Here is a 57671-nt window from a genome sequence, read left to right as displayed (position 1 = left end):
GGACATGGCCCTGGACTGCGAGCCCGGCTCGCTGCCCGACGAGGTCGTGAAGCACCGGGTACGGCGGGGCAGCGGGCGGATCGACATCGAGGACGCGCTGACTCTGGAGGAGGCGGAGGCCGCGTTCAACGCCGGCGTCGCCGTCGCCGACGAGGAGGCCGACTCCGGTACGGATCTGGTGGTCCTCGGCGATGTGAGCGTGGGCGGTACGACACCGGCCTCCGTGCTGATCGCCGCGCTGTGCGGCACCGACGCGTCCGTGGTCACCGGTCGGGGCGGGCTGGCGATCGATGACCTGGCCTGGATGCGCAAGTGCGCGGCGATCCGGGACGCGCTGCGGCGGGCCCGGCCCGTGCTCGGGGACCAGTTGCAGTTGCTCGCGACGGTCGGCGGGGCGGACCTCGCCGCGATGACCGGGTTCCTGCTGCAGAGTGCCGTACGGAAGTTGCCGGTGATCCTGGACGGGGTCGTGGCGGCCGCCTGCGCGCTGGTCGGTCAGCGGGTCGCGTTCCGGGCCCCGGACTGGTGGCTGGCCGGCCAGAGCAGCGGCGAGCCGGGCCAGGCGAAGGCCCTGGACCGGATGGCTCTGGAGCCCCTCCTCGACCACGGCGTGACCGTCGGAGAGGGCGCGGGCGCGCTGCTCGCGCTCCCCCTGGTGCAGGCCGCGGCGGCACTGGCGGCCGAACTGCCGCTGAAGCCGGAGGAGTCGGAGGAGCCGGCGGCGGGGCCGGAGAAGTCGGCGGAGCCGGAAGTGGCGAAGGGGTCCGTGCAGCCGGAGACCGCGGAGAGGTCCGCGACACCGGATGCGCCGTCCGCCACCGTGGAGCCCGAAGCGGCCGCAGGACCGGGAGAGGCCGCGGCGGCCCTCACCGCCGAACCGCCGCTCAGGCCGGAGGAGTTGCCGGCGGCCGGCGACCCCGCCGAGAACGAGAAGCCCGAAGAGTGACCTGGGTGTGATCGTTGCGGCGACGGAAAAGAACTGTTCGCCGCAACAACGCCCATATGATCCTCCTTCATGGGAGATGTCCGGGTCGGGCCCGTTCAAGAACGTCATAGCTCAGGCGGTGCCTCGCGGCGGGCCGCGGCCTTCGCCGTCTGGTATCTGCGGGCGGTCGCGTTCATCAACTTCCTCAGCGCGGCGTGGGTTTCGCTGGGGCAGGACGTGCGACGGCACAACCAGGAGAACTTCTTCACCCCGTACCTGCTGACGGCGGGATTCGCGTCCGGGGTCTTCACGGCGTTCCTCGCGATCACCATGCGCCGCCGCAAACGGGCCGCGTGGATCCTGAACCTGGTGGTCAGCGGGTTGTTCCTGGCGTTGTTCGGGTTCGCGATGTCGTTCCCGGAGATCCGGCGCTACGCGCAGAACTGGATCTCCCTGGGGCTGACCGCCGCGTTCGTCGCCGCGCTGCTGGTGGGGCGGCGGGAGTTCTACGCGAAGGGCGACCGGTCCAACCCCCGGCTGGCCGCCGTCGTCGCGGTCGGCGGCACCGTGGCCGCCTCGCTGCTGGCCGGACTGCTGGTGACCATCACCAACCAGGCGCACGACGCGTCCCGTTCGACCTTCGTGGAGCGCTGGCGCTACGGCGCGTTCCGGCTGGTGTCCATCGCCGCCCCGGAGAACCGCTTCCCCGGCATCTGGACCCCGAACTGGGCCAACGTGACCATCAACGTGCTCAGCACCGTCCTGGTCCTCGCCGTGTTCTACGCCGCGTTCCGCTCCCGGCGTGCCGTCGACCCGCTCACCGAGGACGACGAGAAGAAGCTGCGGGCACTGCTGGAGCGGCAGGGCGAGCGGGACTCGCTCGGGTACTTCGCGCTGCGCCGGGAGAAGAGCGTGGTGTGGTCGCCGACCGGCAAGGCGGCCGTCGCCTACCGGGTCGTCGGCGGGGTGTCGCTGGCCTCCGGCGACCCGATCGGCGACCCGGAGGCGTGGCCCGGCGCGATCGAGCCGTGGCTGGCGGAGGCGCGGGTTCACGGGTGGATTCCGGCCGTGATGGGGGCGAGCGAGGAGGCCGGCACCGTCTACGCGCGGCACGGGCTCGACGCCCTCGAACTCGGGGACGAAGCCCTCGTGGAGGTCGCCGAGTTCACGCTGGAGGGGCGCGCCATGCGGACCGTGCGGCAGGCCTACAACCGGGTGAAGCGGGCCGGGTACACCGTGCGGATCCGGCGGCACGAGGACATCCCGGCCGATGAGATGGCGTATCTGCTGAAGCGGGCCGACGACTGGCGGGACGGGGCCACCGAGCGCGGGTTCAGCATGGCGCTGGGACGGCTCGGGGATCCGGACGACGGGCAGTGCGTGATGCTCGAATGCACGGACGGGAACGGTGAGTTGAAGGCGGTGCTGTCCTTCGTGCCGTGGGGGCCGCACGGGCTGTCCCTGGACCTGATGCGGCGGGACCGGGACTCCGACAACGGGCTGATGGAGTTCATGGTGATCGAACTGCTCCGCCGCGCCCAGGAAATCGGAATCACCCAGGTTTCGCTCAACTTCGCCATGTTCCGCTCGGTCTTTGAACGGGGGGCGCGGATCGGCGCCGGGCCGGTGCTGCGGCTGTGGAGGTCACTCCTCAGCTTCTTCTCGCGCTGGTGGCAGATCGAGTCGCTGTACCGCGCCAACGCCAAGTACCGGCCCATCTGGGAACCCCGGTTCCTGCTCTTCGAGAAGAGCGCGGACCTGCTGCGCATCGGCCTCGCGTCGGCGCGGGCGGAAGGGTTCCTGGAGGCGCCGGGACTGCCGAAGTGGCTGCACCGCAAGCACCTGGAGACCCACAGATGAGGACCTTCGGATGACCAGGCTCGCCCGCTGGGCCCGCGCCGAATGGGGACTGCTCTACGTCACCGTGCGCGAGCCGCTGTTGAAGCGGCACCTGCGGGTGATTCCGATGACCATCGGGGCGGTGCTGCTGACCGCGTCGCTCCAGTTCGTACAGAACCAGTCGTGGGGCTATCGGTTCGTGCAGAACGTGGGGGGCGTGCGGGCCGTCGACCCGCTCTGGCTGTCCCTCCTGCGCACCCCCCTCTCCCTGTTCGTCCCGGCACTGGATCTGCCCGTGTGGGGTGCGCTGGCGCAGATCCTGTTCGTGTTCGGCATCGCGGAGATCTGCCTGGGCCGGTGGCGCACGCTGGTCATCGCCTACGCCGCGACCCTCGCCGGCACGCTCTACGCCCGCCTCGGCATCTGGCTCGGCTTCGACAACCCGTTCGGGCTGCCGAGTTCGGACCGGCTGGTCGTGGACACCGGCCCCTCGGCCGCGGTGGTCGGCCTCGCCGTGTTCGTCGCCTGGCGCTACGGCGCGTACGCCACGGCGCTCGCGGTGACGGGGGCGATGGCCGTCGAGGTCATGCTGAAGGGCAACCTCGCGGGCAAGGAACATCTGGCGGCGATCATCGCCGTGGGGTTGCTGTGCCTGGCTTCGGCGCTACGGCATCGCCGGCTGCGGGTGCGGTAGGCGCGGCCCGGGACGCGCTCACCGTCTGCCGGGGATCCGCACCGGCTCCGGGTCCGGCTTTCCGCCGATCCAGTCCTGGACGGCCCGGCGCGGGCCCGCCCAGCGGCGGTCGTGGTGGTAGGCGCGGAGCGTGGAGCGGGCTCGGGCCCGGTGGCGGCGGGTGCGGTAGAAGCGCTTGGCCCAGGGAGAACCGGGGCGGGCGAGGCGGATCGCGCCGACGAGGGCGACCAGCGGGACCAGGATGCCGAAGACCGCCGTGCGGGCCTTGCCCTTGCTGAGGGCGATCAGGGAGAAGAGGAAGTTCACCGCGACGCTGACGATCACGTTCGCGCGGTCGTGGAGTTCGGCGTCACTGAGGTCGTTGACCCCGAAGGGCGAGAAGCCGGCGAGGACGAAGCCGACCAGTGCCGCCGTGAGCACCACCGCCTCGACGCTCTTGCGGCCTGCCTCGGTCCAGTACACGTCGTCGAGGTAGAGGATCAGCGCGAACTCGTCCAGCACCAGGCCCGCGCCGATGCCGAAGACGATCGCGAACAGGGCCGATCCGACGCCGTAGCGGCTGCTGGCCACCGCGCCGAAGCCGCCGAGGATGCTGAGGACCACGCCGGGGACCACGTGGTGGATGTGGACGTCACCGGCCTTGACGTTGCCGAAGGGGCCCTTGCCCGCGCGGATCAGGCGGGTGATGACACGGGTGATGAGAAACGTCAGGACGAAGGCGGTGAGCGCGAGGAGCAGCGGCAGTTTGCCCGGTTCGACGATGTTGCGATGCAGCCAATGTCCCATATGCGCACTTTAGCGATGGCCGCCGGGAGTGCCCTCCGGACCGCCGGGTAACCTGCGCCGGTGTCCAAGACCCCGCCCCGTGACGGCCTCCGCTTCGCCTTCGGCACCCTGACCGTCCTCCCGGTCACGGTGACCCGCTGGGACCGGGAGGCCGCGCGCGCCGGAATGCTGGCGGCCCCGGTCGTGGGCGTGGTCGTCGGCGGCTGCGCGGCGGGGCTGGGGCTGCTGCTCCTGTTCCTGGGCGCGGGTCCGCTGCTCGCCGCCGTCGCCACCGTCGCCGTCCCCGCCGTCCTCACCCGCGGCCTGCACCTGGACGGGCTCGCCGACACCGCCGACGGACTCGGCAGCGGCAAGCCCGCACAGGACGCGCTGCGCATCATGAAGCAGTCGGACATCGGCCCGTTCGGTGTCCTCACCCTGGTCCTCGTCCTCCTCGCCCAGGTGGCGGTCCTCGCCCAGCTCTACGGCGACTCGTGGGGCCGGGGTGCCGCCGCCGCGATCGTCTCGGCGGTCGCGGCGCGGCTCGCACTGACCTGGGCCGCCCGCACCGGGGTGCCGGCGGCCCGGCCGGAGGGGCTGGGGGCCGCGGTCGCGGGGGTGGTGCCGGCGGGAGGGGCGGTTGCCATGACCCTGTCCTACCTGGTGGTGTCGGCCGCGCTCGGCCCGTTCTTCGGGGTGCGCGGCAGGGTCCACGCGGTCGTCGCCGTCGTCGTGGCGCTGGTCGTCGCCGAGATTCTTCTGCGGCACTGCAGGCGTCGGTTCGGCGGGGTCACCGGGGACGTGTTCGGGGGGCTCGCGGAGACGGCGGCGACCACGGCCCTCGTCGTCCTGTCGCTGAACTGATCCGCTCAACAGGCCTTGCGCCACGCCCCCAGCTCGTACTTCTTCTGCAGCGAACTCAGCTTCAGGCGGCGGGAGTCGGCGCAGAAGCGGCTCGTCGGGAGTTCGTACTCGACGTGGAAGACCGCCTTGTCCGCCGTGATGAAGGGCTTCAGGGCGTCGCATTCGCCGTACTGGGCGCACTGTTCGTTGACCGCGAAGTCGAAGTCGCCGACCAGGGCGGGGATCTGGTCGAGGTCGTTCTTCAGGCCGACCGCCATGCCCCGGGCGTGGGCCAGCCTGGCGATGAGGCGGTTGTAGCGGAGTTGGTCGGCGGCCTTGAGGGGGAAGCCGGTGGTGTTGCGGTAGCCGTCCATGTTGTCGGGCTCGACCGCGTCGAAGCCCTTGTCGCGGCACATGTCGAGGCGGGCCGCCATCAGGGGTTCGAGGACGTCGGTGCGCCGGATGTCGAGCCAGCGTTCGCCCTTCCAGCCGTTGCCCTTGCCCAGCACCGACTTGGGGAACTTCTTCGCGTCCGGGCGGAAGTCCTCCCAGGCGCCGGTGGAGAGGTAGCAGATGACCTTGCGGCCCTTGTCGTGCAGCGCGGTCACGGTCGCCTTGGACTGGTCGAAGCCGTCGATGTCGTAGACCGGCACGTCGACGGAGGTGTCCAGCCGCCCGCTGAGCTGCCACTGCCAGGCCACGCCCGGACGCGGCTGCCACCGTTTCCCGGTGTCCGGCTCGTCGCCGTGGGGGGAGGTGCAGCCCGCGAGCAGCAGGAGGAGCAGGGCGACGAGAGGGGCGGGGCGTCTCACGGAACGGGCTCCAGGGTGTGGGGCAAGGTACCCCAGGGATGATCTCCCACGCCCGGTACCGCGCAGTGCACCGAGGCCCCTCGCGACCGGGCCACAGCCTCGACGTCGACGCCGGGCGGGACGCCATGGACGAGGTGGCCGAGGCGGGCTCCGGGGGCGCCGTGCCAGGGTCGCGGGGGCAGCTCGCGGTATGTCGTCCAGGGGCCCTCGAAGGTGATCAGGACGTCGGCGATGCGGGCGTACGACGGGTGCGGTGTGGTGCCGTGGTTGAGGACGAGCGTGCCGCAGCCGAGGCCCCAGGCTGCCTTGGCGAGGCGCTGGTAGTGCCTGAACCGGTCGTGTCCTGCGGCGACTTGGTCGAGGAAGACGCCGTCGGTGCCGTACCAGTCGCGGTGGTGGGTGAGGTCCTGGACGACATCGGCGTACGGACGGCGGCCGTAGTCGGTGTCCGTGTAGCCGAGCAGTCGCACGCCCGCGTCGCGCAGTTGAGCCGCCGTATTGGCGAAGGCGGGGTCCGGGGTTTCGCCGGGGCCGCTGGCCGGGTTGAGGATCACGCCGTAGAGGCGGGGGGCCGCCGCCACGATCGCGGCCCATTCGGCGGGGCGGTGGGTCGGGTGCTCGTAGTACGGGACCAGCAGTTGGCTCATCGGTGCGCCGTTACCCTGCCCAACAGGCCGCAGACCAGGACCGCTTGGACCACTGCGGCGGTGCCGTTGACGAACAGGGCGATCCAGTGCGGGCCGCCGGTCGCGTGGGTCAGCAGGGCCAGGGTCTGGGCCGTGGCGGCGGCGCAGCAGATCGCCGCCGCGCCGAGGACCGCGCCGAAGGACTGCAGGAGCAGGCCCGTCCACAGGACCATGCCGAGCAGGAGCAGACCGGCGAGGCCGACTCCGCCGATGGCGGGGGTGTGGGGCCAGAGGGTGGTGGCGAGGCAGGTGAGGGCGAAGAGGGCGGCCAGATAGCCGGTCAGGCAGGTGAGGAGGGTGAGCCCTGTCGTGCGCCAGAAGGCCTTCGGGGTGCTGCTGGAGCGCAGGCCCGCCAGGCTGCCGCTGCGGAAGCGGTAGAGCAGCCATTCCGCGGGGCCCATGCTGAGGGTGAGGGCCACGGCGGCGGGTGCGGCCACCGCGCTGTGGGTCCGCCCGGCCAGGATGTCGCCGAGCGCCGCGTACAGGACGAGAGCGCCGCTGCTCAGGCCGAACAGGGCGTAGGGGAGGCTGGCGGCGAGTCGGGGTGCGACGGTGGACGGCCGGTTCGGGGCGGCGCCGAAGCGCAGCAGCGCCCGGAGCCCGGCGGTCCAGCTTCCGTCCCCCAAGTCCCTTACAGGCGGGGAGACTTCGACCAGGGCGAGGACGAGCACCGCGGTCAGGGAGCCCAGCAGCAGGACCAGTCTCGCGGGGTCCGGCACCGGTTGGACCATGGCGAGGACCGCGCCTGCCGTCATCGGCAACAGGCCGGCCAGCAGGGCCCGTTCGCGGCCCATGACCAGCAGGACGGTGGCCGCGCCGAGGTAGACGGACTGGCCGGCGGCGAAGGCCACCCCGATCGGGTGCGCGGTGCCCTCGGCGGCGAGCGCGACCAGAGCACCGGCCAGCATGCCGAGCGGCGCCCCGGTCAGGAGGCTGCGGCGGGCGGCGCTCCGGTCGCCCAATCCGAGCCAGGAGTACGCCCGGTGGGCGAGCCCCTGGTTCCAGGTCCAGCCCACCAGGGCGCCGGCCAGCAGCGGGATGGTGCCGGCCGGGAGGCCCAGGTCCTCGGGGCGGCCGGCGAGGAGCGGTGACCCGAGGACGTAGCCGAAGCCGGGCAGGGCGAAGACCACGCCCCGCAACAGGCAGCCGAGCAGACCGACCTGCCACGGGTCGTGGACGGGTCCGTCCGGTTCGGGGAAGCGGCGGCCGACGCGTTCGTACAGCTCCTCGGCGAGGGCGAAAGAGTTCTTGACGCCGTACCGCTCGCGTATCTGGTCGTCCGACATGCCGTCGGATTCGAGGAGCGCGGCGATCTCGTCGGGGTGTACGGCCGCGGCGACGAACTCGTCGAGGCGCTCGGCGAGTTCGTCGATCGGGTCGGGCTCCGCCCAGCTCGGCGAGGGCCGTTGCTTGGGGACGCCGGGCAGGGTGTCGGGGCTCGCGCCGGGTGGCAGCCAGATGGAACCGGTCACCAGTCGGTTCCGTCCGTCGCGACTGCCTTGTACCACGGATCGCGCAGTTCGGCGGTCCAGTCGGAGACGGTCTCGATCGTGGGCTCGTACACCTCGGGCCGGCCCGCCAGCTCCTGGTAAATAGTCCGGAAATTGTCCACCGAGCGACGCAACGTGAACCGCTCGATCACCCTCTGCCGGGACAACTCACCTAATTTCAGGCGGCGTTCGTCGTCCCGGAGCAGAGTGAGAGCGGCGGCGGCCATCTTCTCCGGCTCGCGCGGCGGCACCACGAGTCCGGTGTCGCCGACGGCCTCGCTCACTCCCCCGACGTCGGTCGAGACGGTCGTACGGCCGCAGGACATGGCCTCGATGATGGAGAACGGGAAGCCCTCGGAGATCGACGACAGCATGACGACATGACCGGCCGCGTAGGCCCGCCACACCTCGCTGATGCGGCCCTCGAAGGTCACCCCGTCGGTGACGCCGAGTTCGGCGGCGAGCTTCTCCAGCCTGGTGCGGTAGGCCTCACCGCCGGGCGGCACCGGGCCGAACAGGCGCAGCCGGGTCTCGGGTATCTCGGCCCGGACGGCCGCATACGCGCGTAGAAGTGTTTCAAGATCCTTGATGGGGTCGACGCGGCCGCACCACGAGAGCGTGGGGATCTCCGGCTCGGGGCCCGCGTGCGGGAAGGCGGCCGGGTCGACGCCGTTGTAGACGGTGCGGATCCTGTCGCCGTCGGCGCCGCCGCGTTCCTCCCAGCGGCGGTTGTACTGGTTGCACGGGGTGATCAGGTCGGCGGCCTTGTAGCCGTGCGAATTGAGTTCGCGGTAGAAGCCGAGCATGAACGCCTTCACGGGCCAGCGTTGGCCGTCGCGCCGATAGCCGAGGTAGCGCTCGCGCAGGTAGATGCCGTGCTCGGTGAGGAGGAAGGGCACGCCGTCGAGATGGTGGGCGGCGAGCGCGGGCAGGGTCGCGAGGCCGCTGCTGACGGCGTGCGCGACACAGTCCTCGGGGATGCGGACGCCCAGCGGGCGAAGTGCGTGCTCCAGCAGGTCCGTTGCCGTCAGCGCGTCGTGAACCGTGGGGCGGGCGGCGGCCGTTGCCAGATGCGGCATGGTCCAGATCCACATCAGCGAGCGCAGCGCGGTCTCGGTGCGCAGGGCCGCCGACAGGCGTCCGTCGCGGGCGAGTTCGGCCAGCTCGTACAGGCTCTCGCCGAAGTCGTAGGGCGCCTCGGGGTCGAGGAAGGAGAGCAGGAACCGTTCGTAGGCGTCGACGAAGCGGCGGCGGGCGGCGCCGTAGGGGCCGCGTTTGCGGCCGGGCCGCGGGCCCCAGGTCGGCACCGAGGTGTGCCGGTAGACATTGGGCGGCAGCTCCCAGGTCACGGGTTCGCGACCGCTGCCGGTGAGCGACAGGACGTGGAAGTCCACCTCGGGCATGCCCTTGACGAGCTGGTCGCACCAGGTGCTGACCCCGCCGTGGACGTGCGGATAGGTGCCTTCGGTGAGCATGGTGACATGACGGCCGGTACGCATCATGCGAGTTCCCCCCTGCGGAACTTAGGGACGGCTCTGGCGCACCCCGGCCGGTCGGTGGCGGCCGGGGTGCGCGAGATGGCTGGCTGCGCTGCGCTGTCGTGGGGTCAGGCGGGCAGGTTCAGCGTGAGAGCGGTCTGCGTAAGCTCCGGCGTGGTCCAGGCCGAGCGCTCTCCCGCGTACGGCGTCCCGAACGCGGTGGTGCCGAGCGGTAGTTGCCGGGTGGTCCCTTCGGGTGCGGTCAACGGGATCTGGATCCCTGTGGGGGCGTTGACGGTGACGGTGGTGCCGACGCGATACGCCTCGACGGAACCGTCCGCGAGGGCGCTCTGCCAGGCGGAGCGGTTCTGCAGTTCGGTGCCGATCGCGCTCTCCCGCAGGTTCTCCAGCGGGGTGTTGTCGGCGAACAGGGCCTGGTAGTCGGCGAGTACCCCGTCCAGGACCGGGTAGAGCACGCGATCCTCGGCCAGGTTGGACTGGTGCGCGTAGTGCGGGAGCGGGTCGTTGGAGATGGCGTGGCCGAGGTCGGTGGCCACCTCCTGCGGGACGATGTAGTCGTCGTAGCCGGTGGCGGTGTCCAGGGGCGCGGACAGGCAGGTGGAGTCCGGGTTGTTCTCGCAGACACCGCTGCCACCGTCGGCCTTGGAGGTGTAGATCCAGTTGTACTCGTCGGCCATCTCGGCCTTGGTGCCCGTGTTGTAGTACACGTTCATCGGGTAGCGGGGCACGGTGAGGGCGTCGCCCACGGCCCGCTGGTCGGCCTCGCGGGAGTGGTCGGAGCCGGTCCACTTGATGCCGTTGTCGGCGAGGGCGCCGGCCAGGTTCGGGTTGTCGTCGGGCTGTTGGGGCAGCGTCTTGAGACCCGAGTGCTCACCGGTGACCAGCTCGTCCCGCTCGACCGGAAGTCCGTTGGCGAGCGCCCAGTCGTAGTTGTTCCCGATCTCCGCGGAGATCTCCGCCTGGCTCATGTACTGGGTCGTGCCGTCCGCGTTCTTCGCGCAGCTCCAGGGCACCGTCGTCAGGTCCTGGACGCAGCCGAGGAACTCGTGTGTGTACGTGTGGTTGATCCAGCGGAAGTCGGCCTTGTCCGCGAGGAGTTGGTCGGTGAGGGCGTCGGTGCCGCCGTTCTCGCTCTTCCAGTCCTCGCCCAGGCCCGCGTTGAAGGCCAGATCGAAGGTGAAGCCGTGGTCCTGCTCCCACTGGGCCGCGTACTGCGCGTCGGCCGCGGTCATCCGGATCGGTGTGCTCGCGGTGCCGCCACCCGTGCAGTCGTAGTCGCCGGGCGTGCAGTTGAGTGTGGTGTCCCAGCGGTCGTCGGGCGCGAAGACGTCGTCGACATGCACAGAGAAATAGTTGCGCGCCTGGCCCAGGTGCACGCCCTGTGTCAGCCATTCGACGATGCCGCGCGCCAACACCCGGAACTGCTCCTGGTATTGGTTGTACGCGAAGGTCAGCACCAGTTCGCGGCGCCCGTCGTGCGCGTACTCGCCGACCAGGCTGCCGCGCCCGGTGCCGCCCGGTACGGCGGTGTCGACGTAGCTGGTGAAACCGGTCCTCGGCGTGGCCACGAAGCCGTAACTCTCCTGCACGGAGGCGGAGTTGTCCTCGAATGTGAGCGGCCCGTCAAGATAGCCGAAATAGCCCGCCTTGCCGTCGGCGGTGACATCTGCCTCGCGCCCGTCGAGGGTCCCGGTGTAGGCCGCGTAGTCGAGACCGACCTCCGGGTGCGCCCAGGTGTAGGCGTCGACCTGCGGGATGCCGTACGTCGTCTCGTAGGCGTCCAGCGCGGTCGCTTCCGCCGAACCCGCCCCGAACGGCGCCTCGTTGGGCAGGACCACGCCCTGGTACTTGGCGCGGGGCGTGCCGTCGACCGTGTCGCTCAGGAAGGCCGCGTCGATCGTGGGGCGGCCCGAGTCGTTCAGGTTCACAGTCGTGTACGGAATGCCCTCGCTCTTCAACTGGGCGGCGACGGCCTCGACGGGACTGTCGCCGTTGTCCACGACCAGTACCCTGAGATCGATGCGGGGCTCGCCCGCGGCCGATGCGCCGGGCGCCTGCAGACCCAGCACCAGCAGTCCGGCGGCCGCGAGAACAGCGGCCGCCGTTCTTAATCCGTGCGCTCTCTGTGCCATGTCGTCCCTCCCCCCCAAGCCGTCCTCCCGGTGGTCGGTTCGGGGAGGATTCGTGGAAGTCATGCAAACGGATGAGCGTGTCACCCACATGAACCTCACGAGTGTGACGCAGGACATCCAGGGTGAGGATCGAGAAGTGGCCATTCCGCTTCCGGCGGGTGGCCCCCCGCGCGAACGCCCTGGCGCGCACACGCGCGTAGGCTCCGTCCAGGGCCTTCACCCGCCCCCCTGTGTCCACCGCCGCCGCAGGTCGGAAATAGGGTCGGCTGTCGGGCCCGGTCGACCCACCCCGATCGACCACAGCAACTTCACATCGGAAGCGAGAATTCACCACTGTGACTGCTCTCACTCTCAGCACCGCCGCGGCGCCCGGCCTGCGGGCCGACGCGATCGTGATCGGTGTCGGCAAGGGCGGCAAGGGCCCGGTGCTCGCACCGGGCGCCGACGCCGTGGACAAGGCGTACGACGGCAGGCTCGCCGGCATCCTGGAGACCCTGGGCGCCTCCGGTGCCGAGGGCGAGATCACGAAGCTGCCCGCACCGGCCGGCTTCAAGACACCGCTCGTGCTCGCGGTGGGGCTCGGCACCGAGCCCGAGGACGACCAGGCGTACGGTGCCGAGGCGCTGCGCCGGGCCGCCGGTGTCGCCGCCCGCGCTCTCACCGGCAGCAAGAAGGCCGCCTTCGCCCTCCCCGTCGCGGACGCCGCCGACCTCGGCGCGATCGCCGAGGGCGCGCTGCTCGGCGCGTACTCCTTCGACGCGTACAAGGGCATCGCGCCCGCGGCCAAGAAGGACGCGAAGGGCAACGGCAAGGGCCCGCTCGGCGAGGTCGCCCTGCTCGGCGGCAAGCCGCGCGACAAGGACCACAAGGCGGCCGTGGAGCGCGCCCTCGCGGTCACCGAGGAGCTGAACCGCGCCCGCGACCTCGTCAACACCCCGCCGAACGACCTCGACCCGGAGGCCTTCGCCGCCGTCGCGCAGACCGCGGCCAAGGAGCACGGCATCAAGGTGGAGGTGCTCGACGAGAAGGCCCTGGAGAAGGGCGGCTACGGCGGCATCCTCGGTGTCGGCGCCGGTTCCGCGGCCGGCCCGCGCCTGGTGAAGCTGTCGTACACGCACGCCAAGGCGGCCAAGCACCTCGCGTTCGTCGGCAAGGGCATCACCTACGACTCGGGCGGCATCTCGCTCAAGCCGGCCGGGCACAACGAGACGATGAAGTGCGACATGAGCGGCGCCGCCGCCGTGTTCGCCGCCGTCGTCGCCGCCGCCCGCCTGGGCCTCGAGGTCAACGTGACCGGCTGGCTGGCGCTCGCCGAGAACATGCCGTCCGGCTCCGCGACCCGTCCCGGTGACGTGCTGCGCATGTACAGCGGCAAGACCGTCGAGGTCCTCAACACGGACGCCGAGGGCCGGCTGGTCCTCGCGGACGCGCTGTGGGCGGCCTCCGCGGAGAAGCCCGACGCGATCGTGGACGTGGCGACGCTGACCGGCGCGATGGTGCTGGCGCTCGGCTCCCGCACCTTCGGTGTGATGGCCAACGACGACGCGTTCCGCGCGGCGATCGTCGACGCCGCCGAGGAGGTCGGCGAGCCGTCCTGGCCGATGCCGCTCCCGGAGCACCTGCGCAAGGGCATGGACTCCCCCACCGCGGACCTCGCCAACATGGGCGAGCGGATGGGCGGCGGCCTGGTCGCCGGTCTGTTCCTGCGCGAGTTCGTCGGCGAGGGCATCACCTGGGCCCACCTCGACATCGCCGGACCGGCCTTCAACGAGTCCGGGCCGTTCGGCTACACCCCCAAGGGCGGTACGGGTTCCGCGGTGCGGACGCTGGTGCGTCTCGCCGAGCTGACGGCGGCCGGCGACCTCGGCTAGCTCTCACTCCTTCCGCATGACGGCCCCGGGCGGACGACGCCCGGGGCCGTTTTGTCCTCCCTTGACCGGGGAGTGGGACGTCTCACACACAGGCCCGGCGTCTCGTACGCCTCCGACAAGTGCGAAGATGGGTTCTCGGCAGGACAGGGCCCCCACCACAGGGCCGAAGAAAGAGCGGCCGGACACCAGCCGCCGACCGGTCACCGCTGACCGGCGTGGCGCACATGCATGGAGGACGTGACGTGGCGAACGACGCCAGCACCGTTTTCGACCTAGTGATCCTCGGCGGTGGTAGTGGCGGTTACGCCGCGGCCCTGCGCGGGGCCCAGCTGGGTCTGGACGTCGCCCTGATCGAGAAGGACAAGGTCGGCGGCACCTGCCTGCACCGAGGTTGCATTCCCACCAAGGCCCTGCTCCACGCGGGCGAGATCGCCGACCAGGCCCGCGAGAGCGAGCAGTTCGGTGTCAAGGCCACCTTCGAGGGCATCGACGTACCGGCCGTCCACAAGTACAAGGACGGCGTCATCTCGGGCCTGTACAAGGGTCTGCAGGGTCTGATCGCATCCCGCAAGGTGCACTACATCGAGGGTGAGGGCAGGCTCTCCTCCCCCACCTCCGTCGACGTCAACGGCCAGCGCATCCAGGGCCGCCACGTCCTGCTGGCGACCGGCTCCGTGCCGAAGTCGCTGCCGGGCCTGGAGATCGACGGCAACCGGATCATCTCCTCGGACCACGCCCTCGTCCTGGACCGCGTACCGCAGTCCGCGATCATCCTGGGCGGCGGTGTCATCGGCGTGGAGTTCGCCTCCGCGTGGAAGTCCTTCGGCGCCGACGTGACGATCATCGAGGGCCTCAAGCACCTCGCCCCCCTTGAGGACGAGAACTCCTCCAAGCTTCTTGAGCGCGCCTTCCGCAAGCGCGGCATCAAGTTCAACCTGGGCACCTTCTTCTCGAAGGCCGAGTACACCCAGAACGGTGTGAAGGTCACCCTCGCCGACGGCAAGGAGTTCGAGGCCGAGGTACTGCTCGTCGCCGTCGGCCGCGGGCCCGTCTCCGCCGGTCTCGGCTACGAGGAGCAGGGCGTCGCCATGGACCGCGGCTATGTCCTGGTCGACGAGTACATGCGGACGAACGTGCCGACCGTCTCCGCCGTCGGTGACCTGGTCCCGACGCTCCAGCTCGCGCACGTCGGCTTCGCCGAGGGCATCCTGGTGGCGGAGCGTCTGGCCGGCCTGAAGGCCGTTCCGATCGACTACGACGGTGTCCCCCGGGTGACGTACTGCCACCCCGAGGTCGCCTCCGTGGGTATCACCGAGGCCAAGGCCAAGGAGATCTACGGCGCGGACAAGGTCGTCGCTCTGAAGTACAACCTCGCGGGCAACGGCAAGAGCAAGATCCTGAACACCTCGGGCGAGATCAAGCTCGTCCAGGTGAAGGACGGTGCCGTGGTCGGCGTCCACATGGTCGGCGACCGTATGGGCGAGCAGGTCGGCGAAGCCCAGTTGATCTACAACTGGGAAGCGCTGCCCGCCGAGGTCGCCCAGCTCATCCACGCCCACCCGACGCAGAGCGAAGCGCTCGGCGAGGCCCACCTGGCGCTGGCCGGCAAGCCTCTCCACTCCCACGACTGACCCCTCGGTCGGACGACGACACAGACTTCCGCAATTCGTAAGGAGCAACCGAAACCATGGCGGTTTCCGTAACCCTTCCGGCGCTCGGTGAAAGCGTCACCGAGGGCACTGTCACCCGCTGGCTGAAGGCCGAGGGCGAGCGCGTCGAGGCCGACGAGCCGCTGCTGGAGGTGTCGACCGACAAGGTCGACACCGAGATCCCCTCGCCCGTCGCCGGTGTGCTGGCCTCCATCAAGGTGGCCGAGGACGAGACCGTCGAGGTCGGCGCCGAGCTGGCCGTGATCGACGACGGCTCCGGCGCCCCCGCAGCCGCCCCGGCCCCGGCCGAGGAGCCCGCTCCGGCGGCCGCTCCGGAGCCTGCCCCGCAGGCCGCCGCCCCCTCCACCGAGCAGGCCGCCCCGGCCCCGGCGCCCACCGCCGAGGCCACCGCGGGCGCCGGCTCCGCCGAGGGCACGGACGTGGTCCTGCCCGCGCTCGGCGAGTCCGTCACCGAGGGCACCGTCACCCGCTGGCTGAAGCAGGTCGGCGAGGAGGTCTCCGAGGACGAGCCTCTCCTGGAGGTCTCCACCGACAAGGTCGACACCGAGATCCCCTCGCCCGTCGCGGGTGTGCTGCTGGAGATCCTGGTCGGCGAGGACGAGACCGCCGAGGTCGGCGCCAAGCTCGCCGTCGTCGGCGCCCCGGGTGCCGCTCCGGCGGCTGCCCCGGCCCCCGCCGCTCCGGCCCCGGCGCCCGCCGCCGCTGCCCCTGCGGCTCCTCCGGCTCCGGCTCCGGCCGCTCCGGCTCCCACCCCGGCTCCGGCGCCGGCCCCGGTCGCCGCGGCTCCGGTCGCCCCCGCCGCCCCGGCCCCCGCGCCGGTGGCCGCTCCGGCTCCGGTCGCCCCGGCGGCTCCGGCGCCCGCCACCGCGCAGGCCACGGACGAGGGCGCCTATGTGACCCCGCTGGTGCGCAAGCTCGCCGCCGAGAACGGCGTCGACCTGGGCACCGTCAAGGGCACCGGCGTCGGTGGCCGTATCCGCAAGCAGGACGTCCTCGCCGCCGCCGAGGCCGCGAAGGCCGCCGCCGAGGCCGCGAAGGCCGCCGCCGCTGCTCCGGCTCCGGCCGCTGCCGCCGCTCCCGCGGCCGCCAAGAAGGCGCCGACCCTGGAGGCCTCTCCCCTCCGCGGCCAGACCGTGAAGATGCCCCGCATCCGCAAGGTCATCGGCGACAACATGGTCAAGGCGCTGCACGAGCAGGCGCAGCTCTCCTCGGTCGTCGAGGTCGACGTCACGCGGCTGATGCGGCTGCGCAACCAGGCCAAGGACTCCTTCGCCGCGCGCGAGGGCGTCAAGCTCTCCCCGATGCCGTTCTTCGTGAAGGCGGCGGCCCAGGCGCTGAAGGCCCACCCGGCCATCAACGCCCGGATCAACGTCGAAGAGGGCACGATCACCTACTTCGACACCGAGAGCGTCGGTATCGCGGTGGACTCCGAGAAGGGCCTGATGACCCCGGTCATCAAGCACGCGGGCGACCTGAACATCGCCGGTATCGCCAAGGCCACCGCCGAGCTCGCGGGCAAGGTCCGGGCGAACAAGATCACCCCGGACGAGCTGTCCGGCGCGACCTTCACCATCTCCAACACCGGTTCGCGCGGCGCGCTCTTCGACACGATCATCGTGCCGCCGAACCAGGTCGCGATCCTCGGCATCGGCGCCACGGTCAAGCGCCCGGCCGTCATCGAGACGGAGGAGGGCACGGTCATCGGCGTCCGCGACATGACGTACCTGACCCTCTCCTACGACCACCGCCTGGTGGACGGCGCCGACGCGGCCCGCTACCTGACGGCCGTCAAGGCGATCCTGGAGGCCGGCGAGTTCGAGGTCGAACTCGGCCTGTAACCAGCCACCTCGGTGCCCCCGTCCGGAACCTTCGGACGGGGGCACCGTCCGTTTCCGTCCGGGCGTACGATCCCGTCGTGTGCCGGGCTCCGATGCCGTGTTCGTGCCGGTGACACGGATGCGCCGGCCGACCCGGCCCGGCTTCCGGGCACCGTCCGCTTCGCGAGGACGGGGACGGCGCCGGAGCCGGCGGTCGCTCGATGGCGTCCCGCCGGGTGGCGCAGCCGATCACGGTCCGTCGCCTCCGCTTCGGAGCCGTCCGCTACGTGCCGCCGCCGGCCGTCGTGCGATCACCACTGGTCCCGGCCCGGAGAGTCCCAACAGGGCCTCCACGAGGGCGGTTCGGGCCGCGACCTGGGGATTCCGTGCTTGGTCGGCCGCACCGCCCGGCGGGACGCCGGCCGACACCAGGCAACCCTCGGGTCCGGCGCCGCCACGGCCACCGGCCCGAGCCTCCCGCCCACCGCCACACCGCGCGGAGCGCACCGCCCCGGCAGCGTGTAAGTCTCGTCTCACCTGCATGAAAGCGCCCCCGTGCGCCCCTCCCGAGCGGGCGTGCGGCCTTATTGTCTAAACGTCAAACGCCTTAAGGAGCTCTCATGACCGCGCCCGTCGTCCACTCGCTGCGCGAACAGATCCGCGAGCACATCGTGGAGGGGATCGTCAGCGGGCGCTGGAAGCCGGGCGAGCGGATCGTGGAGCGGCGGATCGCGACCGAGCTGGAGGTCTCCCAGACGCCGGTGCGGGAGGCGCTGCGCGAGCTGGAGTCGCTGCGGCTGATCGAGTCGGCGCCGAACAAGGGCGTACGCGTCCGGAATCTGACCGCCGCCGACCTGGAGGAGAGCTACCCGGTGCGGGCCGGTCTCGAGGCCATCGCGGCGGAGCTTGCGGCGGAGAAGCTGGCCGAGGACTGCTCGGCGCTCGAACCGCATGTCGCCGCCCTGTACGAGGCGGACCGCGCGGCGGACGGGACGGGCCAGGTCCGCCACACGGTGGGTTTCCACCGGGAGCTGGTCCGTGCGGCCGGCAACTCGGTGCTGCTGCACACCTGGGAGGGCCTCGGCATCGAGGTGTTCACGGCGCTGTCGATCCGCTGGCTGGGCACGGTGCAGCAGTCGTACGCGGAGGAGCACGAGGAGTTGGTGGCCGCGTTCCGGCGCCGGGACCCGCGGATCGCGGAGCTGGTGAAGGCGCACGTTCTCGGGTGCGCGCCGCGAGCCTGAGGGCCTGTCTCCGCCGAGCACAGGAGCGCTTCCCCGCTCAAAAGCCCCCTCCGACCTGCGAAAACCCCGGTCGATCACGACACCCGGTGCCGCCGCCGGAGGCACCCCGTGCCGACTTTCTCGTAATCAAGATATTTTGCCCGGGAACCTTTGATCGATCATCGATCAGGGAGTTACAGTCACCGACGGGCTCCCACCACAGAGCCCGCCGCCCTGTCCTGCCAAAGACCAAGGGCACCCCCGAAAACCCCTTGCCGACGAGGGAACCCCCCTTCGACTGAGGAAGGCGGCGACATGACCGACCCCTACGCCATCCAGCCGAGCGAGCTCGACCAGCTCCCGGACCGCGACCCCGAGGAGACCGCCGAATGGCAGGCCTCCCTGGACGCCGTCACGAAGGCTGCCGGCCCGCACCGTGCCGCGTACCTGATGCGCCGCACACTGGAGCGCGCGGAGGGCAACGGCATCGCGCTGCCCAAGCTGCTGGAGACGGACTACGTCAACACCATCCCGACCGCCGCCGAGCCGTCCGCGCCCGGTGACGAGGAGATGGAGCGCCGGATCACCGCGTGGAACCGCTGGAACGCGGCGGCGATGGTGACCCGGGGCGCGAAACACGGCGTCGGCGGCCACATCGCCACCTTCGCCTCGGCGGCCTGGCTGTACGAGACCGGCTTCAACCACTTCTTCCGGGGCAAGGAGGCGGACGGCTCCGGCGACCAGCTCTACATCCAGGGCCACGCCTCCCCCGGCATCTACGCCCGCGCCTTCCTCGACGGCCGCCTCACCGAGGCGCACCTCGACAACTTCCGCCAGGAGGCGGGCGGCAACGGCCTCCCGTCGTACCCGCACCCGCGCCGGCTGCCCTGGCTCTGGGAGTTCCCGACCGTCTCCATGGGCCTCGGCCCGCTGTCGGCGATCTACCAGGCCCGCTTCAACCGCTACCTCACCGCGCGCGGCATCAAGGACGTCTCCCAGTCGCACGTCTGGGCGTTCCTCGGCGACGGCGAGATGGACGAGCCCGAGTCGACGGCGGCCCTCGCCCTGGCGAGCCGCGAGGGTCTGGACAACCTGACCTTCGTCATCAACTGCAACCTCCAGCGCCTCGACGGCCCGGTCCGCGCGAACTTCAAGATCGTGCAGGAGCTGGAGGCCCAGTTCCGCGGCGCCGGCTGGAACGTCGTCAAGTCGCTGTGGGGCAACGCCTGGGACGAGCTGTTCCAGCTCGACACCACGGGCGCGCTGGTACGACGGCTGCGCGAGGTACCGGACGCCCAGGTGCAGACGTACCAGACGCGCGGCGCCGCCTACATCCGCGAGGACTTCTTCGGCCAGGACCCGGCTCTCGTCGAGCTGGCGAAGCTGCTGAGCGACGACAAGATCCTTGAGTGCTTCCACCTCTCGCGCGGCGGCCACGAGGCCCGCAAGGTGTACGCGGCCTACAAGGCGGCCCTGGACCACAAGGGCGGCCCCACGGTCATCCTGGCGCAGACGGTCAAGGGCCACACGCTCGGCGAGGGCTTCGCCTCGAAGAACGCCAACCACCAGATGAAGAAGCTGTCGACGGACGAGTTCAAGCAGATGCGTGATCTGCTCGAACTCCCCATCAAGGACAGCGACTTCGTCGACGGGGCGGTGCCCTACGGCCACCCGGGCGCCGACTCCCCCGAGGTCCGCTACCTCCAGGAGCGCCGCGCGGCCCTCGGCGGTCCGGCCCCGGCCCGCCGTACGCATACGCTGCCCGCGCTGCCCGCCCCCGCCGACAAGACCTTCGCGTCCTTCGACAAGGGCTCCGGCTCGCAGAACGTGGCCACCACCATGGCCTTCGTCCGCCTGGTCAAGGACCTGGTCCGCGACAAGGAGACCGGCAGGCGCTGGGTGCCGATCGTCCCCGACGAGGCGCGCACCTTCGGCATGGAGAGCCTGTTCCCGTCGCTGGGGATCTACTCCCCCAAGGGGCAGACGTACGAGCCCGTCGACCGCGACCAGCTCATGTACTACAAGGAGGCCAAGAACGGCCAGATCCTCAACGAGGGGATCACCGAGGCCGGTTCGATGGCCGACTTCATCGCCGCTTCCACGTCGTACGCGACGCACGGCGAGGCGATGATCCCGTTCTACATCTTCTACTCGATGTTCGGCTGGCAGCGCACGGCCGACCAGATGTGGCAGCTCGGCGACCAGCTGGGCCGCGGCTTCCTGGTCGGCGCCACGGCCGGCCGTACGACGCTGACCGGCGAGGGCCTCCAGCACGCGGACGGCCACTCGCCGGTGATCGCGGCGACGAACCCGGCGGCCCTGTCGTACGACCCGGCCTTCGCCTACGAGGTCGCGACGATCGTCAAGGACGGCATCCGCCGGATGTACGGCGAGGGGGCCCAGGGCGAGGACCCGAACGTCTTCTACTACCTGACCGTCTACAACGAGCCGATCCCGCAGCCCGCCAAGCCGGCCGGTCTCGGTGTCGACGAGGGCATCGTCAAGGGCCTGTACCGCTTCAACACGGCGGAATCGGCGGGACTTTCGCCCGACGCCAACGCGGCACGCATCCAGCTCCTCGGTTCCGGTACGGCGATCCACTGGGCGCTGAAGGCGCAGCGGCTGCTCGCCGAGGAGTGGGGTGTGGCGGCGGACGTGTGGTCGGCCACCTCGTGGACGGAGCTGCGGCGGGACGCGCTGGACGCGGACGCGGCGCTGCTGCGCGGCGAGGAGCGGGTGCCGTACGTCCGGCAGGCGCTGCACGGCGCGGAGGGGCCGGTGCTCGCGGTCTCCGACTACATGCGCCAGGTTCCCGACCAGATCGCGCAGTGGGTCGAGCAGGACTATTCGTCCCTGGGCGCGGACGGCTTCGGTCTGTCGGACACGCGTGACGCGGCCCGTCGTTACTTCGGCGTCGACGCGGAGTCGATCGTCGTGGCGGCGCTGGCCCAGTTGGCTCGGCGCGGTGAGGTCAAGGCGACCGCGGTGAAGGAAGCGCGGGAGCGGTACGGGTTGTAAGGGTTGCAGGTAGAGCGCGGGCGTGTGGGAGCCGGTCGGCCGGTCCCCGCACGCCCGCGGCCGTTCGTGCGCCCATCATGGGTCCCATGCGCGCAGCCCGCCTCATCAAGATGGTGCTCCTCCTCCAGTCCCGGCCCGCCATGACCGCCGCCGAGCTCGCGCGGGAGCTGGAGGTGTCGGAGCGGACGGTGACACGGGACGCGCAGGCGCTGTCCGAGGCGGGCCTGCCGGTGTACGCGGAGCGGGGGCGGGCCGGCGGGTACCGGCTGGTCGGCGGGTACCGGACGCGGCTGACCGGGCTGGCGCGCAGCGAGGCCGAGGCACTGTTCCTGTCAGGCCTGCCGGGGGCCCTGCGGGACATGGGGCTGGAGGACGCCGCCTCCGCGGCCCGGCTCAAGGTGTCCGCCGCGCTGCTCCCCTCGCTCCAGGACTCCTCGCGGGCGGCGGCCCAGCGCTTCCATCTCGACGCCCCGAACTGGTTCACCGAACCCGGGACGCCCCCGCTGCTGCCCGCCGTGGCGGACGCGGTGTGGGACGACCGCAGGGTCCTCGCGCGCTACCGGCGCGGGGACGCCGATGTCGAGCGGGAGCTGGAGCCGTACGGGCTCGTGCTCAAGGCGGGCGTCTGGTACCTGTGCGCACGGGTGGCCGAGGGCGATTCCTTCCGGGTGTACCGGATCGACCGCTTCACGGCGGTGGATTCCCCGGACGACGAACGCTTCGTACGGGACGAGGACTTCGATCTTCCGGCGTTCTGGGAGGAACGGGCGGAGCAGTTCGCGCGGTCGATCCTGCGGGCCGAGGTGGTGGTGCGGGTGTCCCCCGACGGCGCGCGAAGACTGCCGTACGCCGTCGATCCGGTCGCGGCGCGTGAGGCGCTGGAGGTCGCGGGGGCGCCGGAGGACGGGGACGGGTGGGTGACGGTGACCCTGCCGGTGGAGTCCGAGAAGGTGGCCCACGCACAGCTCGCGGGGCTGGGGCCGGAGGTGGAGGTGCTGGCTCCGGAGAGTCTGCGGGCGCGGTTCGTGAGCGACGCGCGGCGGCTGGCCGCGCTGTACCGCCCATAACGATCTGCCCCGAGCCAGGTGACAATCCGCTGCACTCCACGTGCGCACCACCCCTCCAGGACCGATGCTTGACCCGTGATGGACGAGACGGAGTTCTGGGAGCTGGTGGACGCCACCCGCGAGGCCGCCGAGGGCGACCCCGAGGAGCAGGCCGACCTGCTCGTGGACCGGCTTCTCCTGCTGGATCCGGAGCTGGTGCTGGACTTCGCCCGCCATTTCGAGGCCCGCTACAACCGCGCCTACACCTGGGACCTGTGGGGTGCCGCGTGGGTGCTGCTGGACGGGGCGAGCGACGACGCGTTCGACTTCTTCCGGTGCTGGCTGATCGGTCAGGGCCGCGAGGTGTACGAGGGCGCGGTGCACGACGCCGACTCGCTGGCCGATCTCATCGACGACTTCGACGAGGAGATCGACGGCGACGGGGAGGAGCTGGGGTACGCGGCGGACGAGGCGTACGAACAGCTCACCGGTGTCGTCGCCCCCGACCTGGGGATTCCGCCCGCGCCCGCCGAGCCACTCGGGGCACCGCTCGACCTGGAGAACGAGGCCGTGCTGGCGGAGCGCTTCCCGAAGCTGCGGGAGAGGTTCCGGCAGGACTGAGGAGGGTACGGACGTCACCGTGGCTCGAATACCGTTCCCGGAGCGTTCCGCCGACGCCGTCGACAAGCTCCCCACCCCGCTGAACGCGTTCCGCATGCTCTCCCACGCCCCGGAGCTGCCGGGTCCGGCGATCGACCTCGGGATGGCCGTGCTGGGGTCGTCTTTGCCGGTGCGGTTGCGCGAGTTGGTGGTGATGGCGGTGGCGGCGCGCACGGACTGTGCGTACGGCCTCGTGCAGCACCGGCCGATCGCGCTGCACGCGGGGGTGACGGTCGACCAGCTGGACGCCGTCGTCGAACTCCGCGCGGAGGAGAGCGAGTTCGACGCGATGGAGTGGTCGGCGCTGACCGCGGCGGAGGAGCTGCTGGCCCAACACACCCTCGCGGACGCCACGTTGGCCACGCTCCGTGAGCACTTCACGGACCGTCAGGTGGTCGAGCTGATCACGACGGTCGGCTACTACACGATGCTGGCCGGCCTCCTGAACGGCCTGGGCGTCGACATCGATCCGGCGGGCGAGCAGTACCTGGGCCTGGGCAGGAGCTGAGCGCCGGAACCGGTCGCCGCACCCTAGGGCCTGTTCCAGGTTTCCCGTCGTCCGCCCGGAGGGCGGGCCCTGCGCCCGCCGCGGAAGCGGCTGATGTCGCAGTCGGTGCGTGCTCTCGGCGTGCCGGGCGGAAGTCCGCGTACTGGTTGTACGTGGGCTTTCGCCCGGTGCGGCGAGTGGGGGCACCTCCCACGCCCTTAAGGCAGTGGGGGAGCGTGCCGGGCCTCGCGGGGCAGGCGGGAAACCTGGAACAGGCCCTAGGCCGCCGTGCGGCGCCGGGTCGTGTCCGTCGGGATGTATGCCTGGGTCTGGTCGGCCCGGATCGCGTGGTGCATCGGGGCCGCGTTGGCCTGGTCCAGCGCGGAGGCCGTGACGGCGGCCGGGCCGAGGATCACGGTCGCGACCGCGCAGACGACCGCCCAGGGGCCGCGGGCGGACCTGGTCCAACCGGCAGGCTTCTCCGTGGTGTTGGTGTGACTGCTGTTCATTTTCCCCACCTCCAGTCAGTGCGTGTGCATGACGATAGGGAGCTTGTCTCGGCGAACCCGGTGAGCCGCCTGCGAGAAACCTGTGAGCGCCGACGGGCAAGTGTTCGCGCAGTTCACAGACTTGAGGTCTTGACCGGAGCCGTGACATCCGGCTTACGGTGGCCGCCGCCGAACAGGAGCGCCGCGCCCATGACCAGCCCGTACGTGAAGGGGATCACCCGCGAGGAACATCTCGCGCATCTCCGGACGCACCCCGACGCGAGCCATCTGCAGATCCCGGAGTGGGCCGATGTGAAGCCCGACTGGAGCGCGGAGAGCGTCGGTTGGTTCGAGGGCGACACCCTGGTCGCCGTCGCGCTGGTGCTGTACCGCGCGTTTCCCGGGACCGGGCGCTGCCTCGCCTACCTTCCCGACGGGCCCGCGATCGACTGGCACAGCCAGCGCCCGGAGCGGTACCTGGACCCGCTGGTCGCGCACCTGGAGAAGGAGGGCGCGTTCTCGGTCCGCATCGGCCCCCCGCTCGTCGTCCGGCACTGGGACGCGGCCACCGTGGCGGCGGGCGTCGCCGACCCCTCCGTACGGCATCTGCGGGATCTGCCGACGGACGGGATCGACGGGTACGCGCTCGATGCCGCCGAGCGACTCAGGCGGCTGGGGTGGCGGCGGTGCAAGGAGAACGAGGGAAGCGGGTTCGGGCTCGGACAGCCGCGCTACGGGTGTCACATCCCCCTGGCGGGGCGGTCGGTGGACGAGCTGCGGCGGAGTCTCGCTCCGCACTGGCTGCAGGCCCTGCAGACCGCGGAGGGGGGCGGTGTCGGGGTCTTCTGGGGGTCCGCCGAGGATCTGCCCGCGTTCCACCGCCTGTACCGGGCGACGGCCGAGCGGGACGGGTTCAAGGCCCGGCCCCTGGACTACTTCCGGCGGATGTGGCAGGCGTTGAACGCCGAGGAGTCCGACCGGATGCGGATCTACCTCGCCGAGTACGACGACGAGATGCTGTCCTCCGCGATCATGATCGGCGTCGGCCCCCGCGTCTGGCACTCCTATCCCGCGTCCGGCCGCCGGGGACGTGAACTGCGGCCCAGCAGCCTGCTGTTGTGGCGGATGCTGTGCGAGGCGCTGGAGTCGGGCGCGGACACGTACGACCTGCGGTCGATCACCCCGTCCCTCGTCCCCGAGGACCGCCTCGTCGGCCGGCTCCTCTTCAAGACCGGCGCGGGCGGCCGGGCCGTGGAGTACTTCGGCGAGTGGGAACGGCCCGTAGGGGTCCAGGGGAAGGTGCTCCAGCGCGCGCTGGGGGTCTACCTCAGCCGCAGGTAGACACACGGGCCGGCGGGCTCGCCCGGCAAGTCCGCCGGGCGCGGGGCTGTGCCATGTGCGGCTCCGCCGCGTGGGCGCGACCGGCCTCCGCGACCCGCAGCGCAGGGGCCGGGGGCGCCGCCCCCCGGGGCCGGGGCGGGTAGGGGCGGCGGGGGCGGTCAACGCCCCTGCAACCGTGCCGCCGCCTCTCGAACCTCCGGCAACCTGGCCAGCAGTGCCGCGCCCGGGCAGCTCGTCATGTAGCCGTCCTTGTGGGCGGCGAGGGCGGGGAGGGTCGCGGTGGTGCCGGCGGCGTAGCGGCTGAGGCTGTTGCTGGAGACCAGGTGGGCCTTGGTGCGCGGGTCGACGTCCGCGAGGCCCAGTTTCCAGGCGGCCAGGGCTGCGATCGCGTCGGTCATGGCCTTCGGTACCGGTACGCCCGCCGTGAACGTGCCGATCGCGGCGATGCCCGCGGTGCGGTGGTTGAAGCCCTGGGTGTGGGCGCCGGTGACCGCGCGGTCGACGCCGCCCGCGCGGCCCTCGTAGATCGTGCCGCAGCGGTCGACGAGGAAGTTGTAGCCGATGTCGTCCCAGTCCCGGACGCCGGTCTGGCCGGCGTAGAGGTAGCGGATGATGCGGGGCGCGTCCGCGCAGTCGTAGTGGTTCGGTGAGTCGGTGTGGTGGACGAAGACGGCGACGACCTTGTCGTCGTAGCGCGGGGGTGGCTGCGCGTGCCGGGAGAGGGCGTCCAGCCAGGCCGAGCGCGGCACGATGCGCGGCTCGGGGGCGGTGTGCCGGGCGGTCGCGGGGCGGGCGGCGACCGGGGAGCGCAGGGCGGCCGTGGCCTTGCGGCCGACGCCGTTCGCGCACAGGGCCAGCACCAGGACGGCGGCCAGGCCGGGGAGACAGGCCAGCAGCAGGACCGCCGAGCGGGGGACGCGGGCTATTCGTACCCGTCGCCGCCGCCTTCGTGCACCCGGCGTTCTTCTCAGGACGCGCATGGTCAACACTCTCGGCCGGAAACGCTCCGCCCGCGATGTGTGCTGTGCCACCCGGTGGAACCATCGTCCTGGTCCGGCACGTTTCTGCGGGTACACGCACGCGTGGGCACGTTCCCGGGGGCCACGCGCGCGTGACTGATCAGTGGGCCCGTTCCTCGCGTACTAAGGGTTCCGAGAGAAAGGCGGCTCCGTGGACCTGCTCGACCTGCTGTTGTTGCTGGTGATCCTCGCCTACGCGGCGTCCGGGTACCGGCGCGGCCTCGTCGCCGGATGTGTGTCGCTCGCCGGGTTCGTGGGCGGTGCGGTCGTCGGCGTGTGGGTGCTGCCGTGGGTGATGGACCTGGTGACACCGGGGACGACGGCGGCGACGGTGACCGCCGTGCTCACCGTGCTGACCCCGGCGGTGGTCGGGCACGAACTGGCGGGGCGGCTGGCGCTGAAGCTGCGCAAGGAGCTGGACCAGGGGCCGCTGCGGGTGGCCGACGGGATCGGCGGTGCCGCGGCGAACTCGGTGGCGGTGATGATCGTGGCGTGGGTGGCCGCGAGCGTGCTCGGTGTTTCTTCGTCGGCGACGGTCACCTCGGCGATCCAGGACTCGGCGCTGCTGGGCAGCGTGCAGAAACTCATGCCGGACACCACGCCGACCTGGTTCTCGCGCGCCACCTCCGCACTCACCGAGGCGGGCTTCCCGCAGGTCTTCAACCCGTTCGAGAACGCGTCGACGGCCGAGGTCGCCAAGCCCACCGGCGACAGCGTCACCGCCGCCGCGACGAACGCGGCCAAGCGGAGCACGGTCAAGATCGAGGGCTCCTCGGGCACCGAGGGCCGCGAGGGCAGCGGCTTCGTGTTCGCCGCGCAGCACGTCATGACCAACGCCCATGTGGTGGCCGGCATCGACGACCCGACCGTCCGCATCGGCGGGGTCGGGCGGTCGTACGAGGCGCGGGTGGTCCTCTTCGACCCGAGCAAGGACGTCGCCGTGCTGTATGTGCCGGGGCTGTCCGCGCCCGTGCTGCGCTTCGACGACGACGCGGCGCGCGGCGACTCCGCCGTGGTCGCGGGCTATCCGCAGGACGGCGACCTGAATCTCCAGGCCGCGACCGTCGCCAACCAGGTGAACGCGACCGGGCAGAACATCTACAACGACGGGACGGTCACCCGCGAGATCTACTCGATCCGCTCCACGGTCCGCCCCGGCAACTCCGGCGGCCCGCTCCTGACCACCGGCGGCAAGGTCTACGGCGTGGTCTTCGCCCGCTCCACCTCGGACGACGAGACGGGGTACGTGCTGACGGCCGACGAGGTCTCCGGGGACGCGAGGAGCGCGGCGACCGCGACGGCCCCGGTGGACACGGGCGACCTGGTCACGTCGTAGCTCACAGCGAGCGGCCCATGAGGACGTCGTCCACGTACTCCCCGTCGAGCAGGAACTCCTCGGGCAGTACGCCCTCGACGGCGAAGCCCTCGGCCTCGTAGAGCTTCCGCGCCGGTGTGTTGTGGCCGAGCACGCGCAGGGTGATGCGCCGGGCGCCCTGCCGCCGGGCCTCGGTGATGGCGGCGCGGATCAGCGCGCGGCCGACCCCGTGGCCCCGGGCCGCCTCGCCGACGGCGAGCCCCTGGATCTGCCGGACATGCGCGTTGCAGACGAGCGAGGTGGCGGGAACCAGCCGGATGTAGCCGACGATCCGGCGGTCGAGTTCGGCGACCAGGAAGTCACCGGGCACGTGCTTGTCGTCGAAGAAGGGCGCGTACGGCGGCTGCGCCTTCGGCACGACCGCGTGCAGCCGGGACCAGGTGGCGCGGTCCAGCGCTCCGAGTTCCTCGTCGTCGTCGGGCAGGGCGGTGCGTATGTACGGCTCGGACATGGGGGCCACCCTACGGCGGCGAACGGCGGAGTCCTCATGGGGTTTTTACGGATCAACGGGGCAGGATGGGCGCCATGGAACGCTCGCGAATCGCGGTGACCGGCGCCTCCGGTCTGATCGGCAGCGCCCTGGTGCGGTCCCTGACCGCGGACGGGCACGAGGTGGTGCGCCTGGTGCGGCGGGCCGCTCGGGGCGCGGACGAGGTGTGCTGGGACCCGGAGGGGCAGTACGTGGACGCCGCCGCGCTCGACGGGTGCGACGCCGTGGTCAATCTGGCCGGCGCCGGGATCGGCGACCACCGCTGGACGGACGCCTACAAGAAGACCGTCCGGGACAGCCGCGTGCTGGGCACGGCGGCGCTCGCGGAGGCGGTGGCCGCGCTGGACCGGCCGCCGCGGGTGTGGGTGAACGGCAGCGCGATCGGCTTCTACGGCGACACGGGCGACCGCGCAGTGGACGAGGACGCGCCTCCCGGGGACGGCTTCCTGCCCTCGCTGTGCGTGGAGTGGGAGGAGGCGACCGCGCCCGTGCAGGAGGCCGGCGTGCGGACGGTGTTCGCGCGGACCGGGCTGGTGGTGGCACGGGACGGCGGGGCGTGGGCCAAGCTGTTCCCGCTCTTCAAGGCGGGGATCGGCGGGCGGTTCGGGAACGGGCGGCAGTACTGGTCGTTCGTCGCGCTGCACGACGAGGTCGCGGCGATCCGGCATCTCATCGACACCGAGGGCCTGTCGGGGCCCTTCAACCTCACCGCCCCGAATCCGCTGACGAACCGTGAGATCGCGGCGGCGATGGGCCGGGTGCTGCACCGCCCGTCCCTCTTCACTGTTCCCGCGCCCGCGCTGAAGCTGGCGCTCGGCGAGATGTCGGGGGATGTGCTGGGGAGTCAACGGGTGCTGCCGAAACGGCTGTTGGAGTCGGGGTTCACCTTCGCGTTCCCGGAGATCGAAGGGGCGATCAGGGCGGCGCTGTAAGGGACGGACGCCCGCCGATGACACACGGCGACCGTATGTGACCACTATGCGACCGCCGTGCGACCGTGCCCTGTCGATGCGCGACTTCCGCTGACCGGTCACGGCCCTAACCTCGACCCGAACTCGGGTATCCCTGAAGGCCGTTGGGGGCATGACGTCCCCACCGGCCGCTCAACGTCGAGGAGGGGCATGTGTCTGAGCCCGCGTACCAGGCGGACGTCGTCGTCGTGGGAGCCGGGGTCGCCGGACTCGCCGCGGCTCATCGGCTGATCAGCGCAGGAGTAACGACCGTAGTCCTGGAGGCCGCCCCTTACGTCGGCGGCCGTATGTCGACCGAGAAGGTCGACGGGTTCCGGCTCGACCGGATCGGACAGTTCCTGTCCACCTCGTACCCCGAACTGCGCCTGACCCCAGGCCTCGACGCCCTGGTGCTGCGCCCCTTCGCACCGGGCGTCCTGCTCCACAGCGACGGCCGCCACCACCGCGCCGGCACTCCGGCGCCCGGAGGGAGCGCATGGGGCGCACTCCACGCGGTACGCGCCCTGGCGAGCGCCCCTCGGGCGGGGACAGGCCCGAGGGTGCGGACGGGGTCCGTGCGGGGCGGCGCGGCACGCAGGGGCTCCTTCTGGGGCGGCCCGACGGCGAGGGGACGTGGGGGCGTCGCCTGGGCCGCGGCGGCGCCGGGAGGCGTTTCCGGGGGCTGGGCAACACCCGGGGCCGGGGCGGCACTCACCGGCCGGACGGCGGCGTCCGCGGAAGAGCCCGTGCCCGGGACCCGGGTGGCGGCCTCCGGAGACACGACGCCGCACACCCCCCGTACGGAGACCCTGACGGAGGGCCCCACCCCGGGGGACCTGACGGCGGCGACACCCGGCGGCGAGTCCGTGCCCGAGGAGCGCACGGGAACCTCCGCGGGCGCCCGGCCGCCCAAGGACCGGACCGCGTCCCGGAGCGGGCTGACCGGCGCCACCTGGGGTGTGCTCAGGGACCGGACAGGTGCCTCCCGGGGCGGGCCGGCCGCCGGCGACCGCACGGACTCCTCCTGGGGCGGCCCCGCGCTCAAGGACCGGCCGGTGGACGCCCGTAGGGTCTCCGCCGTGCCCCGGCCGCGGTCCGGTGCCCCGCTCGGTGGGCCCGTCGACCAGGCCCGGCTCGGGGCCGCGCTCACCCGGCTCGCGGGGACGCCCGTCGAACGGCTGCTGGCGCGGCCCGAGTTGCCCGCCGGGCAGGCGCTCGCGGCACGCGGGGTGCCCGCGCGGACCATCGAGGGGTTTCTGCGTCCGCTGCTCGCCGCGCTGCTGTGCGACCCGGAGTTGACGACCTCCAGCCGGTGCGCGGACCTCGCGCTGCGCGCCTTCGCGGGCGGGCGGCTGTGTCTGCCGGAGGGCGGCGCGGAGATGCTGCCCGAGGTGCTCGCCGCGGCGCTGCCACCGGGCACCGTGCGCACCGGCGTGCGCGTGACGGACGTGGCGACGACATCGGTGACCACCGCCGAACACGGCGAGATCCGCTGCCGGGCCGTGCTCGTCGCGACGGACGCGCGCGCGGCGGCCGAACTCCTGCCCGGCCTGCGCGTACCGGACTTCCACCCGGTGACCGTCGTGCACCACACCACCGACGACCCGCCCACTACCGGAGCCGCCCTGCTCGTCGACTCCGACCGCGGCGGCCCGGTCGCGCACACCGCGGTCGTCAGCGAGGTGGACCCGAGCCGCGCCCCGGCCGGCCGCGCGCTCGTCTCGTCGACGGTCCTGGGCCCTCCCCCACCGGACGTCGAGACCGCCGTACGCATGCACCTGTCCCGCCTCTACGGCACCTCGACCGCCCGTTGGGAGACCCTCGCCGTGCACCACACGGCGACGGCCGTGCCCGTGATGCGGCCGCCGCACGACCTGCGCCGGCCGGTCCGCCTGCTGGCCGGCCTGTACGTGTGCGGCGACCACCGGGACACGAGCACGGTCCAGGGGGCCCTGCATTCGGGACACCGGGCGTCGACGGCGATCCTGAAGGACCTGGGCGCGGCAGGCACGCTGCACAGAGCCGAGCCGACGCAAACAACACAGGCCGCCTGAACCCCCCTCACCCCACCTCACCCGAACGCGGCGACCTTGTCGCGATACCCCCGCACCGGCGCCGCGTCCTTGTACGGCTCAAGCCTCCGCTCGAAGTCCCGCACGTACTCGATCGCCCGGACCGACCGCATCTCCGCGGCCTGCCCCGCCGCCTCCGCGCCCAGCGCGCAGGCCTGGTCGAGTTCGCCGAGGCCGAGCCGGGCGGAGGCGAGGACGACCCGGCAGAACAGCCGGCTGCGGGCGAAGGCGGGCGCCCGCAGTTGCAGGGAGCGCTCCGCGTGCTGGGCGGCGGCGCGGAACTGCTGGAGGTCCCGGTGCGCGTGCCCGAACTCGTCGGCGAGCTGCGCCTCGTCGAAGAACCTTGCCCAGTACGGCACTTCGTCCCCGGCGCGCGCGGTTTCGAGGGCGCGCTCGGCCCGGACCAGCGCGGAGGTGCACGCCCGCACCTCGCCCAGGACTCCGTGCGCCCGCGCCTCCACGGCGTGCAGCAGCGCCTGCACGACAGGGGGCGCGCTGGTCCCGACCCCCTGCTGCGCCACCCGCGCGAGCTGGACGGCCTCGCGCCCGTGCCCGAGGTAGACGGCCTGCCGGCTCATGGTGATGAGCACGTACGAGCCGTAGGCCCGGTCCCCGGCCGCCTGGGAGAGGCGCAGCGCCTGCACGAAGTACCGCTGCGCGAGCCCGTGCGCGGCGATGTCGTACGACGTCCAGCCGGCGAGCCGGGTGAGGTCGGCCGCGGCCGCGAAGAGGCGCCGGCCGGTCTGCTCGCCGTAGGCGCCGCGCAGCATCGGCTCGGTCTCGTGCTCCAGGTAGCGCACGAGGGCCTGCCGGGCGTGGCCGCCGCCGTAGGCGTTGTCGAGGGTGCGGAAGAGTTCGCCGACCGAGCGGAGCGCGGAGATGTCGCCGCCGGTGACCCGCTGGCCGGGAGCGCGTTCGCCGGCCCCGCGCTGGCGGGGTACCGCGGGGCGGCCCTGCGGGGGCACCCGGCCGGCTGGTTCGGCGCGGCCGACCCGGTCGTCGGCGCGGCCGATCAGCCAGTCCCGGCTGGGCACGACAAGACCGGCCGGGGTGAAGGCGATCTTGCGCAGCTCGGCGTGGCTGCCGGAGTCCTTGCGCCACAGCCCGCTGACGATGTCGACGGCCTCCTCGGGGGTCGCGGCGAATTCGAGCCCCGCGTACACCGGCGCGCAGGCGTCCAGCCCCAGGTCCTGCGCGGTGAGCCGGCGTCCGAGCCGCCGGGTGAAGACCTCGGCGATCAGGGCGGGGGTGGTGCCCCTGGGCTGCTGGCCGCGCAGCCACCGGGTGACGGATGTCTTGTCGTATCTGAGGTCGAGTCCGTGCTCCAGACCGAGCTGGTCCACGCGACGGGCCAGACCTGCGTTGGAGAACCCCGCTTCTGCGATGAGCGCGGCGAGCTGGCGGTTGGGAGTGCGCTGCGCGGGTCGTTCCGTCATCTGCGGTGCGGTCTCCTGCCTTTCGGGCCTCACAGCGGCCGATGCGGCCGCCGCCTGCCCGGATTGCCTGTGAGCAGCCCTTTTGGCCTCGTGAACGGCGCGAATGTAGCGGAGCGTAAGCGGCCCGTCGCACATTCCGACGTGCATTCATCCGATCGTGTGAGGATTGGTCGTAGGGCTGACGGTCCCGACCGCCCGGTGGGCTGTCAGCGGTCGGTCGTACAGTGGCGTAGGCATGTTTCGTGCCTTACGACTCGTAGGTTGCTGCCAGGGAGGCGCTTGCCGTGGGTGAGTTGCGGTTCGTCCGGATGGGCTTCGGCGCGGACGCGGTCGAGTACCAGGAGGCGTGGGACGAGCAGCGCCGGGTGCACGCGGCCCGCTTCGCGGACGAGGTCCCGGACACCTGTCTCCTCCTTGAGCACCCGCCGGTGTACACGGCGGGCCGGCGCACGGCGGAGAGCGAGCGCCCGCTGGACGGCACCCCGGTCATCGACGTCGACCGCGGCGGCAAGATCACCTGGCACGGCTTCGGCCAGCTCGTGGGCTACCCCATCCAGAAGCTCCCGCGCCCCGTCGACGTCGTCGCCCACCTCCGCCGCCTGGAGGACGCGATGATCCGGGTCTGCGCGGAGTTCGGCGTCGAGACCAGCCGGGTCGAGGGCAGGGCGGGCGTGTGGGTCCTCGGCGACCCGGTGGACCAGCGTCCCTCCCTCGGCGGACTCTCCCTCGACTTCGACCCCCGGCTCACCGACGAGGAGTTCGACCCCCGCCTCAACGGCCCCGAGTACGCACCCTCCAACGCCGGCCAGCGCCGCGAGGACCGCAAGATCTGCGCCATGGGCATCCGGGTCGCCAAGGGCGTCACCATGCACGGCTTCGCGCTGAACGTGAACCCGGACACATCCAACTTCGACAAGATCATCCCGTGCGGCATCCGGGACGCGGGCGTCACGTCCCTCTCCCACGAGCTGGGCCGCGAGCTGACCATCGCGGAGGTACTCCCGGTGGCGGAACGGCACCTGGCGGATGCGCTGGGCAACGCGGACCTGCGGCCGAGGGCGACCGAGAAGGCATCAGCGACTTTCAGCCCGTCCGGCGTTTGAGGACGAGGCCGTCCAGGCCGAAGCGGGGGCCTGGGGGCGGCAGCCCCCAGCAGGGCCGGCACCAACACCGCCCACCAAATCAACGGGCGTAACCTAGGTTCCGCCGAAGAATCAATCGCTAGGGAGCCCATCGTGTCCGCAGTCGCACCCGACGGACGCAAGATGCTGCGCCTGGAGGTCCGGAACGCCCAGACCCCCATCGAGCGCAAGCCCGAGTGGATCAAGACCCGGGCGAAAATGGGTCCCGAGTACACGAAGATGCAGGCGCTGGTGAAGAGCGAGGGCCTGCACACGGTCTGCCAGGAAGCCGGCTGCCCCAACATCTACGAGTGCTGGGAGGACCGCGAGGCGACCTTCCTCATCGGCGGCGACCAGTGCACGCGCCGCTGCGACTTCTGCCAGATCGACACCGGCAAGCCCGAGGCCCTCGACCGCGACGAGCCGCGCCGGGTGGGCGAGTCCGTGGTCACCATGGACCTGAACTACGCCACGATCACCGGCGTCGCCCGCGACGACCTGGAGGACGGCGGGGCCTGGCTGTACGCCGAGACGGTCCGCCAGATCCACCAGCAGACGGCGTCCCGCGAGTCCGGCCGCACCAAGGTCGAGCTGCTCGCCCCCGACTTCAACGCGGTCCCCGAGCAGTTGGCCGAGGTCTTCTCCTCCCGCCCCGAGGTCTTCGCGCACAACGTCGAGACGGTCCCCCGCATCTTCAAGCGCATCCGCCCCGGCTTCCGCTACGACCGCTCGCTCAAGGTCATCACCGAGGCCCGCGACTACGGCCTGGTCACCAAGTCGAACCTGATCCTCGGCATGGGCGAGACCCGCGAGGAGGTCAGCGAGGCGCTGCGCCAACTGCACGAGGCGGGCTGCGAGTTGGTCACCATCACGCAGTATCTGCGGCCGTCGGTGCGTCACCACCCCGTGGAGCGCTGGGTGAAGCCGCACGAGTTCGTCGAACTCAAGGAGGAGGCCGAGCAGATCGGCTTCTCCGGGGTCATGTCCGGCCCGCTGGTGCGTTCTTCGTACCGTGCCGGGCGCCTCTACCAGATGGCCATAGAGAAGCGGGGCGCGTACGTGGCCTCGCAGGCGGTCTGAGCGCAGAGTCTGTGAATTCGCGCACAAGTGACTACTAGCGAGTAGCACCCGTATCCGACGCGGCCCTGACCGTCCTCCCAGTTGAGGGCGTCCATCAGGGCCGCGTCGGCGTTCCGGCCCACCGCATCAAGGCTTCATTGGCGTTTGACCGGTCGGTCACGCCCTGGTAACACCAAACAGTGACACTCGACTTACAGCACGTAGCCTCACACCCAGAGCCGTTCCGAGGGGGGACCTCCACCATGCAGGCCGCACCCGTCCGCGCCACCGCCATCCCGTCCGTCACCGACGCGCTCCGCGCGGTCGAGTCGCTGCTGATGAGCAGCGGCCAGCGCACCGCCCGGCGTAACGCGTGGACCTCCGTCCTGGAGGACCGCCGCCGCGCCAAGGACCGGGTCGAGGCACAGCTCGTCCTGGAGCAGTCCCTCACCTCCCGCTCCTGAACCCCTCGCCCCGGGCACCGCCGTCGTCGGCGCTCCGGGAGCCACGTAGACTCTTGGCATGGCGAGGAAGGACACGACAGCGGACAACGCTGCGAACCCCGGGCGACTCAAGCAGATCGTCCTGACGTACAAGATGACGCGCAAGGCCGACAAGGTGATCGGTCTTGTACTCGCGGCTGTCGGAATTGTCACCTTCGGTGTCTTCCTCGCGATCGGCTTCTTGCTCGGTCACCCCATTTACCTTGGCATTCTGGGCGTCCTGCTCGCCTTCCTCGCGACGGCGATCGTCTTCGGACGCCGGGCCGAGCGGGCCGCCTTCGGGCAGATGGAGGGCCAGCCGGGCGCTGCCGCCGCGGTACTGGACAACATCGGCCGGGGCTGGACGACGACTCCGGCGGTGGCGATGAACCGCAGCCAGGACGTGGTGCACCGCGCGGTCGGCAAGGCCGGCATCGTGCTGGTCGCCGAGGGCAACCCGAACCGGGTGAAGACCCTGCTGGCCGCCGAGAAGCGGAAGATGGCCCGCATCGTCGCGGACGTACCCGTGCACGACGTGATGGTGGGCACCGGCGAGGGCCAGATCCCGCTGAAGAAGGTCCGCACGACGATGCTCAAGCTCCCGCGCGTCCTGACCGGCCCCCAGGTGACGGCGACGAACGACCGCCTGCGCGCCATGGGCGACCTGATGAGCAACATGCCCCTCCCCAAGGGCCCGATGCCGAAGGGCATGAAACTCCCCAAGGGCGGCGGCAAGGCCCGCTGAGCCCCGCACCACTACTCGGCTTCTACGACGATGGGGGCGCCCGGATCACTCCGGGCGCCCCCATCGTCGTAGGCGTACGAACGCTACGCGCCCGCCACCTTCTCCAGCTTGGCGATCTGCGCCGTGACGACCTCGTCCGGGACCTCGACGGTCTTCGGGTCCGTCATGTCGACCGCGAAGAACACCGCGAGCGTCGATCCCGACCGGACGACGGTGTACGCGGTCGGGGTGTCCGCGCCGAGCATCCCGCCACTCAGCCGGAAAGCCACGGCCTCGTCGCCGGCGTCCGGCACGTCCAGGGACTTCACCGCTGACGCCTTCAGCTCCTCGGTGACCTCGAAACCGTCCGGGCAGCCCCGCACGGAGGCGGCGAGGTCGGCGAGGCCCTGTTTGGCGTCGGCTTCCTGGTAGGAGGCGAGCAGCACGCTCGTACCCGTGCCCACCGTGTCCCCTGAGGTGGCGGCCACCGTCTGGCCGACGCGGGCCTCGGGGTCGACGCTCAGCGAGAAGAACATCATCATCGACACCGCCGCGCATATGTCGTCGTCGGCGTCGACCGGGGGTGCCTCGGTGTCAGGGTCCGCCGGCGCTTGGACGCCGTAGCCCGCCAAGTCGCCCTTTGCCAACTGGGCCTTGGTGAGCTGGGTCTCGGTGAGAGGCCGGTGGCTCGTGTCAGTGGCCGACGGCGAGGCGGTGGCAGAGGCAGACCCCTTGGCCCCCTCCGTGTGGCCCGGGTGCCCTCATACGGACACCCGGCCCACTCGATCCCGCTCCCTAACCGGGCTGCCCCGCGAACGCGACCGCGTCGCCGTGCCACTTCTTGTGCACCCACAGCCGCTCCCCGGCCAACTCGGTCCGCGCCCAGGTGCCGGACAGGGTCCCGATGCCGGTGCCCTTCGGCAGCCGCGCGACGACACCGCTCGGCTTCACACCGCCGAACCGCCCGTACTCAAGGACCACAACACCCCGGTCGGTCGCGAGCACCACCCGCCGCGTCGTCCAGGCCATGGCGGCCGCCATCCCGACCAGTCCACCGAACGCCCCGAGGAGCGCCCCGCCCCCACTTGACGCCCCCGCGGCGACGGCCACGACCCGAACCCCGATCAACCCCACGAGAAAGAACCCGACCTGCGCCCAGGGATTGATACCGCCCTGAGCCAAAAGAACCCGCTCCACACGCTCACCGGGCTCCAGGAGCCCTTGCGAGCGCTCAATAATGCTGGCCGATATCTTCGGGGACATAAAATTTCATCCAATCAGTAGCGGGCACATCAGAATCGTCGTCAGACTTTATGACCCTTGCCGGCATCACGTTTTCTACCGAACTCTACGCGAGAATTCAGAAGTTTCACCCACGCATTTTCTCGATTTTCCGTATAATGCGCCCGCTGGGCACCAGGAGCGGTCTCAATAAGGTGCAGCAGAGACCAGGACAGGCCAAAGCAATCATCAGGACCGAAGACCGTGACCAACGCCTGAGCCTCTTCATCCGAAACGGGAGGAGTTACCCGCTCAAGCAGTCGCTCCGTCTCCACAACCTCCTCCTCACTCGCCTCCTCCGAGGGGAACGGGCCAGCTTCGATCAGGTCATTGACTTCATCGCGAATTGGCACCCAGCCTCCTACACCTTTCCGATACTCCGATAGTAGGTCATCATTTCGAGAATTCCCTTGTTGAAGTAACCGGGATCATTGTACTGGAGTTGCCCGATTCGTCGCATATCCCAAATATCCATCGCCAGTACGGTTCGAAAAGGAAGGCTTGCATCACGCCGCTTGGTCCCTCCACCCCGACCGCCGTATGTGCGAGTGAGCTTGTGATCTGCCTCCTTCATCACAACCGCACCGCCATCGTTTCTCGGCAGATGAAGGAGCGCGTCCTGAGGCATGTGATGCGGGGTGAGACCGTCGCCGGGCGTTCCGGGATCAAAATCACCGAAGCGCCCTCCCTGGTTTTCCGCGACCACCTTGCACGTATTGTGTACAAGTACCGCAGCGTCTACTCCCGGAGCCTTCACATAGTAGGTGTGGAGATCCGCGATGGTCAGGTTGTACGTGCGGACATGGTCCGTGTACGCGCGGTTGGCCGTGACAGTGGCCTTGGTGCCGTCGGCGGTTTCCAAGGTCATGCCTGGAGCGAGGTCTGCGGCTCCCAGCCAGGTGTGCTCCGACTCGGACCAGAAGGGATGTTCCGCGGTGGCGGTGATCTTCTCGGGGCCGTCGGGGGTGGTGATGGTGAGCTCGTTGAGCTCCTTGTCGCCCTCGGTGGTGATGAGGGACGTGACTTCCTCGGCGGTCTTTTCGCCGGTCTCCGGGTCCGTGGACAGAACCTTGTCGCCGAGTTCGACGTCCTCGATCGCCTTGGTGGAGCCGTCGGCGAGGAGGACCAGGGTTCCGGCGAGGAAGCAGTTCGCCGGCTTCTTGCCGAGGACCTTCTGTGCGACCGCGACCGCCTTCTGCCCCAGCCCCGTCTTCGCCAGGGCCTTGGCGCCCGCGCCGATGCCTGCGCCCGCCGCTCCGCCGACCGCGCCGACGGCCGCTCCGATGCCGCCGGCCTTCAGATAGCCGCCAAGGCTGTGGTCCGCGTTGTCGTCAACGGCGTTGCCGACCAGGCCGCCCGCGAAGCCGGCGACGGCTCCGCAGCCCGCGGCCAGGGCGAGGCCGGCTCCGCCGGTGGCGGCGCCTGCCGCGCCCGCGACGCCGTAGCAGGCGGCGCCGACCGCGACCTCGACGGTGAACGTGATGATCTCGGTCTTGTGCTTCTCCAGCCAGTTGCCGGCCTTGCACCACCAGTTGCACTCGGGGGCCGGCTTGGTGACCGTGACCGTCTTGGTGACGGTGACCGTGACGGTCTGGGAGCCGGAGCTGCTGTCCGTTCCCGTGCCACCGCCTCCGCCTCCGCTGCCGGACTTGTACTCGGGACAGGCCGGGTTGCTCAGACTGGGGCAGCCGACGTAGGTGCCGCCACCGCTGCCGCCTTGTGCCGGTACCGCCACCATGCCGCTCGGATCCGCGTACGAGACAGGGCTGTTGTTGCTGTACGCGTAGCCGTTCAGGGAGAGCGGGTCGGCGATGTCGAGGACCGGGTCGGCCGAGAGGAAGCGGCCGGTTTCCGGGTCGTACTCGCGGGCGCCGAGGTGGATCAGACCGGTGGTGTTCTCGTCGGTGCCGCCGATGTACGCGCGGTGCAGGGCCCAGGTGTTGCTGGTGGAGCGTTCGACACCGAAGGGGTCGGTCTTGGTGCGTTTGACCTCCTGGCCCGAGGCCAGGGCGATGGTGAAGAGGGTGGTGCCCTGGTGGTCGGGGATCAGGGCCAGGAGGGAAGTGGTGGTCGAGCCTCGGGTGGAATGGCGGAGCACGCTCGGCGTACCCGCCTGGGAGTACGTCCGCTGGGAGTAGGAGACGGCGCCGTTGACGTCCGTGGACAGTTCCTGGCCGTCCAGGTACAGGGTGTGGCTGCCGGCCGTGGTGGTGATCAGGCGGTTGCCGGCCGCGTCGTAGAGATAGGTGGTGTCGTCGCCGAGGGTCCAGGTCTGCGGGCTGGTGCCGTTGCAGGTGTAGAGCTGGAGGTCCTTGCCGGTGGTGTAGTCGGCGTTGGGTACGTCGAGGCACTTGCCGGAGGCGACGTGCTTGAGGGTGTTCGAACTGGTCGCCGTCCACTGCTGGTTGGCCGCGCCGGTGCAGTCGGCGATGACGATCGCGGTGTTGTTGGCGGTGGCGCCGCCCGCGGGCATCACGCAGTGGCCGAGGACCTTGAGCGCGCCGGTGGACGGATCGGTCCCGGAGGCGGTCGCGTCGATGCGCAGCCGCTGCGGCTTGGTGCCGTTGCAGGTGTAGAGCTGTAGGGCGGTGCCCGCGGTGGTGGAACCGTTCGACAGGTCCAGGCACTTGCCGGACGGGTTGACCGCCTGGCCCTCGCCCTCCGCGCCGAAGCCGGAGACCGTCTCGACCTTGCCGTCCCAGGTCCAGGTCAGCTTCTGGGTGTCGCCCCCGTACATCCGGGTCGTCGCGTTGCCCGAAGCGTCGTAGCCGAGGCTCGCGACCGAGTCCACGGTCGAGGAGTCGGCGGTGATCGACGTCAGGGTGTGCGGCTGGGCGATGACGCCGGAGCCGGACGGGTCGATGCCGTACTCGTACGACGTGGTGACGTCGAGGGTGGCGTCCGCGACCGTCGAGCCGTTCACCAACTCGACGGAGTGGTCCACGAGTTGGTCGCGGTTGCCGATCGCGTCGTAGTGGTACGTCTGCCAGTAGCCGTCGCCGTCCGCGGTGGCCGTGACGCCGTTCGGGGCGCCGGCCGAAGTCACCGCGCAGGTCGTCGAGTTGGATGTCCAGGCCTGTGACAGTTGGCCGAGCACGTCGTAGGTGAAGCACTGCCGGTCCGTCTTGACCGTGGTGGCGTCGTCGTCGGCCGTGGCCGGCACGGTGTCGGTGAGGATGGTGATGTTGCCGGCCGCGTCGTAGGTGTACGTGCGGTCGTCGACCCGGTGCGCGTCGGCGGTCTCCCGGTCGGTGACCGTCCGGTCGAGCTGTCCGGTGCTCTCGTCGTAGACGTTGGTCGTCCACACGCGGTAGGGCTGTTCGCCGGTGACCGCGCGCAGGACCTCGCCGTAGGGCGAGTAGTCGACCTCGGCGGTGTACCAGTCCTCACCCGAGGTGGAGACGGCGAGCCCGTCGCCGTCGTAGCGGGTGACGACCTCCTCCTGCGCGATGCCGCCGACCGCCGGGACCGTCGTCGAGGCGAGCTTGCCGGTCGCGGTGTACGTGTAGCCGTAGGTGTAGGTGCCGGACAGGCCCTTGGTGGCGTCCGCCTCCGGGATCGTGACCGACTTGCCGGTGGGCCGGTACTCCTTGTCGTAGCCGGTGACGGCGGTCGTGTACTCCTTGCCGCCGGTGTAGCGGGTCGACTTGGCGGGCTGGCCGAGGGCGCCGGAGACGGTGTCGTAGGTGAAGGCCGTCAGCGGGGTGCCGGTGGAGCTGTCGAGCCGCTGGCCGGTGGTGCGGCCGAGCGCGTCGTAGCCGGTCCAGACCGTGATGTTGTCGGCGTTCTTCGTCGTCAGCGGACGGTCCAGGTCGTCGTACGTCGTGATCGTCGTGCCCGTGTCGGGGTCGACCGTCTCCGTCTGCCGACCGCGCGCGTCGTACTCCCACCGCCAGGTGTTGCCGTCGGCGTCCGTCGCGGATTCCTGGTTGCCGCGGGCGTCGTAGGTGTACGCGGTGGAGGTGAAGCCCGCCAGGGCGTCCGTGTAGTGGTCGACGCGGACGGCGCGGCCGAGTTGGTCGGTGTAGGTGCGGGTGGAGGCGGCGCCGGTGGGGGCGGTCACCTTGGTGTAGTCGTAGCCGTACTCGTACGTGGTCCGCTTGGCGGTCTTGGCGCTGCCCGCCTCGTACGGGGTGACGGTGAGCGGGCGGTCCATGCCGTCGTACGTCGTGACGGTCGAGGAGCGGAAGACGAAGTCGCTGACCGGCTCGAAGAGTTCACCGGTCGGCTCGCCCTTGGCGAGGTAGGCGCCGTCGACCCGGCGGACCGTGCCGCTGGAGTTGTAGTGGGTGTCGGTGATCAGCCGGCCGCCGCCGGCCGCCTCGGTCTGGGTCTGGCGGACGCGGCCGAGGCCGTCGTAGAGGGTGACGGAGTCCTCGTACGTGCCGTTGTCGCGCAGCGTGTAGCCGGTGACGGCCGTGGGCTCGCCGGCCGTGACGTCGTAGGCGTACTTCGTCGCCGGGGAGTCGGTGTCCGGGTCCTGGGACGCGGTCCACATGGCGGTGGCGCGGCCGAGTGCGTCGTAGGCGTACGTGGTGGTGTTGCCGTTGACGTCGGTGGTGGTCAGGGCGGTGCCGCGGCCCGGGTCGACGGTCGTGGTGGAGGTGTGGCCGAGGGCGTTGGTCGCGGTGGTGGAGTAGACCTGGCCGGTGGTGGGCGAGTACGTCGTCCTCGCCTGGTTGTCGCCGGCGTCCGTCACCGTGGCGACCCGGCCGTAGTCGTCGTACGTCGTGGTGGACGTACGGGTCCAGCCGTCGCCGGTGCCGTTGACCGTCCAGGTCTTCGTGGCGAGGCCGTAGGTGGGGGCGGTGCCGTAGTCGGCGCCGTCGTACGCGGTGCGGGTGCCGGAGACCACGTCGGCGGCGGTCGCGGCGGCGTACGCCGAGCAGCGGCCGGTCGTGGTTCTGACCTGCTTGACCGCGCCGATGATGTGCTGACTGGTGTTGTTCAGGTACTCGTTGACCGTGCAGGTCTCGTCCCCGGTGACGCCGGTGTCGCCCTCGGAGTCGATCTGGGTGGGCAGGCCGTTGGAGTCGTAGGTGGTGGAGACGCGGACCAGGGCGGAGGTGCGGGTGTCGTCGCCGGTGCCCGAGATCCGGTTGTAGGTGTCGGTGTGGGCGGTCTGGACGCGGTACGACATCAGGTCCGGGATGCCGTTGTCGCGGGACCTGTTGCCCAGTTCGACCGCGGTGGGGTAGGTCACCGTCCGGGTCGGCCCCATGGCCGTGTCGGTGGCCTTGTTGAAGGTGATGGTCTCGGCGACCGCGCCCTGGAAGGCGGGGTGGTCGTCCGCGATCTTCGTCCCGTACCAGGCGTAGACCGAGACGTCCCGCACGCCCTGGCTGCCCGGCAGTGGATCGCCGTCCATGCCGCGGAAGTAGCGGGTCGCGGACTTGGACTGGACGGTGCCCTCGGCGGAATCCGTCTTGCCGTGTGTCGTGTAGACCAGCCCGTAGCCGTGCCACTGGTCGTACGTGCGCGTCTTCTTCTTGGAGAACTCGGTCTGGTTCAGGGCCCAGGCCCCGCCGCCGTCGTACGTGTAGCCGGTGACGACGTCCGGGACGCCGTCCACCCGGGGCTTCTCGGTGACGGAGGTGACGACGTACTTGTTGAACCAGTCGATGGTCTCCTGGGCCGGGTCGGGCGACCAGTAGACGGGATAGCACAGCCCGGTGTTCTCCTCCGGCTTGGGGAAGCCGGACCCGGTCGAACAGGCGCCTGTCGGCGTCGAGTAGTCGACGTCGATCTCGCCGCCGTACTCGGTGACGATCCGTCGGATGCGCAAGCGGTCGAAGGCGGGGCGGGGGTCGTCGGCGCCCTCCACCACGCGGTTGGGCATGGGGGCGTTGTTGTGCGAGAACTCCACCGACGCCATGGGCTCGCTGTCGCCGTCCGGGGCGTCCGCGTCCGGGCCGAAGCCGGTGCGGGTGACGGACTCCAGCCAGAGCGGGGGCGAGGTGTCGGTGAGGGTCTTGGGGAAGGACTGGGCCAGCGTGTAGCTGTCGACCTTGTAGAGGGAGGTGTCGCCCTTGGTCCGCTGGGCCTTGGTGGTGACGGAGTACAGGCGCAGGTTGGAGAAGAAGGTCGGCGAGCCCACGTAGCAGTTCTCGTCCGGGTCGGCGCAGTACAGGTCGGCCGGGGTGTCGTACCAGTACTGGTTGAGGCCGGGGTCACCGGACGTGAGGTTCGCGTCGGTGCAGACCGCTCCGTCGGCGGTGAAGCAGCGCTGCCGGGTGGTGAAGTCGATCTCGGCGACCGGTTCGGCGGTGTAGAGCGTGGAGAGGCGCTGGCCGTACTCGATGCGGTCGAGGGTGCTCGCGCGGTGGTAGTAGGTGGGCGAGGAGTAATTGCTGTTCTTGGCGTAGTAGTTGCCCTGGCGGTCCCACCACAGGGACATGACGTTGTTCTGGGGGTCGACGACGAAGTCGAGGTTCCAGCGCCAGGCCTGCTTGCAGAACGAGTCCTTGAAGGCCGCGTGGTAGCAGGGCTCGCCCACCTGGTTGCCGGCGACCGGCACGGTGAGGACGGAGTCGGTGGTCTCCTTGCCCGAGGTCCAGCCGCCGGCGGTGTTGCGGCCGAAGTAGTACTTGGTGCCGTCCCGCGCGGTGATGCGCCAGTACTCGCCCTCGTTGTCGCCGTTGTCGACGTCGCTCGCGGTGAGCAGGTCCACCTTGGAGCCGTCGCCGTCGGCGGTCGTCCACACCCCTGTCTCGTCGTCCTTGACGAGTTCCGTGGTACTGCCGCCGAGGCTCAGCACCGCGTTGTCGGAACCCCAGCACAGGTCGCCGCTGTCGATGCCCTTGTTGTTGGCGTCGTCGCCGGTGTCGTCGGCGCAGGAGCGGTAAGTGGTCTCGATGGAGCCGGAGTTGTAGTCCCAGCCGTCGCCGACCCAGGAGGCCTGGTTGTTGGAGACGGACGTACGGCCGTCCACGACCTGGGAGTTGTACTGGAAGGCGACCGTCGGGGTCGGACCGGCCGGGACGGTCGGGGAGGTCAGCGAGTACGTGTAGGTGAAGGCGCCCGAGGAGCCGCCGGCCGACCAACTCCCGGCGCTGGCAAGGGGGGTTGCGGTGAAGTCGCCCTTGGCACCGGAGCCGGAGTCGATGGCGGCGACGACCGCTGAACCGGAGGACGAGGACGCCTCGGGGAGCAGGGTCTTCAACGCACCGCCGCTGGAGGCGTTCTCGCGGTAGACGGCGTCGCTCACGGTGCCGTCGCCACCGGTCGCGGACGCCGTGGACGCCGTCGCGCTCGCGGACAGACCGGTGACATCGAGGGCGGCGGTCGCGCGGCCGGTGTCGTCGTCGTTCTCGGTGGTCAGGTAGGTGGCGTCCGTGCAGCCCTCGGTGTCGGGGGTGGTGAGGAAGCAGGCCGGCAGTTGCACGAGCTGCATCCGGTCGGCCCAGTCGGCGCTGTAGAGCTGCTCGAACTCGCTGTAGTCCAGGGCGATGTCGACCTCGCCCGTGGCGTTCGCGGGCGGGGTGACGGTGAGCAGTACGCCCTTGACCTCGGCGGCGTCCGTCTGGGTGGCGGAGGCGAGTTCGACGCCCCAGTCACCGGCGAGCGCGGCTGCCTGCGCGCTGGTCGCGTCCTCGGGGGCGCCGACCAGGACGGGCAGGTCACCGGCCTGGACGAGAGTGCCGGGGGTGGGCGAGGAGAGAGCGGCGGCGGCCTCGCCCCCGGCCGGTGCCTCGGGGTTGGCCGGTTCGTACTCGACCGGCTCGACGGTTCCCTCGCCCGTCAGTTCCTCCAGGTCACCGGTCTCGGCGTCCGCCGCGGTCGCCTCGGTCTGGAGGTCGATGAGGTCGACGTCGGCGCGGCCGTCTCCCGGGGGAAGCGCGAAGGCCTGGGCCGGGAGGAGCGCCACGAGCAATGCGATCGCGACGGCGAATCCAATGCGTGTCCGGGTGCGGGTACGCCGACTCCAGAACTCCAGAGGTCTCCGGAAAAAGGCAGCACGACGCACGGAACAACCCCCCGATGAGACGGGCCGGAGATTGAATTCGGACCCGTGGAAAAACTCGTTGTCAGTGAGCGGAACTTTGAGTCGGAGCCGACTGGATGTCAACTCAACTTCTCCATATGTGCACTTGATCACTACACAGACATGGACACATGGGACCTACCTGCATATTTGGGCCCACTTGCACCCCTGAACTGCCAACTCTCGACCACGGGATGCCCACGCACCCCCCATCGAGGCACCAAGTACGGGTAGCGCGCAGACCAACAATGAGTCATGATCTGCCCGCACATCACCTTCACATCCCTTACGGATGAAGCCGGTTCACTGGTTTTTCACAGGATTCTCATAGCGCTGCTTGGCGTGCGTTCATTTTCTGGTTTTCCCTGCCCGGGAAATCCAACGGGAGGGGAAAGCGCCCTATGGGCATTCGACAGCGGATACCACTTCGGATTCCACGTGGCAGAAAGGGAGTTGCCCTGACTTCGGCCGCCTTGGTGGCGGCGTTGGGGCTGGCGGCCCTGCCCCTCCTCGACACCGACGCCACCGCCCCCGGTACCGCCCGAGCGGACACGTCGAACAAGGCGCCGCTGGACGAGGACACCGCGCAGGACAGGGCCCGTAGCACCCGGAAGCGGGTGGAGGTCACCGCACTGCGCACCGCCACGACCACCACGTACGCCCTGCCCGACGGCCGGTTCGAGTACCAGGCGCACACGGCGGCGATCCGCGCGCGGGTGGACGGCGAGTGGCGGGCCATCGACACCACGCTCGCGCGGACCCGCGACGGCGACTGGAAGCCGAAGGCCACCAACAGTCCGGTGGTGTTCTCGGGCGGCGACAGCGCTGGATCACGCGCGGCACGCGACGCTCGCCGGGCCGTGCTCACCACGGACACCGAGGACACGGCCGAAACCACCGTGACCGGGAGCGAGTTGGTGTCCTTCACCAGTGAGGGCCACACCCTGACCCTCACCTGGCCCGGCAGCGTCCCCGAGCCGGTGATCCAGGACGACCGTGCCCTGTACCCGGACATCCTCGACGGCGTGGACCTTCTCCTCACCGCGCGCGACACCGGCTTCTCGCACGTCCTGATCGTCAAGACCCGTGCCGCCGCGGCGAGTTCGGCCCTGAAGAAGCTCACCTACGGCCTGACCTCACCGGACCTGACCTTCACCGCCGACCCGACGACCGACGCGGTGACCGCGAAGGACGCCGACGGCACGGAGATCGCGGTCTCCCCCACGCCGTACATGTGGGACTCCGCGGGCAGACCCGACACCACCGCGGGCGCCGACCCCGAACCGTCGGCCCCCGTCGACGAGGTCCCCTCCCCGTCGTACTCGGAGGAAGAGGGCGCGGAGATCGGCGAGGAGACCGACGCCCCCTCGGACAGCGAGGACACGAGCGCGCCGACGGCCGACCCCTCCGCCGACACGGAATCCTCCGACACAGGCGCCTCCAGCACGGACTCCCCCGGCCCGGAGAGCGATACCGCCACCCCGTCGCCGGCCGCGTACCGCACCGCCAACTCCCCGGTCGTACAAGCCGCTTACCGCACGTCGACCGCCCTCACCACCGACGAGGTCCTCTCCCTGGACGGTCTCGCGGGCCCCGGCATCGGCGGCACCACCGCGATCGCCGACGCCGCCCTGAGTGACAGTGACAACGCTGACGGCGGAGGCCACACGGCGACCCTCACCGTCACCCCGGACGCCGACTTCCTCGCCTCCGAGGACACCGAGCTGCCCCTCTTCATCGACCCTCCCTTCGTCGGCCACAAGGAGGCCTGGACCACGGCGTACACCCGCTACCCCGGGTCCAGCTTCTGGAACGGCACCAACTTCAACGACGGTACGAGCGAGGCGCGCGTCGGCTACGAGTCGACGACGTACGGCAAGTCGCGTTCGTTCTTCCGGCTCGACTGGAGCCCGTCCCTGAAGGGGGCGCAGATCACCTCGGCCTCGATCACCGCGCTGGAGACGTACTCCTGGTCCTGCAACGGCCGTACCGTCCAGTTGTGGGAGACCGGCGCCATCTCCTCGAAGACGACCTGGAACAACCAGCCGTCCTGGAAGAACCAGATCGACTCCAAGGACCTGGCGCACGGCTACAGCAGTTCCTGTCCCGACGACTACGTGAAGTTCGACGCCAAGTCACTCGCCCAGGACGCGGCGGACGGCGGCTGGGACAAGATCACCATCGGGCTGAAGGCGGCCTCGGACGGTGAGGACGACGCGGGTGCCTGGAAGAAGTTCAAGGCGACCGGCGACCACTCCCCGTACATCAAGGCGTACTACAACCGGAAGCCGGCCACTCCTAGTTCGCTCACCATGACCCCGGGTCCGGACTGCGACCGTACGTCCCCGTACGCGCACGTGGGCAAGTCGGATCTGGTCTTCGCGGCGACCTCCTCCGACAAGGACGGCAATCTGGCGTCCTTGGACTTCGAGTTGTGGCGCACCGGCTACGGCGACAGCAAGATCCTCGACAAGACGCTGACCACCGACGCCGCCGGCCACGCCTCGACCACGGTCGCCTCGTCCAAGTTCACCAACGGCTACACCTACTCCTGGCGGGTGCGTGCCCTGGACGCCGAGGGGGCGGGGTCCGCCTACGCGCCCACCGCCGATCCACTGGTCTGCCGCTTCGTCTACGACAGTGACGCCCCGAACTCCCCGAAGGTCTCCTCCACCGACTTCCCCGAGGCGGACGACAACGGCAGCGTCTGGTCGAAGGTGAAGTTCGGCACCGCCGGCTCCTTCGCGTTCGCGCCGGACGCCGACACCGACGTCACGAAGTTCGAGTACTCCTTCAACTCCACCGCCTACTCCGGCAGCAAGACCGTCACCGCGGGCGCCTCCGGGACCGTCTCGCTCAAGCCCCCGGTCGCCGGCCCGAGCATCCTGTACGTACGGGCCGTCGACTCCTCGGGCAATGTCTCGGAGGGCACCAAGTACCTCTTCTACGTCACCCCGCGGGACACCGCCGACGCCGTCGGCGACACCACCGGGGACGGCAAGCCCGACCTGCTGCTGATCGACGAGAACGGCAACCTGCGCCTGTATCCGGCCAGTTCGACCGGCGATCTGCACGTCAGCCTGGACGCGGCGCACCGGGCGGGGGTCCCGCTGGTCGACAATGACGAGAGCGGGTACTGGAAGTCGGCCACCGACAACTCCCCCGCCCTGATCGCCCACGGCGGCGACCTGCTCCCCGGCGACGGCGCCACCGACCTGATCGCCCGGATGCCGGACGGGAACCTGTACGCCTACCGGGGCGACGGCTACGGCAGCGTCGACGTCTCACGGCGCATGTCGGTCCGGCTGCCCGCCGGCTCCCCCGACCCGGCGACCTTCACCCAGGTGATCCTCGGCGACTACAACCTGGACAGCCGCCCCGACCTGTTCGCCACCACCAGCGGCGGCGCCCTGTGGGCGTTCAGCGGCTACACGGGGGCGACCTTCTCGGCCGCCACGCAGATCTCCGCCACGGCCTGGGCCGTACGTGACCTGGTGAGCATCGGCGACCACAACAAGGACGGCGAACCCGACCTGCTCTGGCGCTCCGGTTCCTCCGGAAACCTCTACGTCCGCTACGGCATCGCGGAGAGCGGCGGCGGCTCCACCATCGCGTCGCTCTCGACCGCGGCCGGTTCCCTCACCGGCGTCGACACGACGTACGCCACCGGCTGGACCGAGACCGCGAAGCCGACGCTCCATTTCTACGGCACCCCCGACGTCACCGGGGACGCCATCCCGGACATCTGGGCGCTGAACAGTGACGGGAGCGTCGACATTTACGCGGGTGGCGGGGCGGCGATCGGCACCGCCACCACGGTCATCAGCGCGAACACCACCTGGTTCGCCAAGCTGGCGCTCGGCTGATGTCCGCGCCTCCCGGCTCCGCTCAGGCCAGGGTCCTGAACGCCCGGTCGTAGTACACCATCGGGGAGCCCTCCCCGAGGCGCACACCCGTCACCCGGCCGATCAGGACCGTATGGTCCCCGGCCGGGTGCCGTGCGTGGGCCGTGCAGTCCAGTTCGGAGAGGGCGCGGTCGACCGTGGGCAGGCCGGCCGGGCTGTGGCGCAGGCCGCCGGAGGCGAACTTGTCGGTGCCCTTGGTGGCGAAGCGGACGGCGAGCGGGCGGTGGGCCGGGGCCAGCACGCTCACGGCGAAGCGGTCGCAGCGCTCGAAGGAGGGTGCCGAGTCCGCCGAGTTCGCCAGGCACACCAGGATCATCGGCGGCTCCAGCGAGACCGAGCAGAAGGAACTGGCCGTGAATCCGCGGGGAGTTCCGTCCTCGCAGCGCGTGGTCACGACCACGACACCCGAGGGGAAGCGGGCCATGGCCGCCCGGAAGTCCTCGGGCTCCACGGACTCCACGGACTCCAAGGACTCCAAGGCGAGTTCGGCTTCCAGTACTTCCTGACGCTCCGTCATGACGGTGCACCACCTGTCGGGCCTCCGGGGAGGCCGTCGCGGGTTCGGCGGCCTCGGAACGGCTCACCGACGGTGATCGAGATCGTCACCCGGGTTCAGATCGACTATGCGGCCCGCGACCGCGACCGGCAACCGGGAACGGGAGCGGCTCAGCGCGGGGCCGCCGCCGACAGCGCCCAGGCGCCGTAGGCCGCGCCCGTGGTCTCGAAGGAGAGCGCGACGTGCGAGGCGGCGCTGTTCACATCCCGCCAGAAGCGCTGCACGGGGTCGGACGAGGACTGTCCGGAGGTGCCGCCGGCGCGGAAGACCCGGTCGACGGCCGAGACCAGCAGTTCCACCGCCAGGGCGAGGTCCCGGGCGCCCCGGACCGCCTCCTCGCCCGCCGGCGGGCACTCGGTGCCGTCGGCGACCGCCGCCGTACGCAGGATCAGGAGTTCGGCGGCGTCCACCTCGGCCGCCGAGCGGGCCAGGGAGACCTGGGTCGCGGGCTTCTCGCCCATGGCCTGGCCCCGGCGGTCGACGCGCGACCCGGTCCGGGCGACCCAGGTCCGCAGCGCGCCCCGGGCGGCGCCGACCAGCGGAGCGGCGAACGGCAGGGCGTTCACGGCGTGCATCGGCACGATGTGGCAACGCGCGTCGGAGGCGGGCGCCCGGCCCGCGTGCACGGCCGAGCGGGACAGTGTCCGGTGCTCGGGCACGAAGGCGTCGGTCAGGAGGAGGGTGTCGCTGCCGGTCCCGCGCATCCCCACGGTGAACCAGCTGTCCTCGATGGTGAAGTCCGCCCTCGGCACCGCGAAGAACCGCACCTCGGGGCGCGCGTCAGGATCCACCGGGCCCTCGGCGGGTACGGCCGCGCAGGCGAGCGCCCAGTCGGCGAAGTGCACCCCGCTGATGTACTTCCACTCACCGCTCAGCCGCCAGCCACCGGCCACGGGCTCCGCCTTGCCGGACGGCATGAGCGCGCCGGCCAGCAGCGCGTCCGGTCCGTCCGCCCAGATCTCGGCCTGTCCCTCCTCGGGCAGGAAGGCCGCGTACCGCCCGGCGTAGGCGGCAAGCGAGGCAGCCCAGGCCGCCGAGGTACAGCCCTCCCCCACCAGGCCGACCGCCGAGGTCAGCTCGGTGAACCCACCGGCTTCGCCGCCATGGGCCGGCGGCACGAAGTGCCGGGCGAAGCCGGCCTCCCGTACCGCCTCGATCACCTGCGGGGAGAGCCGCCGGGCGGTCTCCGCCTCCTCCGCGCACCGGGCCGCGATCTCGGCGACCTTCGGCGCCCGGGTCACGATCGTCGACTTGTCGCCTTCTGACATCCTGGCCACCACTTCCGTCGGGAACGGCGACAGTGTCCAGGGCGCGGGACGCCAGGGAGGGGACACCGGGCCGTACGCGGCCCACCGTCACCCGCCCGGCGCGCCCGTTCTACGACGTAGGGGGCGCCCGGAGTGATCCGGGCGCCCCCTACGTCGTAGAAGAACTAGATCCGGACTTCCACGGTGCGCGCCAAGCGGTCGTGCAGGCCCCGCCCGTCGCGGTCCCAGATCAGGGCCGGGACGGCGACGCACAGCAGGGCGGTGCGGAGCAGGGCGCGCAGCGGGCTCGGGCGGCCGGTGTCGAGGGCTGCCACGCGGAGGCCGAAGAGGCGCTTGCCCGGGGTGAAGCCGATCGTGCCGACCGTGAGGGCGCTCAGGACGAAGAAGACGAGGAGGGCCCAGTTGCCGGTCGCCTGCCCGTAGCCGTCGGTGAGCAGGCCGTATGCGATCAGCAGGCACAGACCCCAGTCGACGGCGAGGGCACCGAAGCGGCGGCCGGGGCGGGCGATCGAGCCGGGTCCGTCCTCGGGCAGGCCCAGCTGCTCGCCGCGGTACCCGAAATCGACACCTGCCCGCTCAGCGGCCTCCCGGGGCCCGGAGAGCCACGAGCCGATTGCATCCCTGTTGTCCACCCGTCCACGGTACTGCCCGCGTTTTGCCATACGGACAGGAGGGGCCAGGCGGCGCGGGACCGGTTAACTTGGGCGAAACAAATGGGTCACGCCTGAGAAATCCCCCGTCCCTAAGGTCGGGTCCAGCGTGTGCCACCGCACTGGCCGCACGAACGAACTACCACCCCGGCACGGACGGTCGGGAGTAGGAGGAGCTGGATGTTCCAGAACGCCGACGAGGCCAAGAAGTTCATCGCGGACGAGGACGTCAAGTTCGTCGACGTCCGATTCTGCGATCTGCCGGGTGTGATGCAGCACTTCACACTGCCGGCGTCGGCCTTCGACCCGGACGAGGAACTCGCCTTCGACGGCTCCTCGATCCGCGGCTTCCAGGCCATCCACGAGTCCGACATGGCGCTCCGCGCCGACCTGTCGACCGCGCGCGTGGACCCCTTCCGCCGCGACAAGACGGTCAACATCAACTTCTTCATCCACGACCCGATCACGGGCGAGCAGTACTCCCGTGACCCGCGCAACGTGGCGAAGAAGGCCGAGGCGTACCTCGCCTCCACCGGCATCGCCGACACCGCGTACTTCGGTCCCGAGGCCGAGTTCTACGTCTTCGACAGCGTGCGCTTCGAGACCAAGTCGAACGAGTCCTTCTACCACATCGACTCCGAGGCGGGCGCCTGGAACACCGGTGCGGTCGAGGACAACCGCGGCTACAAGGTCCGCTACAAGGGCGGCTACTTCCCGACCCCGCCGGTCGACCACTTCGCCGACCTGCGCGCGGAGATCTCCCTGGAGCTGGAAGCCTCCGGTCTCCAGGTCGAGCGCCAGCACCACGAGGTGGGCACCGCCGGCCAGGCCGAGATCAACTACAAGTTCAACACGCTGCTCGCCGCGGCCGACGACCTCCAGCTCTTCAAGTACATCGTGAAGAACGTGGCCTGGCGCAACGGCAAGACCGCGACCTTCATGCCGAAGCCGATCTTCGGTGACAACGGCTCGGGCATGCACGTTCACCAGTCCCTGTGGACCGGCGGCCAGCCCCTCTTCTACGACGAGGCCGGCTACGCGGGTCTGTCGGACACCGCCCGCTACTACATCGGCGGCATCCTCAAGCACGCGCCCTCCCTCCTCGCCTTCACCAACCCGACGGTGAACTCGTACCACCGCCTGGTCCCGGGCTTCGAGGCGCCGGTCAACCTGGTGTACTCGCAGCGCAACCGCTCGGCCGCGATGCGTATCCCGATCACGGGCTCCAACCCGAAGGCCAAGCGCGTCGAGTTCCGCGCGCCCGACTCCTCCGGCAACCCGTACCTCGCCTTCTCGGCCCTGCTCCTCGCGGGCCTGGACGGCATCAAGAACAAGATCGAGCCGGCCGAGCCGATCGACAAGGACCTCTACGAGCTGGCCCCCGAGGAGCACGCGGGCGTCGCCCAGGTCCCGACCTCCCTCCCGGCCGTCCTCGACCGCCTCGAGGCCGACCACGAGTTCCTGCTCGCGGGCGACGTCTTCACGTCCGACCTGATCGAGACGTGGATCGACTACAAGCGCACGAACGAGATCGCGCCGCTGCAGCTGCGTCCGCACCCGCACGAGTTCGAGCTGTACTTCGACGTCTAAAACGCAGGGTCGGGTGACCTTGGCCGGAGGCGCGGAAACGTGACGTGACCTGCGGGAACATCATCCAGTGTTTCCAGTTGGTAGTGCCCGTTTCCCAGGTGACTGCGCACCCGGCCAGAGAGTTGCGTGACTCGTCATCAGCACAGCATTGAGGGCCGCCCCCTAGTAATCAGGGGGCGGCCCTCAATGCTGTGCTTGCCCCAGTCCGGATCCGCTCGTCTCCACCCTCGCCGGCCTACTCGGCGATTAGACCCCTGTACATCGCGTGACGGGTGCGGTCGAGAAGACCCATGAGGCAATCGGCCGACGATATCGAGCCGCCGCATAGATCCTTCTCCGTCTCCTTCTGTCACTTCACAGAGCGGTTGACCGAAGACAACCACTCCATGCGCGAACATGCCCGAACATGGTTGGGACCGCCAAGCCCGGAGTGCAGCAGTGGGGGATCACATGCGCGTTGAGATTCGTGTCGAGCCGGCGGATGACGAACTCCGCTCCCTGCTGGCCTGGCTCCGCCGCGACCCTGACATCCGTCGCACTGCCAGCGTGGAAATGTGCGAGCCAGCGCCGCGCGAGGGCGAGATGGGGGCAGTCGCCGACATCCTGCAGTTGATCACGGAGAACGGGTGGAGTGCCGCGAACTTCGCCCTGGCGCTTGCTGCTTGGAAGCAGACACGGCCGCGTGCCTCTCGCGTGACGATCCGGCACCACGACCTGGTTGACGCGTTGACTGACTGCAGTGACGAGGAGATCGAGCGAGTCACACGGCTGCTCCAAGAGGCCCGGCGGAACGACGAGGAGGGCTGGGCGGGTTGAGCGTGTTCCCAGATCCTGGCGCTTCGAGGGCGGTGTTGATCGGAACAAGCGCATACGACTTCCTCGAAGATCTTCCCGCCGTCTCCAACAACCTGACCTCCCTGGCCGAGCTGCTTACCGGACCCACGTCGTGGAGTCTCAGCAGAGACGACTGCGTTGTGCTTTCCAACCCTCCCAGCGCGACAGCAGCGATGAACTCCCTGCGCGATGCCGGCGCTACAGCCAGGGACACGCTGCTCGTGTACTACTCGGGGCATGGCCTGGTCACGCCAGACGGCGAGCTCTATCTAGGGTTGCCTCAATCGAAACAGCAGCGGGTCGAAACAGGTATTCCATACAGTTGGCTCCGTGCTGCTCTGCTGGAAGGGCGAGCTGAGCGGACGGTCGTCATTCTCGACTGCTGCTACGGCGGACTTGCTCTGGGAACTATGGGACCTTCGGAGTTGGCTGCCCAAGCTGACGTCGAAGGGACGTACTTGCTCGCCGCGGCCTCGGAGAACCGGCAGGCACTCGCTCCACCCGGGGAGTCACACACCGCATTCACCGGCGAGCTGCTCGCGATTCTCACAACCGGTATCCCTGGAGGCCCCGAGCGGCTGGATCTCGACAGCATCTTTCGTGAGCTGCGGAAGTCGCTCTCGGCAAAGGGCCGCCCAGTCCCCCAAGGCCGAGAGCGTAATAGCAACGGCCGACTCGCGCTGGGCTGGAATCCCGTCTTCAGCCGAACCCCCATGCCCAGTAACCCCATTGACAGAGATGGCGACCACCGCGCGTGGCCAGACCCTGCATCCATCCTCACTGTCGAAGGGTTCTTCAATGCGTTGAGACAGGTGCGGGTCACCAGCGCCCTCACGCACACAGCCATCAGTCACCGCTCCGGTGGACAAATCGCTACAGGAACGGTCGGCAGCCTCCTCAACCGCAAGGATCTGCCAAGGACATGGCGGACGACAGGCGTCTATCTGACCGCCTGTGGACTCCCTGACGGGCAGCTAAGCGACTGGCAGTCGTGCTGGGAACGACTGCGATCCGCACTCTCGGCCGGAAACGTGCCTGAGCCCGACAAGTCCCAGGACCAGGGCGTGAAGAACCGCGTTTCGTCCTCCTGGGGGCGAACCTTCCGAAAGCTAGCGGGACGGCGACCCAGTGATTGACTGGGCTGTCCGCTGAGGTTCCGGAGTCGTCTTGTCCCCGTCGCCGCCAAAGAGGCTGTTCCAGGCAGCGATCAGCAGAAGGATGCCGATCGCTACGACCCAGAACGTTGGCTTCTTGGCGTTGCTGGACACCGCCGTAGGCCGCACGTAGTGCGCCGCTCGGTAGTACCCTTTTCGCGTCTTCGCCATCGCGTACGTACCCCCGATTCAGTACTTTGCCAGGTCAGTTGAGGAGTGTGTCAGAGCATCCGCTCTGGCGACCGGCAGTTGAGGGGCAGCGGCCAGATCCGGTCGGCGCGTGGCGCTCTACCGCCTCTTGCCACAGCTGCGGCGGCATGATCGTGCGGTTCTCCTCGACCCAACGTGTAGCGACGTTCGTGCCAGTTGAGGGGCAAGGATCTTGTACAACCCGCCATCGCGCCGAGACAGCGGTGGTGGAATGAGCTATGTCCACGCCCCCGGCTCAATGGCCGCCAAACGCTCAGCAGTTATGGCACGCGATACGCGCAGGCCTGGCTGTGGATCTGTCCTCTCCTACGTCCGAGAACCCAACCGGGCAGGGCCGGGAGGTAGCTGCAGAAGCCATCACCCAACTCCTACTACAACCTCCGCCTCCGCAACCTGGTGCGGTGTCCCGACTACATCTGACCGGCGCCACCATCACAGGAAATCTGCGGCTGTCGCACGCGAGAGTTGAGATTCCTGTGGCCTTCACTGACTGCCGTTTCGACAACGCTGTCGACCTGAGCGACGCCTCACTCTGCTCTGTTGACCTTACTGGCTCTTCCCTTCCGGGCTTGAGTGCAGACAGGCTGCAAGTAGACGGGGATCTGAAGCTTGTCCGAACGGTTGGCGGAGCGGTATCTCTGTTCAGATCTGACATCACCGGTGACATGTGGCTCAACGGCGCCGAGTTGGTCAGCGAGGATTCCGGGTATGCCTTGCGTGCCCCCCAGCTACGCGTCGGCGGTGGCCTGTACGCGCGCGCCATCAACGCCGTGGGCGGGATCAACCTATGGGGCGCTCAGGCTTTCACCCTTGAGGTGACCAAAGGCTGTCTGAGCAGCACAGGTCATACAGCTCTTCGCTGCGATGGCCTCCGCATCACGCAGGATCTTCACTGTTCCGAACTGTCCGTTGACGGGGGCGGCATCTCTCTGTTTGGGGCGACGATCGGCGGTCAATGCTGGTTCACCGGAGCTGCAGTACGCAACGACACGGGCTGGGCTGTCAGTGCTCCTTCGGTAAGAGTTGGCGGAGGCATGTACGGCAACGGCATGAGAGCACACGGTGGCGTCAACCTTTTCGCTGCCACCATCGGAGAATCGATTGAACTCTCCGGCTGCACCCTCACATCGCATGGCAATCACGCACTACGCGCCCCAGGAGCGCACATTGAGGCAAACCTCGATTTGGGTGACGAGGCGACCATCGCGAGCGGCGTCACCCTGCCACGTGCTGAGATCAAGGGAACGCTGCGCTTGTCCGGCTCCGCATTCGGCGATGCGTCGACCATTGATCTGCAGCATGCAACCGTGGGCGTCCTGGTCATGACGTCGACCAACACGCAGGCCCCCATGTACGACCTTCGTGCCGCAGTCATCGGGCGTATCGACGATTCCCCCACTTCATGGCCACCGCGAATTGAGCTGGACGGGCTGAGCTATCAAGACCTCCGCCCTTTGCTGCCGGCTACCCAACGCCTGGCATGGATCGATCGCAGCAACGGATACAGCCCTCACGCGTACGAGCACCTGGCCGCGTACTACCGACAGCTTGGCCATGACGACGATGCCCGAACCGTGCAACTGGCCCGCCACCGAAGACGACGCGACTCCGCACAGATGCCAGCCCGACTCTGGGGGTACTTCGAAGACCTCACCGTCGGCTACGGCTACCGCCCGGGGCGCGCTCTCGTATGGCTCTTCGCCCTCACGACACTTGTCGCCATCGTCTTCGCCGCCATACCACCACAGCCGGTCCGCACCAACGGTCCGGCCTTCCAACCAGTCGCGTTCGCCCTCGACCTCATCTTGCCCGTCCTGGACCTCGGCCAGGAGAAAGCGTTCACGCCCTCCGGAAATACCGCATGGGTCGCCTGGGCGAGTGCGATAGCCGGTTGGCTCCTGGCTACCACCGTCATCGCCGGCCTCACTCGGCGCCTTTCCCGCTCCGGACACTGAACCTGACAAGAGGTGCACCGGATGTGCACCGGGCTTAGCAGCCACCGCTAATCACCGCAGGTCAGGGCCTCCTCTGAGTTCCACTTCGACCTGTGGCCGGACCAGCCCACAGCGATCTGAACTGGACCGAACCGACAGGTGGGGGCACCGTCGTACACTGATTCCTAATGCGGTTTGTCAAGCCGCGAGGGGACTGGGTGGGGTGAGCTCGTAGCGTCGTCCATCGCGTAGGAGTGCCCAGAGGACGTTC

The 57671-nt window shown here is 70.3% G+C and carries 42 protein-coding genes (1 of these 42 running past the window's edge); 25 read left to right on the top strand and 17 right to left on the bottom strand.

Annotation, left to right across the window (positions count from 1 at the left end; all coding sequences use genetic code 11):
- From cobT to AB0M63_RS43935, 3 genes are all read left to right on the top strand, one after another.
- Positions 1-946, top strand: partial view of a nicotinate-nucleotide--dimethylbenzimidazole phosphoribosyltransferase gene (gene cobT, locus AB0M63_RS43945; RefSeq protein WP_355909682.1) — the 3' portion only. The gene continues 344 nt to the left of window position 1, outside the view; 946 of the gene's 1290 nt are visible here — the last part of the coding sequence; the start codon falls outside the window, past its left edge; it ends in the stop codon at positions 944-946.
- 69 nt (positions 947-1015) lie between these two features.
- Positions 1016-2785 carry a phosphatidylglycerol lysyltransferase domain-containing protein gene (locus AB0M63_RS43940; RefSeq protein ID WP_355909679.1) on the top strand — a complete coding sequence of 590 codons (1770 nt, stop codon included), beginning with the start codon at positions 1016-1018 and terminating at the stop codon, positions 2783-2785.
- Between the two features lie 10 nt (positions 2786-2795).
- Positions 2796-3458, top strand: coding sequence for a hypothetical protein (locus AB0M63_RS43935; protein WP_366023334.1), 663 nt, complete (start codon positions 2796-2798; stop codon positions 3456-3458).
- Between the two features lie 18 nt (positions 3459-3476).
- Here AB0M63_RS43935 and AB0M63_RS43930 read toward each other — a convergent pair whose 3' ends face one another.
- The gene (locus AB0M63_RS43930; RefSeq protein WP_355909673.1) at positions 3477-4244 is read right to left on the bottom strand and encodes a hypothetical protein; all 768 of its coding nucleotides are present in this window, start codon (positions 4242-4244) and stop codon (positions 3477-3479) included.
- Positions 4245-4304: 60 nt separating this feature from the next.
- Between AB0M63_RS43930 and AB0M63_RS43925 the strand changes: the two genes are divergently transcribed.
- Positions 4305-5087 carry an adenosylcobinamide-GDP ribazoletransferase gene (locus AB0M63_RS43925; protein ID WP_355909670.1) on the top strand — a complete coding sequence of 261 codons (783 nt, stop codon included), beginning with the start codon at positions 4305-4307 and terminating at the stop codon, positions 5085-5087.
- 5 nt (positions 5088-5092) lie between these two features.
- Here AB0M63_RS43925 and AB0M63_RS43920 read toward each other — a convergent pair whose 3' ends face one another.
- From AB0M63_RS43920 to AB0M63_RS43900, 5 genes are all read right to left on the bottom strand, one after another.
- The gene (locus AB0M63_RS43920; RefSeq protein WP_366023333.1) at positions 5093-5878 is read right to left on the bottom strand and encodes an endo alpha-1,4 polygalactosaminidase; all 786 of its coding nucleotides are present in this window, start codon (positions 5876-5878) and stop codon (positions 5093-5095) included.
- The gene (locus AB0M63_RS43915; RefSeq protein ID WP_366023332.1) at positions 5875-6525 is read right to left on the bottom strand and encodes a spherulation-specific family 4 protein; all 651 of its coding nucleotides are present in this window, start codon (positions 6523-6525) and stop codon (positions 5875-5877) included. Before AB0M63_RS43915 ends, AB0M63_RS43920 begins: the two co-directional genes overlap by 4 nt.
- Positions 6522-8036 carry a hypothetical protein gene (locus AB0M63_RS43910; RefSeq protein WP_366023331.1) on the bottom strand — a complete coding sequence of 505 codons (1515 nt, stop codon included), beginning with the start codon at positions 8034-8036 and terminating at the stop codon, positions 6522-6524. The genes AB0M63_RS43915 and AB0M63_RS43910 overlap by 4 nt, the downstream gene beginning before the upstream one ends.
- Positions 8033-9556, bottom strand: a complete 1524-nt coding sequence (gene pelF / locus AB0M63_RS43905; RefSeq protein ID WP_366023330.1) for a GT4 family glycosyltransferase PelF — start codon at positions 9554-9556, stop codon at positions 8033-8035. Before pelF ends, AB0M63_RS43910 begins: the two co-directional genes overlap by 4 nt.
- 104 nt (positions 9557-9660) lie before the next feature.
- Positions 9661-11685: a hypothetical protein gene (locus AB0M63_RS43900; RefSeq protein WP_366023329.1), complete on the bottom strand. Its 2025-nt coding sequence runs from the start codon at positions 11683-11685 to the stop codon at positions 9661-9663.
- 335 nt (positions 11686-12020) lie between these two features.
- Here AB0M63_RS43900 and AB0M63_RS43895 point away from each other — a divergent pair, with 335 nt between their 5' ends.
- From AB0M63_RS43895 to AB0M63_RS43860, 8 genes are all read left to right on the top strand, one after another.
- On the top strand, positions 12021-13556 hold the full coding sequence (locus tag AB0M63_RS43895; RefSeq protein ID WP_355909653.1) for a leucyl aminopeptidase: 1536 nt from the start codon (positions 12021-12023) through the stop codon (positions 13554-13556).
- 242 nt (positions 13557-13798) lie between these two features.
- On the top strand, positions 13799-15187 hold the full coding sequence (gene lpdA / locus AB0M63_RS43890) for a dihydrolipoyl dehydrogenase (protein WP_355909650.1): 1389 nt from the start codon (positions 13799-13801) through the stop codon (positions 15185-15187).
- A gap of 56 nt (positions 15188-15243) precedes the next feature.
- Positions 15244-17064, top strand: coding sequence for a 2-oxoglutarate dehydrogenase, E2 component, dihydrolipoamide succinyltransferase (sucB, locus tag AB0M63_RS43885; RefSeq protein ID WP_366023328.1), 1821 nt, complete (start codon positions 15244-15246; stop codon positions 17062-17064).
- A gap of 599 nt (positions 17065-17663) precedes the next feature.
- Entirely contained in the window at positions 17664-18287 is a 624-nt protein-coding gene (locus AB0M63_RS43880) for a GntR family transcriptional regulator (protein ID WP_355909644.1), read from the top strand.
- 294 nt (positions 18288-18581) lie between these two features.
- Positions 18582-21284 (top strand): pyruvate dehydrogenase (acetyl-transferring), homodimeric type, encoded by a 2703-nt coding sequence (aceE, locus tag AB0M63_RS43875; protein WP_366023327.1) that lies wholly within the window; start codon positions 18582-18584, stop codon positions 21282-21284.
- Between the two features lie 86 nt (positions 21285-21370).
- Positions 21371-22351: a YafY family protein gene (locus AB0M63_RS43870; protein ID WP_366023326.1), complete on the top strand. Its 981-nt coding sequence runs from the start codon at positions 21371-21373 to the stop codon at positions 22349-22351.
- 78 nt (positions 22352-22429) lie between these two features.
- Positions 22430-22951: a DUF4240 domain-containing protein gene (locus tag AB0M63_RS43865; protein ID WP_366023342.1), complete on the top strand. Its 522-nt coding sequence runs from the start codon at positions 22430-22432 to the stop codon at positions 22949-22951.
- A 19-nt stretch (positions 22952-22970) separates the two neighbouring features.
- Positions 22971-23498 carry a carboxymuconolactone decarboxylase family protein gene (locus AB0M63_RS43860; RefSeq protein ID WP_366023325.1) on the top strand — a complete coding sequence of 176 codons (528 nt, stop codon included), beginning with the start codon at positions 22971-22973 and terminating at the stop codon, positions 23496-23498.
- A 257-nt stretch (positions 23499-23755) separates the two neighbouring features.
- On the opposite strand, the gene AB0M63_RS43855 is transcribed toward AB0M63_RS43860, so the two are convergent.
- The gene (locus tag AB0M63_RS43855; protein ID WP_355909632.1) at positions 23756-23986 is read right to left on the bottom strand and encodes a hypothetical protein; all 231 of its coding nucleotides are present in this window, start codon (positions 23984-23986) and stop codon (positions 23756-23758) included.
- A 189-nt stretch (positions 23987-24175) separates the two neighbouring features.
- Between AB0M63_RS43855 and AB0M63_RS43850 the strand changes: the two genes are divergently transcribed.
- Entirely contained in the window at positions 24176-25306 is a 1131-nt protein-coding gene (locus AB0M63_RS43850; RefSeq protein WP_366023324.1) for a peptidoglycan bridge formation glycyltransferase FemA/FemB family protein, read from the top strand.
- Between the two features lie 158 nt (positions 25307-25464).
- Here AB0M63_RS43850 and AB0M63_RS43845 read toward each other — a convergent pair whose 3' ends face one another.
- Entirely contained in the window at positions 25465-26286 is an 822-nt protein-coding gene (locus AB0M63_RS43845) for a peptidoglycan recognition protein (RefSeq protein WP_355909626.1), read from the bottom strand.
- A 190-nt stretch (positions 26287-26476) separates the two neighbouring features.
- Here AB0M63_RS43845 and AB0M63_RS43840 point away from each other — a divergent pair, with 190 nt between their 5' ends.
- On the top strand, positions 26477-27661 hold the full coding sequence (locus tag AB0M63_RS43840) for a MarP family serine protease (RefSeq protein WP_355909623.1): 1185 nt from the start codon (positions 26477-26479) through the stop codon (positions 27659-27661).
- A gap of 1 nt (position 27662) precedes the next feature.
- Here AB0M63_RS43840 and AB0M63_RS43835 read toward each other — a convergent pair whose 3' ends face one another.
- Positions 27663-28151 (bottom strand): GNAT family N-acetyltransferase, encoded by a 489-nt coding sequence (locus AB0M63_RS43835; RefSeq protein ID WP_366023323.1) that lies wholly within the window; start codon positions 28149-28151, stop codon positions 27663-27665.
- Between the two features lie 74 nt (positions 28152-28225).
- Between AB0M63_RS43835 and AB0M63_RS43830 the strand changes: the two genes are divergently transcribed.
- Together AB0M63_RS43830 and AB0M63_RS43825 are read left to right on the top strand one after the other, a co-directional pair.
- The gene (locus AB0M63_RS43830; protein ID WP_366023322.1) at positions 28226-29122 is read left to right on the top strand and encodes a TIGR01777 family oxidoreductase; all 897 of its coding nucleotides are present in this window, start codon (positions 28226-28228) and stop codon (positions 29120-29122) included.
- A 191-nt stretch (positions 29123-29313) separates the two neighbouring features.
- Positions 29314-31194, top strand: coding sequence for an FAD-dependent oxidoreductase (locus AB0M63_RS43825; RefSeq protein ID WP_366023321.1), 1881 nt, complete (start codon positions 29314-29316; stop codon positions 31192-31194).
- Positions 31195-31211: 17 nt separating this feature from the next.
- On the opposite strand, the gene AB0M63_RS43820 is transcribed toward AB0M63_RS43825, so the two are convergent.
- Complete coding sequence (locus AB0M63_RS43820; RefSeq protein ID WP_355909614.1) at positions 31212-32648, bottom strand: regulator; 1437 nt, start codon at positions 32646-32648, stop codon at positions 31212-31214.
- Positions 32649-32932: 284 nt separating this feature from the next.
- On the opposite strand from AB0M63_RS43820, the gene lipB reads away from it, so the two are divergent.
- The 4 genes from lipB (at position 32933) to AB0M63_RS43800 (ending at position 36055) form a co-directional block, all read left to right on the top strand.
- A complete protein-coding gene (gene lipB, locus AB0M63_RS43815; RefSeq protein WP_366023320.1) occupies positions 32933-33751 on the top strand; it encodes a lipoyl(octanoyl) transferase LipB in 819 nt (272 codons plus the stop codon).
- Positions 33752-33883: 132 nt separating this feature from the next.
- Positions 33884-34849, top strand: a complete 966-nt coding sequence (gene lipA / locus AB0M63_RS43810; RefSeq protein ID WP_366023319.1) for a lipoyl synthase — start codon at positions 33884-33886, stop codon at positions 34847-34849.
- 242 nt (positions 34850-35091) lie between these two features.
- Positions 35092-35292 (top strand): hypothetical protein, encoded by a 201-nt coding sequence (locus tag AB0M63_RS43805; RefSeq protein WP_317887285.1) that lies wholly within the window; start codon positions 35092-35094, stop codon positions 35290-35292.
- Positions 35293-35350: 58 nt separating this feature from the next.
- The gene (locus tag AB0M63_RS43800; RefSeq protein WP_355909604.1) at positions 35351-36055 is read left to right on the top strand and encodes a DUF4191 domain-containing protein; all 705 of its coding nucleotides are present in this window, start codon (positions 35351-35353) and stop codon (positions 36053-36055) included.
- A gap of 83 nt (positions 36056-36138) precedes the next feature.
- Here the strand turns inward: AB0M63_RS43800 and AB0M63_RS43795 are convergent, their stop codons facing one another.
- The 4 genes from AB0M63_RS43795 to AB0M63_RS43780 form a co-directional block, all read right to left on the bottom strand.
- Positions 36139-36681: a hypothetical protein gene (locus tag AB0M63_RS43795; RefSeq protein ID WP_366023318.1), complete on the bottom strand. Its 543-nt coding sequence runs from the start codon at positions 36679-36681 to the stop codon at positions 36139-36141.
- Positions 36682-36829: 148 nt separating this feature from the next.
- The gene (locus AB0M63_RS43790) at positions 36830-37144 is read right to left on the bottom strand and encodes a hypothetical protein (RefSeq protein WP_366023317.1); all 315 of its coding nucleotides are present in this window, start codon (positions 37142-37144) and stop codon (positions 36830-36832) included.
- A gap of 194 nt (positions 37145-37338) precedes the next feature.
- The gene (locus AB0M63_RS43785; protein ID WP_355909595.1) at positions 37339-37668 is read right to left on the bottom strand and encodes a hypothetical protein; all 330 of its coding nucleotides are present in this window, start codon (positions 37666-37668) and stop codon (positions 37339-37341) included.
- Positions 37669-37676: 8 nt separating this feature from the next.
- Positions 37677-45182, bottom strand: coding sequence for a ricin-type beta-trefoil lectin domain protein (locus tag AB0M63_RS43780; RefSeq protein ID WP_366023316.1), 7506 nt, complete (start codon positions 45180-45182; stop codon positions 37677-37679).
- Between the two features lie 593 nt (positions 45183-45775).
- Here AB0M63_RS43780 and AB0M63_RS43775 point away from each other — a divergent pair.
- Positions 45776-49165 carry a DNRLRE domain-containing protein gene (locus tag AB0M63_RS43775; protein WP_366023315.1) on the top strand — a complete coding sequence of 1130 codons (3390 nt, stop codon included), beginning with the start codon at positions 45776-45778 and terminating at the stop codon, positions 49163-49165.
- A gap of 22 nt (positions 49166-49187) precedes the next feature.
- Here AB0M63_RS43775 and AB0M63_RS43770 read toward each other — a convergent pair whose 3' ends face one another.
- From AB0M63_RS43770 to AB0M63_RS43760, 3 genes are all read right to left on the bottom strand, one after another.
- The gene (locus AB0M63_RS43770; protein WP_366023314.1) at positions 49188-49721 is read right to left on the bottom strand and encodes a flavin reductase family protein; all 534 of its coding nucleotides are present in this window, start codon (positions 49719-49721) and stop codon (positions 49188-49190) included.
- A 149-nt stretch (positions 49722-49870) separates the two neighbouring features.
- The gene (locus AB0M63_RS43765) at positions 49871-51028 is read right to left on the bottom strand and encodes an acyl-CoA dehydrogenase family protein (RefSeq protein ID WP_355909583.1); all 1158 of its coding nucleotides are present in this window, start codon (positions 51026-51028) and stop codon (positions 49871-49873) included.
- 164 nt (positions 51029-51192) lie between these two features.
- Positions 51193-51660, bottom strand: a complete 468-nt coding sequence (locus AB0M63_RS43760; RefSeq protein ID WP_355909580.1) for an RDD family protein — start codon at positions 51658-51660, stop codon at positions 51193-51195.
- Between the two features lie 198 nt (positions 51661-51858).
- On the opposite strand from AB0M63_RS43760, the gene glnA reads away from it, so the two are divergent.
- From glnA to AB0M63_RS43740, 4 genes are all read left to right on the top strand, one after another.
- On the top strand, positions 51859-53268 hold the full coding sequence (glnA, locus tag AB0M63_RS43755; RefSeq protein WP_355909577.1) for a type I glutamate--ammonia ligase: 1410 nt from the start codon (positions 51859-51861) through the stop codon (positions 53266-53268).
- A 450-nt stretch (positions 53269-53718) separates the two neighbouring features.
- Entirely contained in the window at positions 53719-54084 is a 366-nt protein-coding gene (locus AB0M63_RS43750; protein ID WP_366023313.1) for a hypothetical protein, read from the top strand.
- Positions 54085-54086: 2 nt separating this feature from the next.
- Positions 54087-55238, top strand: coding sequence for a caspase family protein (locus tag AB0M63_RS43745; protein ID WP_366023341.1), 1152 nt, complete (start codon positions 54087-54089; stop codon positions 55236-55238).
- Positions 55239-55867: 629 nt separating this feature from the next.
- The gene (locus tag AB0M63_RS43740) at positions 55868-57421 is read left to right on the top strand and encodes a hypothetical protein (RefSeq protein ID WP_366023312.1); all 1554 of its coding nucleotides are present in this window, start codon (positions 55868-55870) and stop codon (positions 57419-57421) included.
- The last annotated feature ends 250 nt before the right edge of the window (positions 57422-57671 follow it).

Origin of the sequence: Streptomyces sp. NPDC051576, from assembly GCF_040681835.1 — a bacterium.
Classification (GTDB): domain Bacteria; phylum Actinomycetota; class Actinomycetes; order Streptomycetales; family Streptomycetaceae; genus Streptomyces.
Note: the sequence above shows the minus strand (reverse complement) of the source record. Positions and strands in the feature narration are given on the sequence as shown.

Coding starts and splice junctions, on each gene's coding strand:
- AB0M63_RS43940 (WP_355909679.1), top strand. CDS start 1,016: ATGGGAGATGTCCGGGTCGGGCCCGTTCAAGAACGTCATAGCTCAGGC.
- AB0M63_RS43935 (WP_366023334.1), top strand. CDS start 2,796: ATGACCAGGCTCGCCCGCTGGGCCCGCGCCGAATGGGGACTGCTCTAC.
- AB0M63_RS43930 (WP_355909673.1), bottom strand. CDS start 4,244: ATGGGACATTGGCTGCATCGCAACATCGTCGAACCGGGCAAACTGCCG.
- AB0M63_RS43915 (WP_366023332.1), bottom strand. CDS start 6,525: ATGAGCCAACTGCTGGTCCCGTACTACGAGCACCCGACCCACCGCCCC.
- pelF (WP_366023330.1), bottom strand. CDS start 9,556: ATGATGCGTACCGGCCGTCATGTCACCATGCTCACCGAAGGCACCTAT.
- AB0M63_RS43900 (WP_366023329.1), bottom strand. CDS start 11,685: ATGGCACAGAGAGCGCACGGATTAAGAACGGCGGCCGCTGTTCTCGCG.
- sucB (WP_366023328.1), top strand. CDS start 15,244: ATGGCGGTTTCCGTAACCCTTCCGGCGCTCGGTGAAAGCGTCACCGAG.
- AB0M63_RS43880 (WP_355909644.1), top strand. CDS start 17,664: ATGACCGCGCCCGTCGTCCACTCGCTGCGCGAACAGATCCGCGAGCAC.
- aceE (WP_366023327.1), top strand. CDS start 18,582: ATGACCGACCCCTACGCCATCCAGCCGAGCGAGCTCGACCAGCTCCCG.
- AB0M63_RS43870 (WP_366023326.1), top strand. CDS start 21,371: ATGCGCGCAGCCCGCCTCATCAAGATGGTGCTCCTCCTCCAGTCCCGG.
- AB0M63_RS43865 (WP_366023342.1), top strand. CDS start 22,430: ATGGACGAGACGGAGTTCTGGGAGCTGGTGGACGCCACCCGCGAGGCC.
- AB0M63_RS43855 (WP_355909632.1), bottom strand. CDS start 23,986: ATGAACAGCAGTCACACCAACACCACGGAGAAGCCTGCCGGTTGGACC.
- AB0M63_RS43850 (WP_366023324.1), top strand. CDS start 24,176: ATGACCAGCCCGTACGTGAAGGGGATCACCCGCGAGGAACATCTCGCG.
- AB0M63_RS43845 (WP_355909626.1), bottom strand. CDS start 26,286: ATGCGCGTCCTGAGAAGAACGCCGGGTGCACGAAGGCGGCGGCGACGG.
- AB0M63_RS43835 (WP_366023323.1), bottom strand. CDS start 28,151: ATGTCCGAGCCGTACATACGCACCGCCCTGCCCGACGACGACGAGGAA.
- AB0M63_RS43830 (WP_366023322.1), top strand. CDS start 28,226: ATGGAACGCTCGCGAATCGCGGTGACCGGCGCCTCCGGTCTGATCGGC.
- AB0M63_RS43820 (WP_355909614.1), bottom strand. CDS start 32,648: ATGACGGAACGACCCGCGCAGCGCACTCCCAACCGCCAGCTCGCCGCG.
- AB0M63_RS43805 (WP_317887285.1), top strand. CDS start 35,092: ATGCAGGCCGCACCCGTCCGCGCCACCGCCATCCCGTCCGTCACCGAC.
- AB0M63_RS43800 (WP_355909604.1), top strand. CDS start 35,351: ATGGCGAGGAAGGACACGACAGCGGACAACGCTGCGAACCCCGGGCGA.
- AB0M63_RS43770 (WP_366023314.1), bottom strand. CDS start 49,721: ATGACGGAGCGTCAGGAAGTACTGGAAGCCGAACTCGCCTTGGAGTCC.
- AB0M63_RS43765 (WP_355909583.1), bottom strand. CDS start 51,028: ATGTCAGAAGGCGACAAGTCGACGATCGTGACCCGGGCGCCGAAGGTC.
- glnA (WP_355909577.1), top strand. CDS start 51,859: ATGTTCCAGAACGCCGACGAGGCCAAGAAGTTCATCGCGGACGAGGAC.
- AB0M63_RS43750 (WP_366023313.1), top strand. CDS start 53,719: ATGCGCGTTGAGATTCGTGTCGAGCCGGCGGATGACGAACTCCGCTCC.